Annotated in this window: 46 protein-coding genes and 2 pseudogenes (2 of these 48 only partly in view); 25 read left to right on the top strand and 23 right to left on the bottom strand. The window is 41.9% G+C overall.

Annotated elements, in window-relative coordinates; genetic code table 11:
• Positions 1-667: the 5' portion of a metal ABC transporter ATP-binding protein gene (locus HCR01_RS06875; protein WP_193195487.1), read on the bottom strand. It extends 161 nt beyond the left edge of the window; 667 of the gene's 828 nt are visible here — the first part of the coding sequence; its start codon is at positions 665-667; its stop codon lies off the left edge, out of view.
• An 89-nt stretch (positions 668-756) separates the two neighbouring features.
• Here HCR01_RS06875 and HCR01_RS06870 point away from each other — a divergent pair, with 89 nt between their 5' ends.
• From HCR01_RS06870 to HCR01_RS06855, 4 genes are all read left to right on the top strand, one after another.
• A complete protein-coding gene (locus tag HCR01_RS06870) occupies positions 757-1,788 on the top strand; it encodes a metal ABC transporter substrate-binding protein (protein WP_193195486.1) in 1,032 nt (343 codons plus the stop codon).
• A 534-nt stretch (positions 1,789-2,322) separates the two neighbouring features.
• Positions 2,323-2,655, top strand: a complete 333-nt coding sequence (locus HCR01_RS06865; RefSeq protein WP_193195485.1) for a hypothetical protein — start codon at positions 2,323-2,325, stop codon at positions 2,653-2,655.
• Positions 2,656-3,684: 1,029 nt separating this feature from the next.
• The gene (locus HCR01_RS06860) at positions 3,685-5,031 is read left to right on the top strand and encodes a GTP-binding protein (RefSeq protein WP_193195605.1); all 1,347 of its coding nucleotides are present in this window, start codon (positions 3,685-3,687) and stop codon (positions 5,029-5,031) included.
• A gap of 309 nt (positions 5,032-5,340) precedes the next feature.
• Positions 5,341-5,601 (top strand): Calvin cycle protein CP12, encoded by a 261-nt coding sequence (locus tag HCR01_RS06855; RefSeq protein ID WP_193195484.1) that lies wholly within the window; start codon positions 5,341-5,343, stop codon positions 5,599-5,601.
• Here HCR01_RS06855 and HCR01_RS06850 read toward each other — a convergent pair.
• Positions 5,598-6,416, bottom strand: coding sequence for a TlyA family RNA methyltransferase (locus HCR01_RS06850; protein ID WP_193195483.1), 819 nt, complete (start codon positions 6,414-6,416; stop codon positions 5,598-5,600). The two genes, HCR01_RS06855 and HCR01_RS06850, sit on opposite strands and share 4 nt — an antisense overlap.
• Before the next feature lie 217 nt (positions 6,417-6,633).
• Here HCR01_RS06850 and HCR01_RS06845 point away from each other — a divergent pair, with 217 nt between their 5' ends.
• Together HCR01_RS06845 and HCR01_RS06840 are read left to right on the top strand one after the other, a co-directional pair.
• Positions 6,634-6,909: a hypothetical protein gene (locus HCR01_RS06845; RefSeq protein ID WP_193195482.1), complete on the top strand. Its 276-nt coding sequence runs from the start codon at positions 6,634-6,636 to the stop codon at positions 6,907-6,909.
• Positions 6,906-7,274: a clan AA aspartic protease gene (locus HCR01_RS06840; protein ID WP_193195481.1), complete on the top strand. Its 369-nt coding sequence runs from the start codon at positions 6,906-6,908 to the stop codon at positions 7,272-7,274. The genes HCR01_RS06845 and HCR01_RS06840 overlap by 4 nt, the downstream gene beginning before the upstream one ends.
• Positions 7,275-7,492: 218 nt before the next feature.
• Here HCR01_RS06840 and apcB read toward each other — a convergent pair whose 3' ends face one another.
• Positions 7,493-8,002, bottom strand: a complete 510-nt coding sequence (gene apcB / locus HCR01_RS06835) for an allophycocyanin subunit beta (protein ID WP_162395987.1) — start codon at positions 8,000-8,002, stop codon at positions 7,493-7,495.
• A 372-nt stretch (positions 8,003-8,374) separates the two neighbouring features.
• Here apcB and glnA point away from each other — a divergent pair, with 372 nt between their 5' ends.
• Positions 8,375-9,799: a type I glutamate--ammonia ligase gene (gene glnA, locus HCR01_RS06830; protein ID WP_193195480.1), complete on the top strand. Its 1,425-nt coding sequence runs from the start codon at positions 8,375-8,377 to the stop codon at positions 9,797-9,799.
• Positions 9,800-9,895: 96 nt separating this feature from the next.
• Here glnA and HCR01_RS06825 read toward each other — a convergent pair whose 3' ends face one another.
• Complete coding sequence (locus HCR01_RS06825; protein WP_162395989.1) at positions 9,896-10,096, bottom strand: hypothetical protein; 201 nt, start codon at positions 10,094-10,096, stop codon at positions 9,896-9,898.
• 310 nt (positions 10,097-10,406) lie between these two features.
• Here HCR01_RS06825 and HCR01_RS06820 point away from each other — a divergent pair, with 310 nt between their 5' ends.
• Positions 10,407-11,465, top strand: a complete 1,059-nt coding sequence (locus HCR01_RS06820) for a class I SAM-dependent methyltransferase (RefSeq protein ID WP_193195479.1) — start codon at positions 10,407-10,409, stop codon at positions 11,463-11,465.
• Positions 11,466-12,287: 822 nt separating this feature from the next.
• Here HCR01_RS06820 and patX read toward each other — a convergent pair.
• From patX to HCR01_RS06800, 4 genes are all read right to left on the bottom strand, one after another.
• A complete protein-coding gene (gene patX / locus HCR01_RS06815) occupies positions 12,288-12,509 on the bottom strand; it encodes a heterocyst-inhibiting protein PatX (RefSeq protein WP_193195478.1) in 222 nt (73 codons plus the stop codon).
• 101 nt (positions 12,510-12,610) lie between these two features.
• Entirely contained in the window at positions 12,611-14,425 is a 1,815-nt protein-coding gene (locus HCR01_RS06810; RefSeq protein WP_193195477.1) for an FAD-dependent oxidoreductase, read from the bottom strand.
• Between the two features lie 141 nt (positions 14,426-14,566).
• Entirely contained in the window at positions 14,567-15,298 is a 732-nt protein-coding gene (locus HCR01_RS06805; RefSeq protein ID WP_193195476.1) for an alpha/beta fold hydrolase, read from the bottom strand.
• A gap of 414 nt (positions 15,299-15,712) precedes the next feature.
• Entirely contained in the window at positions 15,713-16,375 is a 663-nt protein-coding gene (locus HCR01_RS06800; RefSeq protein WP_193195475.1) for a hypothetical protein, read from the bottom strand.
• Positions 16,376-16,509: 134 nt separating this feature from the next.
• Between HCR01_RS06800 and HCR01_RS06795 the strand changes: the two genes are divergently transcribed.
• The 7 genes from HCR01_RS06795 to hetR all read left to right on the top strand — a co-directional run bounded on the left by HCR01_RS06795 (position 16,510) and on the right by hetR (position 26,363).
• Positions 16,510-16,965 carry a helix-turn-helix domain-containing protein gene (locus HCR01_RS06795; protein WP_193195604.1) on the top strand — a complete coding sequence of 152 codons (456 nt, stop codon included), beginning with the start codon at positions 16,510-16,512 and terminating at the stop codon, positions 16,963-16,965.
• A gap of 13 nt (positions 16,966-16,978) precedes the next feature.
• The gene (locus tag HCR01_RS06790) at positions 16,979-17,755 is read left to right on the top strand and encodes a PIN domain-containing protein (protein WP_193195474.1); all 777 of its coding nucleotides are present in this window, start codon (positions 16,979-16,981) and stop codon (positions 17,753-17,755) included.
• A gap of 119 nt (positions 17,756-17,874) precedes the next feature.
• Complete coding sequence (locus tag HCR01_RS06785; RefSeq protein ID WP_193195473.1) at positions 17,875-18,921, top strand: zinc-dependent dehydrogenase; 1,047 nt, start codon at positions 17,875-17,877, stop codon at positions 18,919-18,921.
• 149 nt (positions 18,922-19,070) lie between these two features.
• On the top strand, positions 19,071-20,342 hold the full coding sequence (locus tag HCR01_RS06780) for an inorganic phosphate transporter (protein WP_193195472.1): 1,272 nt from the start codon (positions 19,071-19,073) through the stop codon (positions 20,340-20,342).
• Between the two features lie 722 nt (positions 20,343-21,064).
• The gene (locus tag HCR01_RS06775) at positions 21,065-23,464 is read left to right on the top strand and encodes a DMT family transporter (protein WP_193195471.1); all 2,400 of its coding nucleotides are present in this window, start codon (positions 21,065-21,067) and stop codon (positions 23,462-23,464) included.
• Between the two features lie 646 nt (positions 23,465-24,110).
• Entirely contained in the window at positions 24,111-24,407 is a 297-nt protein-coding gene (locus tag HCR01_RS06770) for a hypothetical protein (protein ID WP_193195470.1), read from the top strand.
• Positions 24,408-25,463: 1,056 nt separating this feature from the next.
• On the top strand, positions 25,464-26,363 hold the full coding sequence (gene hetR / locus HCR01_RS06765; protein WP_193195469.1) for a heterocyst differentiation master regulator HetR: 900 nt from the start codon (positions 25,464-25,466) through the stop codon (positions 26,361-26,363).
• A 443-nt stretch (positions 26,364-26,806) separates the two neighbouring features.
• On the opposite strand, the gene HCR01_RS06760 is transcribed toward hetR, so the two are convergent.
• Positions 26,807-27,481: a hypothetical protein gene (locus tag HCR01_RS06760; RefSeq protein ID WP_193195468.1), complete on the bottom strand. Its 675-nt coding sequence runs from the start codon at positions 27,479-27,481 to the stop codon at positions 26,807-26,809.
• A gap of 636 nt (positions 27,482-28,117) precedes the next feature.
• On the opposite strand from HCR01_RS06760, the gene rpsD reads away from it, so the two are divergent.
• Positions 28,118-28,726 (top strand): 30S ribosomal protein S4, encoded by a 609-nt coding sequence (gene rpsD, locus HCR01_RS06755; RefSeq protein ID WP_193195467.1) that lies wholly within the window; start codon positions 28,118-28,120, stop codon positions 28,724-28,726.
• Positions 28,727-28,785: 59 nt separating this feature from the next.
• On the opposite strand, the gene moaA is transcribed toward rpsD, so the two are convergent.
• From moaA to HCR01_RS06725, 6 genes and pseudogenes are all read right to left on the bottom strand, one after another.
• Positions 28,786-29,772, bottom strand: coding sequence for a GTP 3',8-cyclase MoaA (gene moaA, locus HCR01_RS06750; RefSeq protein ID WP_193195466.1), 987 nt, complete (start codon positions 29,770-29,772; stop codon positions 28,786-28,788).
• 292 nt (positions 29,773-30,064) lie between these two features.
• Positions 30,065-31,003, bottom strand: coding sequence for a trypsin-like serine peptidase (locus tag HCR01_RS06745; protein WP_193195465.1), 939 nt, complete (start codon positions 31,001-31,003; stop codon positions 30,065-30,067).
• A 223-nt stretch (positions 31,004-31,226) separates the two neighbouring features.
• A complete protein-coding gene (locus HCR01_RS06740; protein ID WP_193195464.1) occupies positions 31,227-34,856 on the bottom strand; it encodes a CHAT domain-containing protein in 3,630 nt (1,209 codons plus the stop codon).
• Positions 34,857-35,199: 343 nt separating this feature from the next.
• Positions 35,200-35,381: pseudogene (locus tag HCR01_RS06735) on the bottom strand (hypothetical protein); the annotation flags it as partial.
• Positions 35,382-35,730: 349 nt separating this feature from the next.
• Positions 35,731-35,913: a CsbD family protein gene (locus HCR01_RS06730; protein ID WP_193195462.1), complete on the bottom strand. Its 183-nt coding sequence runs from the start codon at positions 35,911-35,913 to the stop codon at positions 35,731-35,733.
• A 497-nt stretch (positions 35,914-36,410) separates the two neighbouring features.
• Positions 36,411-36,875 (bottom strand): hypothetical protein, encoded by a 465-nt coding sequence (locus HCR01_RS06725; protein ID WP_193195461.1) that lies wholly within the window; start codon positions 36,873-36,875, stop codon positions 36,411-36,413.
• A 250-nt stretch (positions 36,876-37,125) separates the two neighbouring features.
• Here HCR01_RS06725 and uvrB point away from each other — a divergent pair, with 250 nt between their 5' ends.
• The 4 genes from uvrB to pstS all read left to right on the top strand — a co-directional run bounded on the left by uvrB (position 37,126) and on the right by pstS (position 41,918).
• Entirely contained in the window at positions 37,126-39,123 is a 1,998-nt protein-coding gene (gene uvrB / locus HCR01_RS06720; protein WP_193195460.1) for an excinuclease ABC subunit UvrB, read from the top strand.
• 198 nt (positions 39,124-39,321) lie between these two features.
• Positions 39,322-39,852, top strand: coding sequence for a copper amine oxidase N-terminal domain-containing protein (locus HCR01_RS06715; RefSeq protein ID WP_193195459.1), 531 nt, complete (start codon positions 39,322-39,324; stop codon positions 39,850-39,852).
• A 250-nt stretch (positions 39,853-40,102) separates the two neighbouring features.
• Complete coding sequence (locus tag HCR01_RS06710) at positions 40,103-40,708, top strand: Uma2 family endonuclease (RefSeq protein WP_193195603.1); 606 nt, start codon at positions 40,103-40,105, stop codon at positions 40,706-40,708.
• 130 nt (positions 40,709-40,838) lie between these two features.
• Positions 40,839-41,918 (top strand): phosphate ABC transporter substrate-binding protein PstS, encoded by a 1,080-nt coding sequence (gene pstS / locus HCR01_RS06705; protein ID WP_193195458.1) that lies wholly within the window; start codon positions 40,839-40,841, stop codon positions 41,916-41,918.
• A gap of 559 nt (positions 41,919-42,477) precedes the next feature.
• Here pstS and HCR01_RS06700 read toward each other — a convergent pair.
• On the bottom strand, positions 42,478-43,098 hold the full coding sequence (locus tag HCR01_RS06700; protein ID WP_193195457.1) for a tetratricopeptide repeat protein: 621 nt from the start codon (positions 43,096-43,098) through the stop codon (positions 42,478-42,480).
• 119 nt (positions 43,099-43,217) lie between these two features.
• On the opposite strand from HCR01_RS06700, the gene HCR01_RS06695 reads away from it, so the two are divergent.
• Positions 43,218-43,700: an MEKHLA domain-containing protein gene (locus HCR01_RS06695; RefSeq protein WP_193195456.1), complete on the top strand. Its 483-nt coding sequence runs from the start codon at positions 43,218-43,220 to the stop codon at positions 43,698-43,700.
• Here the strand turns inward: HCR01_RS06695 and HCR01_RS06690 are convergent.
• A pseudogene (locus HCR01_RS06690) lies at positions 43,694-43,843 on the bottom strand (Uma2 family endonuclease); the annotation flags it as partial. The gene HCR01_RS06695 and the pseudogene HCR01_RS06690 overlap by 7 nt on opposite strands.
• A gap of 88 nt (positions 43,844-43,931) precedes the next feature.
• A complete protein-coding gene (locus tag HCR01_RS06685; protein WP_193195455.1) occupies positions 43,932-44,528 on the bottom strand; it encodes an ACP phosphodiesterase in 597 nt (198 codons plus the stop codon).
• 169 nt (positions 44,529-44,697) lie between these two features.
• Between HCR01_RS06685 and HCR01_RS06680 the strand changes: the two genes are divergently transcribed.
• Complete coding sequence (locus tag HCR01_RS06680) at positions 44,698-45,417, top strand: rhomboid family intramembrane serine protease (RefSeq protein ID WP_193195454.1); 720 nt, start codon at positions 44,698-44,700, stop codon at positions 45,415-45,417.
• A 114-nt stretch (positions 45,418-45,531) separates the two neighbouring features.
• The gene (locus tag HCR01_RS06675; protein ID WP_193195453.1) at positions 45,532-46,203 is read left to right on the top strand and encodes a rhomboid family intramembrane serine protease; all 672 of its coding nucleotides are present in this window, start codon (positions 45,532-45,534) and stop codon (positions 46,201-46,203) included.
• Positions 46,204-46,417: 214 nt separating this feature from the next.
• On the opposite strand, the gene HCR01_RS06670 is transcribed toward HCR01_RS06675, so the two are convergent.
• The 5 genes from HCR01_RS06670 to HCR01_RS06650 all read right to left on the bottom strand — a co-directional run bounded on the left by HCR01_RS06670 (position 46,418) and on the right by HCR01_RS06650 (position 53,489).
• Positions 46,418-48,592, bottom strand: coding sequence for a GumC family protein (locus HCR01_RS06670; protein WP_193195452.1), 2,175 nt, complete (start codon positions 48,590-48,592; stop codon positions 46,418-46,420).
• 168 nt (positions 48,593-48,760) lie between these two features.
• Positions 48,761-50,122, bottom strand: coding sequence for a polysaccharide biosynthesis/export family protein (locus HCR01_RS06665; protein ID WP_193195451.1), 1,362 nt, complete (start codon positions 50,120-50,122; stop codon positions 48,761-48,763).
• 259 nt (positions 50,123-50,381) lie between these two features.
• Positions 50,382-51,101 (bottom strand): cyanoexosortase B system-associated protein, encoded by a 720-nt coding sequence (locus HCR01_RS06660; protein ID WP_193195450.1) that lies wholly within the window; start codon positions 51,099-51,101, stop codon positions 50,382-50,384.
• A 153-nt stretch (positions 51,102-51,254) separates the two neighbouring features.
• A complete protein-coding gene (gene crtB, locus HCR01_RS06655; protein ID WP_193195449.1) occupies positions 51,255-52,142 on the bottom strand; it encodes a cyanoexosortase B in 888 nt (295 codons plus the stop codon).
• A 165-nt stretch (positions 52,143-52,307) separates the two neighbouring features.
• The gene (locus HCR01_RS06650) at positions 52,308-53,489 is read right to left on the bottom strand and encodes a DegT/DnrJ/EryC1/StrS family aminotransferase (RefSeq protein WP_193195602.1); all 1,182 of its coding nucleotides are present in this window, start codon (positions 53,487-53,489) and stop codon (positions 52,308-52,310) included.
• A 1,143-nt stretch (positions 53,490-54,632) separates the two neighbouring features.
• On the opposite strand from HCR01_RS06650, the gene HCR01_RS06645 reads away from it, so the two are divergent.
• Both HCR01_RS06645 and HCR01_RS06640 read left to right on the top strand, forming a co-directional pair.
• Positions 54,633-56,192 carry a GAF domain-containing sensor histidine kinase gene (locus tag HCR01_RS06645; protein WP_193195448.1) on the top strand — a complete coding sequence of 520 codons (1,560 nt, stop codon included), beginning with the start codon at positions 54,633-54,635 and terminating at the stop codon, positions 56,190-56,192.
• Positions 56,193-56,388: 196 nt separating this feature from the next.
• Positions 56,389-57,671, top strand: the 5' portion of a protein-coding gene (locus HCR01_RS06640; protein WP_193195447.1) for an IctB family putative bicarbonate transporter. Its footprint extends 127 nt past the window's final position; only the first 1,283 of its 1,410 coding nucleotides appear in the window; the start codon lies at positions 56,389-56,391; its stop codon lies beyond the right edge, outside the window.

The raw sequence follows: 57,671 nt of genomic DNA, 5'->3' as shown, positions 1-57,671 counted from the left end.
CTAGCACGATTTTGTCAGCGGCGGCGAGTTCATGAAAGACTTCAAAAACCACTGATTGGGTTTTCTGATCGATACCTACTAAAGGCTCATCAAAACAGAAAATTTCTGCTTGCTGTGTTAATGCACGGGCTAAAAATACCCGTTGCTGTTGTCCTCCAGAAAGTTGTCCAATGGGGCGATCGCGGTATTCACTCATCCCAACCCTTTCAAGGGCGTCTTTTGCTACCTGGCGGCTAACTGTCGAAAAGCTACGCAACCACCCTGTTTTCTTCACCCGTCCCATCATCACTACATCCCAGACGGTGGCGGGGTAAGTCCAGTCAATTTGGCTGCGCTGTGGTACATAAGCTACTTTCTCTAATTGCTGCATCAAGGGTTTACCCTGATACAGTGCCGTCCCACTGCTAGCGGGAACCAAGCCCAATATTGCTTTCATCAATGTACTTTTGCCAGCACCATTGGGGCCAAAAATCCCCGTCAGTCTTCCTGGTTTAACAACACAGTTAACGTCCCTTAAAGCTTCTTGTGTGCGGTAGTGTACCCCCAGATGAGCGATATTAATTGCTGCTTTTGAACTCATATCGATAGGTTTGACAACTTTTGCAGGCAATTTCCCTATATTTGCCTGAGATAAGCTAAATTTCGGAGAAATAGAGACGTTTTTCATAAGTCTGCTTAAATATTCATTTCTTGAGCTTACTATAAAAATGAGAGAAATATGAAAAAATCTATAAATAGAGGTAATGTTCCAAATAAATGAAACTAATACTTAAGATAGACAGATCTAATCCTCACGGCAAAACACCAGTTAGCAGGATCAAGGGAAAGGCTTTTTTTCCCCTAATTTTTAGACTTTGCTTGGGAATGCTCTTGCCTTTAGCTTTATTCAGTTGTACCCAAAACAACTCTAATCCCGACACTGCCAAGGGAGATAGAAAGCCACGAGTAGTTGCAACAAGCACCATTATTGCTGATTTGACACAAGAGGTTGCAGGAGACGAAATTCAACTATCTGGAATTCTCAAACCGGGAACTGATCCGCATGTTTATGAACCAGTGCCAGCAGATAGTAGGGTTTTAGAAGAAGCTGACTTGATTTTGTATAACGGTTATAACCTAGAACCGGGACTGATTAAGTTAATGAAAGCCTCTGGTGGTAAAGCGCGTCAGTTAGCTGTGGGGGAAGTTGTCAAACCTTTGGAGTTAGATAAAGGCAAAGGCGAAGTTGTGCCAGATCCGCACGTTTGGGGTAGTGCAGAAAATGCGATCGCAATGGTGAATGCGACGCGGGATGCTTTGATTAAGTTATCACCTGAAGATCAAGAGCAATTTACGCAGAATGCATTGCAACTTACTAACGAATTAAAGCAGTTGCATAGTTGGATTAATCAACAGATTCAAACTATTCCCGCTCCTAAACGCAAACTTGTAACAACTCATGATGCATTTCAATATTATGGACGTGCTTATGGGATAGCGATCGCAGGGACTTTAATTGGCATTAGTACCGAAGAACAACCCAGTGCTCAAACAGTCCAACGCTTGGTAGAGTCAATTAAAAAGATTGGCATTCCCGCAATTTTTGCCGAAACCACAATCAACCCAGCTTTAATTAAAACCGTTGCTCAAGAAGCAAACGTGAAATTAGCGCCACATCAACTTTTCTCTGACTCAATTGGGGCTAAGGGTAGTGATGGTGATTCTTACATCAAAATGATGGAAGCAAATACCCGCACTATCGTAGAAGCATTAGGGGGTAAATATACACCCTTTCAGCCAAAGAAGTAAATCAAGCAGCAATGTTGGCGAGATGAAAGCCTAAATTCTTTTTTTATTGACTGTCCATTAGACCTCTTGCAAAAATCAAAAAATTAAGAATATCATTCTGTTCACCTTGGTTCCCGCAGGTACGGAACGTGTAGTGTACCCCTACTAGACAAGCAAGCTACACCTTAGTTCCGCAGGAAAAAATCTCACAAGATGTTTCGCTCCGCTCAACGTGGCATTTTAAGCATTTATGCAAGAGGTCTATTATACTTCTTGCAAAAATACAGTTATAGTGAATTTGGAACTACAGATAGCCTATAGTTTAATTCTGATCAAATTGATTTTTGTCAAGATATTTGTTCGTTAATTTTGATTTATTGACTATTATTTATCTCTAAAGTAGGAGACTATTTATAAATATGTTATTTAATATCTAACCTAAGATATGTAACTTATAGATATATTCTCAAACTCTCTCCAGAGAAAGAACTATTAATACCTTTTATTTTTTAAAATGCCATTTAGTAGAGAGCAGATTTATTAATTGAAAAAGCCATGACTGATAATAATCAAGAAAATCAAATTAATCAACCAGTCAGTGAAGATACTCATTCCCGGCCAGAACCTAACGTGAAGGAAAGAAATTTAACTGCGAATCCGGGAGATGTGATCGCAGATGAGCCTCAATCAATAGAAGAAAAGGCTAAGCAGGTAGCTGTTGATTCACCAGACATTACAGGCGATCATATTACAGTGCCAACTTACTTTGTTGTAGATGAACCCGATGGTGAAAAAAAGGCGCTTCACCATGTTAAAGATGCCGAAGAAATTTCTGATGTAATTAGGGAAGCACGAGTTGACGAGAATGGAAACCGGGTTTGGTGGTAATAACTAGCAGTTTGCCAAGGGAACTTGGCGGGGTAAAGGGAAAAGATGTTTTATCTTTTACCCTTTAACCTTACCAATTATCCTTTTAACGTGGGTAGTGGGTACATCCAAGTTAAATACGCAGTTTACTTAGAAGCCGACCATGATTCGTGGACTCAGACATGTAACAATCCAGAACTATACAAATAGTTTTTGCAGTATCAGCGAGAGCAGACTAGAGATTGAATTTACCAGAAATTACGTAAGAGCGATCGCGAGTACCTTCAACATATTTTCATTAAAAACGTTTTTTAGCCTGTAGAAAGTAAAAGTTTCAAAAAGTCGTTACTTGCACCTTTGACACCAGAAGTATACAGCCCCAATAATGTTTATACGTGGAAATTCGGGCTAATAGAAACTGGCATTCATCGGGCAGATCATCTACTATGTTTTTTTTTAATTTCAAACCTAGCTCAAAGAATAGTCGGAATAAACTAAACAAAGATTTTTTGAATCACAGTAACACTGTGCTACTTATTGGATATTTAATAACTTTACCAATTTGTACATTAATCACCTTGTCTTCAATATTTTCTTTATTGACTGCCAGCTTATTCACTTCTATAAAATCCTCGCATTACTCTACATCAATTCCTTGGATAGATAATGCATCCGAATGTCAATATAGTGGTAGAAATTGGCGCGATCGCAAGTGTTGGGATGATCAACATAATCCCATGTTTTAAATCGATATTAGTTTGAAAAGTATTGAGTTAATAGAATTCGCTACTACGCGAACTAATAAAAAATTAAAGAGTTTTAACCCACGTTCGCGCCCGGAAATAAATTTCTGCGCTCATAGCCAAACTCAACGCTAGTGGACTAAAATCCTTCGCCAGTCGTCTTTAGATGACTTTTGCTATTAGCCAAGGAATTAATTCCTCGGCGGTTGTTGTAAGGAGTGGAAGATCTGAGTTTAATCAAGTTTAGAATTAGTTCAAAATGGATATGTAGCTTGTTGTTTATCCAACTTTGAATCAACCTAACTTCGTGCGTAATCTGCAAGAAACCCATTTAAACCGTGCCCGCGCCAGTCTCAGACAAGCGCTATCTTGGTATGGATATCTTCGCAAGTCAGGACAACTTTCATCAAGCCCCGAATTAGCAGGTTTGGTGAAACCTGAATTGGAAGCTTTGAACTCCACACTCAACAAGCTTGACTCTAACGTGATTAGAATTGCCGCCTTTGGTTTGGTGAGTCGTGGGAAGTCAGCAGTATTGAATGCCTTACTGGGAGACAAGATTCTGCAAACTGGCCCTCTAAATGGTGTCACCCAATGGCCTCGTTCCGTGCGATGGCAGCCAGGTGGTAAGGTACTGGTGGAGTTAATTGATACTCCCGGATTAGATGAAATCGAGGGCGAGTCACGGGCGCAAATGGCGCGGGAAGTTGTACGTCAGGCAGATTTGATTTTATTTGTCGTTTCTGGTGACATTACCCGCACTGAGTATCAAGCACTGCTAGAATTGCGCCAGTCACAAAAACCCTTGATTTTGGTGTTTAACAAAATTGATTTATACCCAGATATAGACCGGGCAGCAATTTACAAAAACTTGCAACAATTAGGTGCAGGACATAGCCAAGCCAAGCCACTATTACCTGATGAAATTGTGATGGTGGCGGCTGAACCAGCACCAATGGAAGTACGGGTTGAATGGCCAGATGGTCGTGTTAGTTATGAATGGGAAACACCACCAACCCAAGTAGACGAACTTAAAGAAACAATTTTGAATATTCTGAATCGGGAAGGGCGATCGCTTCTAGCTTTAAACGCACTTATCCAAGCACGGGATGCAGAAGAGGCGATCGCTCAAAAAACTATCGACTTACGCGAACAAGAAGCGGAAGAAATTATCTGGCAATTTACTAAATACAAAGCTTTAGCAGTGGCGCTAAATCCCATTGCTTTCTTAGATATTCTCGGTGGAACATTTGCTGATTTGGCTTTAATTCGCTCTTTAGCCAGATTGTATGGTTTACCAATGACTAGCTATGAAGCAAGTAAAATTTTAAAAACGATTTTACTTAGTTCTGGTGGTTTGCTACTAGGAGAATTAGGCAGTAGTTTCTTATTAGGTTTGGGCAAGAGTACAGCTGCAATTGCTAGTGGTGATAATCCCACCAATATTACTGCTTATGCTGGTAGTGCGATCGCTCAAGCTGGTATCGCTGGTTATGGTGCATACTCCGTTGGCAAAGCCGCCCAAGTATATCTCGAAAAAGGCTGCACTTGGGGACAATTGGGCGCTAGCAGCGTCATTCAAGAAATTCTTTCTCAAGTTGATCAAAATACAATTCTGTATCGTCTGCGACAGGAATTAGGAATCAAGTATTGAGAATAACTAAAAATTGTTTTGTTAATTGTTATCGTTTATCAGAGTTTATCAACTTCTATCAAGCTCCTATGACAATTGATTTACATTCTCAGTTTTAGATGCAGAATTGAAAAAATGACCAACGTTGTTTTCACATCTTTTTGAATCAACGATGACAAGAGGGTAATTCCCACTCAAATTTGATAAAAAATGACGGTGTTTACCACAGCATTTTTTGTTAAGCCTATCTAAACTAGAAATATGAGCTTAGTACAGTCATTAGAAGCTCTACTAGTTAACATCTATCTCAGTAAACAAGGTGAAAGGATCATGACAACAAGCCTAAACGGAAACCAAGCTGCTGAAACTGCAACTATTGAGCAAGCTATTCTCGAAGCTATTACTGAAGCTCGTGCAACCTGTGAACAAGGTGGTAGTGATTCTGCTAATTGTGCTGTAGCCTGGGACATTGTAGAAGAATTGCAAGCAGAGAAATCTCATCAACAGCAAGTAAAACACAAAAAAACATCTTTGGAAAACTACTGCGATCGCCATCCCGAAGCAGTAGAATGCCTAATCTACGACGTTTAATTCTTCCGTAAATCAACTGTTGCTGATTGGGTTATTTGCTTAATTGCCGCTAAATCAGGCGGTGGTGTCTCACTATTTATTCCCAACCATAAGAGATATTCTATATTCCCAGCAGGGCCAGTAATCGGCGACCAAGTTAAGCCTTTGTATTTCCATCCTAATTCTTGAGCCGCCTGTAAAACCTGAAAAATGGCATCAGCTTGGTCGTTAGGATCACGCACAACGCCTTTTTTACCTACACGGGATTTCCCGACTTCAAACTGTGGCTTGACTAACAACACAGCTTCCCGGTTAGCTTGAGTTAGCTGCCACAAAGCAGGCAAAATCTTGGTTAAGGAAATAAAAGATACATCCACCACCGCAAAATCAGGAATCGGGTCATCTTCCATATACAACTCATCTGGTTTTAGTTGTCGCAAGTTGGTGCGTTCGCGCAAAATTACCCGCGAATCATTTCGCAACCGCCAGTCAACTTGTCCATAACCGACATCAATACCATAAACTTGTTTTGCTCCAGCTTGTAGTAGACAATCGGTAAAGCCACCCGTAGAAATACCACCATCTAAACAAATGCGTCCTGCTACGGGAATAGCAAACACCGTCAAAGCTTTGAGGAGTTTTTCACCGCCTCTAGAAACAAAAGGCGATCGCTCTTTAACTTTTATTTGAGCCGAAACATCAACTTCTGTACCAGACTTATCAATTACCTGGTTATTAACAGTAACTTCCCCCGCCTGAATTAACCTCTGTGCCAAGGCGCGAGAAGAACATAAATTAAGTTCTACTAATAGTGTGTCGAGTCGTTGTTTAGCCAATTAACACCAAATTAGGAAAGCATGTATTAAAGACAGACTGTATTAAGTCTTTTTAAAATATGTCTTAATTACGAATTAGTATAACTTGACTTGAAAATTGCTGAAATTTATAGGCGATCGCAAGATTAGCGAATCTAATTCAACTATCCAGTTTACAATAAACACTAAAAGAGTTTTTCTTTCTTAATCAGTGGTCTAAGGCTACGGAGGAGTTATTATGCCATTACGGCAACCTCGTTACAGTAAAGAGGAATTTGCTCGTCGCGGTGATGAAATCTACGACTCTCAAGTGCGCCCACAAGTCGAAGCAGGTAATTATGGCAAGATTGTTGCAATCGACATCGAGACAGGTGACTGGGAAATAGACACTGATGAAATCAATGCCTCAAGGCGTCTTGAGACTCGCTACCCAGATGCACAAATCTGGTTTGTGCGTGTTGGTTCTCGCTATGTCCGTCGGTTCGGATCTAGTCGTATCCACAAAGCAAAATGATTGTTGGAAGTGTGAATGCTGACTACGAGCCAATTATTCTTCTGGGTATTTACGGTGCTAATGCTAAAGTACATGAGCAAACCGCTATTGTTGATACAGGTTTTAACGGTTGGTTATCCCTACCGCCCGATTTCATTGCTGCATTAAAACTACCCTGGAAAAGACGAGGACGAGCAATTCTAGGAGATGGTAGCGAATGTGTGTTTGATGTCTATGAAGCTATTGTTGTCTGGGATGAGCAATTACTAACCATTCCGATTGATGAAGCTGAATCAGATCCACTTGTCGGCATGTCACTGATGGAAGATTACAGATTAACAGTAGAGGTAATCGAAGGCGGTCTTGTAAAAATTGAGAAATTGTGACTAGTCTAATGAGTAAATAAGCGATTCGGAGCGATCGCCACTCAATGTATTATTACTCAGCACGGGCTACGCTAACTAACAGCACTTTAAAAAGCAAAATTATTTTATAGCGGCTTTATGTTGCCCTTTGGTGGCGAAAACTTGGATAAAAAAGCGATCGCTCTTTCCCAACACAGACAAAAGTGCGATCGCCATATTTTATGCTTATTCTTGAGTAACTAAATATCCTGCTCGCTCAACTCACGAGTTATGTGGTCAAACGGCTCATCTACAAAAGCAGCATTCGCCACACCTGCTGTTGCTACTTGTTCCTTAACTAGATCCTTCATAATCTGGATACCACGAACCGTCGGCCCAATAGGTACTCCTAAAGAATTGTAAGTTTCCCGTAATCCTTGTAGCACTCGCTCATCCAACACATTTGTGTTACCAGCAACCAGCGCATAGGTAGCATAGCGGAGGTAATAGTCCATATCTCGCAGACAAGCCGCATAACGACGAGTCGTGTACGCATTTCCACCAGGGCGAATCAATTCTGGCAACTCTTCAAACAACTTCAAGCCAGCCTGCTTGACAAGTCCCGCTGCATTAGAATTGATCGCCGCCGCCGCTTGTACTCGTGCTGTACCACTATCAAAATAAGATTTAAGGGTGTCGATCGCATTCCGGTCAAAATACCGTCCGGTTACGTCATAATTCTTAATTAAGCTTGTTACTGCATCACGCATTCTTTTTTCTCCCAATCATTGCTATCTATGGTTTGATATTTATTTGGCTGCTTTTATGCACCAACAAAAATTTGTGCTATTTAAATATAGATTCGGCACAAAAACAATCCATCCGCTACTTAAGGATTCTATGCCAAAGTTGACCCCTATTGAGATGAACTTTACAGTTTTGTGCAGACAGTTAGGAAAGGTTAATCTAACCTGTAAACCAGATAATCTGTAACAAAAGCTACAAAATCCTGCAATCTCCTATATCTAGGATATTTCAGGAGGATATTCCAGGTGTGTCACAACTTGGTTCAGCTCAACAGAGTTAGGATGCTTTGAAGATTCTAGTTTTACTTTAAGTAATTGGCTACAGAAGGAGTAACAATGACAACCTCACAAGAAGTATTAAAGTTGATCCAAGACCAGAAAATTGAACTCATTGATCTAAAATTCATTGATACAGTAGGGACTTGGCAGCACCTCACAGTGTACTATGACCAAATCGATGAGAGTTCATTTAATGATGGTGTACCTTTCGACGGTTCCAGTATTCGGGGTTGGAAAGCGATCAACGAATCGGACATGACGATGGTACTAGATCCGAATACCGCCTGGATCGATCCATTCATGAATGTGCCAACACTAAGTATAACTTGTAGCATCAAGGAACCCCGTACGGGGGAATGGTATAATCGTTGCCCACGCGTTATTGCCCAAAAAGCAGTAGATTATTTAGTCTCAACTGGTATTGGTGACACAGCTTTCTTTGGCCCTGAAGCTGAGTTCTTTATCTTTGATAGTGCACGGTTTGCACAAACCGCCAACGAAGGCTACTACTTCTTAGACTCTGTAGAAGGTGCTTGGAACTCTGGTAAACTCGGTACAGAAGAAAGCCCCAACCTAGCTTACAAACCACGCTTCAAAGAAGGTTACTTCCCAGTAGCACCAACGGATTCTTTCCAAGATATCCGTACAGAAATGCTGTTAACAATGGCAAAATGCGGCGTACCCATTGAAAAGCATCACCATGAAGTTGCGACTGGTGGCCAGTGCGAACTGGGTTTCCGCTTTGGTAAGTTGATTGAAGCTGCCGACTGGTTGATGATTTACAAATATGTAATCAAAAACGTTGCTAAGAAATATGGCAAAACCGTAACCTTTATGCCAAAACCGATTTTTGGTGATAACGGTTCTGGTATGCACTGTCACCAGTCAATCTGGAAAGATGGCAAACCTCTGTTTGCAGGTGATAAGTATGCTGATTTGAGTGACATGGCGTTGTACTACATTGGCGGCATTCTCAAACACGCACCAGCGCTGCTGGCAATTACCAACCCCAGCACCAACTCTTACAAGCGCCTAGTCCCTGGTTATGAAGCTCCAGTGAACTTGGCTTACTCCAAAGGAAACCGTTCTGCTTCTGTTCGGATTCCTCTGTCTGGCACTAACCCCAAAGCCAAACGGTTAGAGTTCCGCTGTCCAGATGCTACTTCTAACCCCTACTTAGCATTTGCTGCCATGCTTTGTGCTGGTCTCGATGGCATTAAGAACAAAATCCACCCCGGTGAACCCTTAGACAAAAATATCTATGAACTCTCACCAGATGAACTGGCGAAAGTTCCTTCAACTCCAGGTTCTTTAGAACTGGCATTAGAAGCATTGGAAAATGATCACGCTTTCTTGACAGAATCCGGCGTGTTTACGGAAGACTTCATTGAAAATTGGATTGACTACAAGCTGGCCAACGAAGTTAAGCAGTTGCAACTGCGTCCTCATCCTTATGAGTTTAACCTCTATTACGATGCTTAATTAACAGCCATATCTAAATCTAAGAACATAAGTTTAGCCACCCTCTAGGGTGGCTTTTTTTGCAGAGTTATCAGGTTAGACTCTCACTCAAAACACCTAGCTCATGGTGGCGTTGCTGCGCCCATAAATCAAGCGAGTGGTGGGATCTATCTTTCCTTGAGTGGGGTTCCAGTAGTGGCCTAGTTCTTCGTGTAGACCAAGTTCTTGTGCAGCACGCATCAACATTGATTGTTGACGATTCTTGACTTGCTGATGTTGACGCACCATTAATGCACGAGATTTTTCTGCGATAGACATAACCATAGTCCTCCCGATTACTGTAATGAATGTATTATTATTTTTGTCCTCTTGTTAATTAGTATAGCAAAAATTCTGTATCATACGCTACGGAATCTATTTTTGTAACAAAATTTTATATTTATCGGAAAAAGTGGGGATTTTTTCTCGCGTTTAGGGGAAAAATCTCTTTCAACCTAGCTATGCTGACTCACATCTTGCTTTAGTTGGGTCTTGCTTTGGGGTATGTACCTTTCCAACAGTAGATAATTTATTCGTTACAATTGTTTACATAGAATAAATATAAGTACTCAAAACTCAAGCTATTTCTATGTCTGACACTTTTACTAAACTGACTTATCAAACTCTTCAACAGGGCAAAAATTACTTCAGTTTAGCTCACAAAACGTTCAGTTCACAGTTAAGAAACCTAGCCTATCCCACACTTGGGCAGAATATCAAACCTATCCCAAACGAGATTTTACTCAAACTTCAACAAAGATTGAATCAGCTGCTAGAAGCAGACTGGCAAGATGCTCAAAAAGGTGTATATCCAGAGAGTTTGCTATTTGATAACCCTTGGGAAGACTTTTTCCGCTACTATCTGCTAGTGTGGCTAGATTTACCGCAAATTTGGGAACGAGTTAAACAAAATAAATATCAAGACTTTGCGCCAGAAATTGAGACGCATGGTTATCCTAGCTACTACGTGCAGAACTTCCATCATCAAAGCAATGGCTACTTGAGTGACCTATCAGCTAATTTATATGACTTGCAAGTAGAACTCCTCTTTGGTGGCACAGCTGATGCGATGCGGCGGCGCATTCTTGCCCCTCTCAAGCAAGGGTTGAAAGCCTTTGAATCTGTTCCACCACGGCAAGTCCGTATTTTAGATGTTGCTTGTGGAACTGGTCGTACTCTGAAGTTAATGCGGGCAATGCTACCTCAAGCGTCTTTATTTGGTACAGATTTGTCACCAGCTTATTTGCGTAAAGCAAATGAATTACTGTCTCAAATCCCAGAAGAATTACCGCAACTTGTACAAGCAAATGCCGAAGAGTTGCCCTACCTAGATGACTATTTTCACGCTGTAACTTCTGTTTTCCTCTTCCATGAGTTACCAGCGGCGGTGCGCCAAACAGTGATTGAGCAATCCTTTCGGGTGACAAAACCAGGAGGAGTCTTTATTATCTGTGACTCAATTCAGTTGGGTGATTCACCTGAAATGGTGGCTTTGATGGACTCTTTCCCCGAAACTTTCCATGAACCTTACTACAAGCATTACGCTACTGATGACTTGGTAGCACGCTTAGAGAAAGCAGGCTTTGAGAATGTTGAGATACAAGTCCACTTTGCGAGCAAGTATTTCATTGCTCATAAACCAGTTTGAAATGGCGCAAAACTGCGGCGGGTTGGCAAGCTAGACAGTTTCTAGTACTTTCAGTCAATCTAGCTGACTTTGCTGTTAAAAAACCCAAATTTACCCAAAAAGACCAAATGCAAAATTTCGCATCTGGTCTTAGGGGATAAAATGACTAAGATGATCTAGTAGATCCTTCTTAATAGTTATTTCGTCAAGAGCTAGCTGTGAAGAAAATTAACTAGGATGCAAAAGTAGGTCAAGCAAGAAGAGTAGTATTTGCTGGTAAGTGCAACAAAGCTATACTAATTTTGCGGATTCATGCTCTAGACAAGCTCAAATGAGGCGACAGGAGTTTCATGCTTCGGTTAAAGATGCTGAATAGTTGCCACGAAAATTTATTTCCTGATACAAATAAGCAGCTACTTGACGCATGAGAAAATCTGTTTGGAAGTAAGATGAGGTTGCTTTAAGCTTGTTTTCTAACGAGCGAAATATGCAAATTAGATGTACTTTAGATTAACTGATACCCTAAGTCACATCTATTTCTAAGTTGGTTGAAGAGTGAAACGCAGAGCTTACCCGAAATACGAGCAATATTTGTCTGACTTTTGAGAAGTTGGTGATGCGTTTGATGAAGACAGTCAATTTTGTGGGCGTTTTGATTGCAAGGGTTCGTGCTAATTATAGATACAGAGTTTACAGTTGAAAGACTTGGCGATCGCTCTTTGTTTTTTCTGTGTCAACTGTTGTATTTCTGCTACAGAGGTAGTGTCAACGATGTTAAGCATCACATACTCTGTTTTCTTGTATTTTGATTCCCTTGCGATAAGAGGCATGACCCGAAATTACTTAAACAATAGGATAGATATTTGCGAAATTTTCTGTTAGCTCTCTGCGTCCACTACCCCGATGAGACGGAATTTTTGGGTTATTTTTATTCGCCGAGAGCAACTGTTGTGAATCAGGCGTAGAAAGCAATTGATCGGATAATTGATTGACCATTGCTTGGCAGTTAGAAGCTAAGGGGCCGAACGCCAGACTCGATACTAAAAGTGAAATGGCAGCACGCATAGCAGATGTCTATTTTGGAACTCTCCAATTCACTGATACTTAGCTTTTTGATGAATATCCGGACAATTTGCAAAAAAGTATTGTTCTTTACTGAAAATAAACTACTTTTGTACTCTATCTAGATGTTCGACTAATAACCAATTACCGACGTGATTTTGACGACCCCATACTGTGATTAATTGATCGTGGGGACAAATTTGCAATTGCTCATTAATATGCGATCGCAAAGTCACAAGCTGCCAAGTTTGCCCTTGATTTTCAGCTGGTGTGGTGATAGTAAATCTGTAGTTTTGCTGATCTAAGTGGTGTAAAATACCTTGGAAGCAGTGACTTTCTCGTATTAAAATCTTGTCAAAAGCAGAGTCATAAGATTTATCCCACGATGGGCAATTACCACTTGCTGGATAGGCTTGTGGGTTATCTAAGTAATACAGTTGCCAGTGCAGCCAATCCGAATGATTGGGTGGAAGATTAAACAAAGGAAAAATTGCCGCTTTTGCACGATGATCCTGTAATAAAGCGGCTTGTAGCACCCTAACAGCTAAATCTCTTGGTTGACAGTTTAACTCAACGCACATCGCCGCTGCCATACCCGCTGCTTGACCAATACCCATAACCACAGGTTGTAATCTAGTGGCCCCATTGGCAATATGGGAAACAGAAATATTCTTTTCACAGACCAAGAAACCATCTGTTGCGGCTGGAATTAAGCAACTGTAAGGAATTGTGAAGGGAGTTCCAGTCCAACGTCCTCCCCAGCGGAGAGATTTAGGTTGTAGTGGGAACTGAACGCCAGGATAGTGATGGTCATTGGCATAGTTTCCAAAAGCGATCGCTTCTCTACCAGAGGCTTCTCCAACGCCAACGTCTTTGGCGATCGCATCATGAAATATAGATGCAACACTACCTCCTGCTACTGGCAAGATATCCTGTTCTCGAACAGTAGTTAGTCCAACTAAGCGGCGGCTTTCTCGGTAGTAGGGATGCAGCGCAAAAGCGCTAGAAGGAGAAGGAAACAGTTGCTCTGCTAAACCATAGCGACGTCCAAGCTGATTTTGGATAAAACGAGCAAAATTTTGGCTGTGCCAGCGAGATTCTTGGAGGAATTCTCTTCTGCTTTGTTCTGAATCTATCAGACGCTCTACTCCTTCACCGTAGTCATTGCCACAGATTGGCCAGTTAATCATGAATCGCCCACCAGGCAAACGTCCATAATTCAAAAATGTCTTTGCTCCGTAGCCATCCCAAGCACCTGTAAACAGCGATGGATTTTCGTTAGGAGCCGCCGGAATTTCTGGGGCGATGGCTTCACCAAAGTCTTGCATAACCACTACCCAAGTGGGTGCTTGGACTGGATATCTTTTGGTGAAAGAGCTAAAAGTCACTGGTGCGCTGGGTTCTCCCCACTCAGATTGCAACTCCCAACCCCAGCGGTAAGGTATCTCAGCTAAAGCTAATAAATCTCCTAATTCTGTGGCATCAAGAATAATCTTGGCTGTGACAGTAAAATCAGCAAAGCGGACGCCAGTGATCAAATCACCTTGTTGGTAAACTTCTATTGGCACTTGCCCAGAAAACCATTGCAGATTAGGCAACTCCTGCACCCAATCTGCAAAAATCTCTGCCCCAATCCGGGGATCGTAACTAAAAAAGCTGACCCAGCTGTTATCTAATCCGCCTGGCTGTCGATGTCGCAATTCTTGCAAAAACGCACCCCATAAACCCGTTTGAAAGGCTTCTAATTCATTGCCATCGGGTGCAGACACCCCAGCCGACGTTAGCATCCCTCCCAACCAAGGAAATTCGCTCACGAGAATAGTTTTGGCTCCCCGTCGCGCCGCTTGGATAGCCGCAGCAGTACCTCCGGTTCCTCCGCCGACAACTAAAACATCAGTTGTGTATGTCTGATTAACCATTGCTTAACCTCACAGGAGTTCCGACATATTGTCCTAAAAAAAGCGATCGCATTCCAGTTTTTACTTCAAACTGAGTGCGATCGCTATTCGGATTCCTTAAATTAAAAGGGTTTTTTAAGATATATCCTTATTTATTTCTGCCTAACGTTGCAAACAGGAATACACCGAATCTGACACACGTATAAACTTCCAAAAGTCGAGTAGCTGTTCTGCTACCAGCTGATACTGGAAAAAGTGAAAGAAATGCCATCCTTCCAAACAAGACCATAAGCGATCGCCATCCTTTAGATGCGATCGCCATCCTTGCAGTGCATCAGGTTTAACAACAATATCGTTTAAGCTACCACAAACCATCAAAGGTACTGGAACTCTGTTTGCAGTCATACTTACCCTCTCAAAAAGAGAATGGGGAGAGAGCGAACAATCTAAGTCTTGCTCTAGAAGAGATGTCAAACTCTTGAGAGTGCATTTATCTTGATAGCCAAACAAGTTGTAAACCATATCAGTCAGAAGCTTCTGGCGACTTAAAAACTGACGGTGAGTATAGTAATGAGCTTGCCAATCAACCGCTGCATCCACACCCACAGCTAATAGCGTCAAAGACTTGACTGTTTCTGGATAGCGACGACTATAAAGTAGCCCTAGTAATCCTCCTGTACTATGACCAATCAGGTGAACAGGTCGATTGCAGGATTTGAGGTAATCATGAAGTAGAACAACAGCAGCATCTAGTGAACTTACCTCATCTTGGCTTTGGTGATATTTCCACTCTTGCATTGTCACTTGAGATGATAGGTAACAAAGCAGCGGTTGAGCAAAGTATTGCAAACTAGGGCTTGTATTTAACCAAAGAACATCCGGCAGTTTCGACATCCTGATTTTCCTGTAAATAGAATAAACTTTCAATACACTAATTAAGATTTTTGTAACTAATAACTATGAGTTGCCATATCTGATTCCATCTGATTTTTCCAGCCAGGCTTACCAACGTGTCAGACCTCCTGCAAAAACTTATTGATAAAAATATTCAATATATTTGAGAAAGCTTACAACATCAACGAAATTATTGCAAATAATTATTATTAGTTTTTGAATACCGTTTCTTTGTGAAGTTAGACAAAATTTTCCCCACCTATCGGCGTCCTTTGGTAAAGAGAGCTACTACTGCCATAGTTGCGAAGGCTAATATTAAGAAGATTTCGTAGAAAAAGACCAGTTATACGACTGCCATTGTTTCTGCTGCTCCAGTAAAACCCTAGTTTTTGCTGGGGCGATTTATGATCAGTTCTACCTTGGACTTCCTCGTCGCTCAAGGTAGATTCGCTCTACATCAGAACGAGCAGCGATCGCTTGGATTAACGAAGGAGTGACTTCCGCCACCACCATTGGTGTATAAAGAGATTGATAAATGACTCGCTGGTTACTTTCCTGAAGTTGGTTTACAAGAGGTTGCTGAACCACCGCATAGTGAGATCTAAGAGTATTTAAGTAATTTTGATACTCGGCGCGGTTTGATTGCCCGTAGGGCCTAACTGTTTTCGCTCTCAGAGAAAAAACGACCCTGATTGGGCTATTGCTTCCTTGACCGATGCGATTAGCTAATTCAGCCTCTAATTTGCCGATGAAGCCTTTATTGTTGATTGCCTGAATAGCTCGCTCTAACGCTTCCTGACTAACTAGATTACCAACACTATCAAGGGATACACCATACATATTGCCTTGAATATCTCTTAGCTTAAACCGCGTGATTCCAGTATCAGCTAGATTTGCTGTGTTAGCTATGCTGAGATGGTCAGTCGAGATTCCTGTAGTTTTAGAAACCTCTAACTTAGCTTTTTCAGCCAAATTGTTTAATGTCTGGTTTTTTGAGAGCGGAAGACTAAAGGCTGCTGTAGTCACAAACCAGATAACAGCAGATAAGCTAATGGTTAAACCTAAGAATTTCTGCATCTTGATAATAAGCTATTTTATTTTTCGGATATTTCGTTTATGTCGTGAGTAAGATAAACTGTAAATAGGATTGACAGTGTGTAAATTGCATTGATGATGACAAGCCCCACGACAAAGTAGGAGACAAATTTATGATGTTAAGACATAACGTGTCTTTAGATTCTGTAATATCTCCAAACCTAGAAGCCCAACCTATCAAGGAACTTGAGCGCATACTTAGCGTTAAAGGTTCCCAGGCGAAACTGGTAGGAGCTAACGGAGAACAAATTACCATTCCTGATTCGGTGTACCAGGTGTTGCATCAAGTTGTTCACGCAATGGCATCAGGTAAAGTGGTGTCTGTGGTTATTCAAGATCGAGAATTAACGACTCAAAAAGCAGCAGATTTTCTTAAAGTTTCACGTCCCCATCTGATTAAATTATTAGAACAGAAGGAAATCCCCCACATTATGGTGGGAACACATCGGCGTGTTCGTTTTGAGGATTTAGTGAAATATAAAAAACAGCGCGATAGTAAGCGTCAGGAAGGACTTAAGCAATTTACTCAGTTTTTGGAAGATGAGGGATTCTATGATGAGGAGAGTAGCTAATTAGATCAGTAACATGGTACTCTCGGTTGTTTTGGATTCCTGTGTCATCTACCCTATGCCTTTGTGTGATACCCTTATGCGTGCTGCTGAGGCAGAGTTATACGAACTTCATTTTTCACAAGAAATTCTGGATGGCGCTACTCGCAACCTTGTAAAGAATGGGAGGATGACAAATGCCAAGGAAAGATACTTTCAAGAACAAATCAAGACAAACTTTCCTGATGCGATGGTGGAAGTACTAGAGTATCTAGTTGCAGCAATGACAAATGATATAGGCGATCGCCATGTTGTTGCTGCTGCTATAGTTGCCAAAGCAGAAGTCATCGTTACTGCTAACCTCAAACATTTTACTGTAGAAGCTCTTGCTCCTTATCAGATTGAGGCTTGGCATCCAGATGATTTTTTGGTTTACCTTGATGAGCAACATCCAGGAATAATGATTAAAATTATTTGGCAGCAGTCTAATGAGCTTAAACGTCCAGTGACCGTTACTGAGTTGCTTGACAAGTTAGAAAAAAATAATAGAGTACCAAAATTTGCTCGTAGTATTCGCTGCCAACTTTATTCTGACGAAATTGTGCAAACTGCCAAAAAAGCTTTGAACAGTAAGTTTGCAAATAAAGCACCTGAAGGTGGTCGATGCTTTGAGGGTGAACGGTATCGACTCTGGCAAAAAGGGGAAATTCTAACTATTACGGCTAAAGACAACCGGGGTGAGATCCTCAGGCTTGAGAATGGCGGAATTGGGGGATATCTTTCATCGGCGGATGTTGAAGCTCCAAATATTTAAACAGAGCTTAGAACAAGAACTAGAACTAGAACAAGCTAAAACACAGAAATCTCAAACCTGCTAGCTTAACGTTGACTGCTAATGTTACATCTAGTATCGTTGAGCGGTGAAAAACCAACGTGAAAGCACAGGTATTTAGAGGCGTCAATCAACTGTCTTACGAAGATATCCCAGTCCCAACGCTGGAACCAGATGAAGTGCTGGTACAGGTGCGGGTAGTGGGGTTGTGTCAGTCAGATATAAAAAAAATTCGTTATCCCCTATATGAACCGCCACGCATTTTTGGACATGAAACTGCTGGGACGATCGCAGCATTAGGAAATAATGTCACAGGTTGGCAAGTAGGACAACGGGTGGCGGTGATGCACCACATCCCGTGTATGCGTTGCGCTTACTGCCTAAATGACAATTTCTCAATGTGCAATGTCTACAAAAATATTTCCACGACCGCAGGCTTCAACGCCAGTGGTGGCGGCTTTGCCGATTATGTCAAAGTGCCAGGACATATTGTACAAAACGGTGGGCTAATTCCCATCCCTGATCATATCAGTTTTGAAGAAGCAAGTTTTGTAGAACCGACTAACTGCTGCTTGAAAGCAGTGAAAAAAGCTCAAATAGCTCCAGGACAAACTGTTTTAGTGACTGGTGCTGGGCCAATTGGATTAATGTTTATCATGTTGGTGAAGTATTTCGGAGCAAAAGCGATCGCCACCGACTTACTGCCTTCTAGAATTGACAAAGCATTGAATGTTGGTGCAGAGGCGGCTTTTGATGCTCGTGATGCTGATTTACCCGCCAAAATTCATGCGCTCACTGGTGGATTAGGTGTTGATGTCACCTTATTGGCTGTCCCCAGTGAAAAAGCTTTCTTTCAAGCAATTGACTGTACCCGCAAAGGCGGTAAAATCTTGTTTTTTGCGGAATTCCCCGATGAGGTGGAAATTCCTGTCAACCCCAATATTCTCTATCGCCGGGAAATTGATTTGATGGGTAGTTACAGTTCATCCTACCGCCTGCAAAATCTCTCCGCTGATATCGTGTTTAATCGCCGGATTGATGTAGAGGCATTGATTAGCGATCGCTATCCATTAAAAGATTTATCAGCAGCGGTCGCACAGGCGATCGCACCCACAGCGGAAACTTACAAAATCTTAATTTATCCCTAAGCAACAAATCCTTTGGTAGAGACGTTGCATTGCAACGTCTCTACATGGTCTATCTGTCACATTCTTTTTATTGGTATTACCTTCTCCACTCCCCCATTCAGCACGGGTTAAACACCCTGCTACCGCTAACATAACTCAGCCTAGATAAAATGCTTATAACCCTAATTCCTGTAGCCCTCCTAGCCTTCTACGTCGCTTTCAATCTCGGAGCTAACGATGTTGCTAACGCAATGGGAACTTCGGTTGGTTCCAAAGCTGTCACTCTGAAACAAGCGCTAATTATTGCTGGGGTATTAGAGTTTACGGGCGCTACATTATTTGGACATGAGGTAACAGAAACCCTAGCGACAAAAATCACTAATCCTGCTTTATTCGCCGCTACGCCCCAAATATTGGTGACTGGGATGGTAACGGTGTTACTGGCGAGTGGAGTGTGGTTGCAAATTGCTACCTCACGCGGTTTACCTGTATCCTCATCTCATGCGGTTGTTGGTGCGATCGCTGGATTTAGTTGGGTAGCTTTGGGAGTGAGTGCAATTGATTGGTCATCAATTGGCCCAATTACTATTGGCTGGATTTTAACGCCGATTATCAGTGGTGCAATTGCGGCTTTATTTTACAGTCAAATTAAGCGCTGGATTTTGGATCAACCAAATCAATTGGTGCAGTTGCAAGAGTGGATTCCCTGGTTGAGTGCAGTTCTGCTAGGTGTACTTGGCGTAATTGTGCTACCTTCGCTAACTCAACCGCTAACCAATTTTTTAATTGAGCTTGGTTTCAAAATACCCGCTCATGACATCCCCCTGCTAACGGGTTCAGTAGCAGCAGTTGGACTCACGATCATCAGTTGGCGACAGCTAGATGGTGATAGACACAAGGAAAATAAGAGTAAGAAATCTCCAGCCCCCAATCCCGTCGAACGCTTATTTGCTCGATTCCAAGTATTGAGTGCTTGCTTTGTGGCCTTTGCTCATGGTTCTAATGATGTTGGAAATGCGATCGCTCCTTTAGCTGCGATCGTCTACATCAATCGCACTGGTAGCGTACCCACAAATGGCATCACTATCCCTATATGGATTTTAATCCTTGGTGGTGCTGGTATTGTTGCTGGTTTAGCCGTATGGGGAAAAAAAGTCATCGCCACTATTGGCGAAAGCATCATTTCCTTGGAACCTAGTAGCGGATTTTGTGCCGAACTTGCCACTGCTACCACCATTCTCCTAGCCTCCCGGCTAGGTTTACCTGTCTCCACCTCCCACGCCCTTGTCGGTGGTGTAGTTGGTATTGGATTAATACAAAATATCAAATCTATTCAGCGCAAAACTCTAAAAGGTATCGCCGCCGCATGGCTAATTACAGTCCCCGTGAGTGCTGTTCTCAGTGCTGCGATCTTTAGCCTCGCTCGAATTTTCTTTTTCTAATAATTATTAATATTTTCCTGATGTTTTCCATTTAATATATTTGCTCATAGCAAAAAATAGACTGCTACAACGCTAAAGTTAAAGCGCATTTTTGCAGAATGGCTGCTCATTCATTAAAATATTGTGCAGGAGATGGAAATACTTTAAATTTCCATAGCAAAGATACTCTAATCTCCATTTAAAGATGTAAACTGTCACACAAGTTACATTCCACACGAATTTACATATTAGTCTTACAAGTCAGATAATTTTGTTGTAGCAAGGCACGCATCTGCAAGTCTTTGACAATTACTATTGCCATCAAAACAATAGGTATTTATTTGGCGTGAGATTTTTTTAGCAGTAAAAATCTCGCTGGCTAATAGTTGATAGAAATCAAACTGACCAGATGCTCATCAATGCCAAAAACAACACCGTATAGTAAACAGTGGGGCAAATTTGACCAGAAGAGATCAGCAGCAGGGGTACAAGCCCCACACACAATTTTTAACTTATGCGCCTGTAATTAAAAACGGGTGAAATCTCCTTTTAATTCTTCCCTCTGCTCCTCTGCCTTTTTCAAACTTTGCCAACCATGTGTTCAGAATGACAGAATTACGTTGAAATGCGGAAGTACTGTTAAAATTTTTAGTTTATCTGACAAAATACAGGAAATTAGTATGAGCGCCAGTCAAGTGTACGGGAAGCAGCTTTATCGTCAAGGTGTTAGAGGTTAGAAGCTAATGGGGCGATTCGAGAAGCAACCAGAAAACCCGCGAGCCAGAGGCGAGCTATCCAGAGCAGCAGAAAATGCCCTCTGGGCTGTAGTTGAGGATTTAGAAAATCTCCAGCAGAATGTCATCAGATCGTTGCAGGAAGACGTAAAGCGGCTTCAATCGGAAAAAAACCGATTAACTGATGACATTCAACACTTGCTAGAGGAAAAAGAACATTTGCAACAGGTGCGTCAAATCACCGAGCAGCAAGTGTTAATTCGTCAGCTAGCAGAAGTTCTGGCGAAGCATATATCTTCACAACTGCAATCCTCTCTAGCGACTTTAGCAACCCAAGTAGATGAAAATTCCTATGAACGATCTGCGCTGAAATCAGCTGAAGTGAGCAATAAGGTAGCAGGTGAGATCAATGAAAAAGTCGAACACATGTTTGGCAGTCTGGATGACACTGTTACTATCACCTTTAACTCACTGCAACAAGAACTAAAGAACTACCAAAGTAATCTTTCCCAACAGTTGTCTCGGATGTATAGCCAGCAGCAGCAAGGGGAAGAGATTTTAACGGAGTTCGTTAATCGCCTACAGGGAAAACTAGAAAAGACAATAGAAGAAACTTCACGAAAAGCAGCCGCAGTAAGTGCGCCTACTGTGTTGCAACCGACTGAGCCACAAAAGAAGAGTTCTGAGACATCGCCGCAACTTGGCGAAGTCGCAAGAACGGCTGCTGAACCAATTTCTGTTATCCCTAGGGAATTACCAGAAAGCAAAGTTACGTCCAAGCCGCCTGCTGCGAAAATCCCGCCACCAATAGAAAACGCTACCAAACCAATTTCTATTATTTCTAGGGAATCGTCACAAAGCGAAACTACGCCAAAGCCGTCTGCTGCGAAATCGCCACCAATAGAAAATGTTGTCGAACCAATTTCTATCATCAGCAAGGATTTGTCAAAGGGCGATGTATCCCCGCCTGCTGCTGCGTCAACACCACAGCAGGGAGTAAAACAACCGCCACCTAAGCAAAACGTTACTGAACCGATTTCTGTTATCCCTAGGGAATTGTCAGAGGGCGAAACTATGTCCCCGCCTGCTGCTGCGTCAACACCACAGCAGGGAGCAAAACAATCGTCACTCAGGCGAAATCAAAGCGAACCGATTTCTATACTTAGCAAGGAATCGTCAAAAAGCGAAACTATATCCCCGCCTGTTACGCCAACGCCACAAAAGGGAGGAAAACAACCGCCACCAAGGCGAAATGTCAACGAACCAATTTCTGTGCTCAGCAAGGACTTGTCAAAGAGTAAAACTACGCTAGAGCCTCCGACTACACAAGCGTCACGCCAAAGAGCAAAAACTTCGCGATTGCCTAGCTCCCAAGCCTTATCGTCTATCCAGATAGGTTTGTTGCTAGTTGTGTTGTCAACGGTGATATCGTCACTTTACAACGTAGCGATCAAAATAATTTTCCATGAAGGTTCCCAAATTTTTGGAGTGGTAGAGGTGGAGCGCTTGCTCTCACCGAGTTTGGGCAATATTCTACTAATTTTGACGTTGCGGTTTATGGTCGTAGTACCGTTAATGGTACTTTTAGCTCCCATACTACATCCAAGAGTCTGGCAAGATATCCAAAACTTAGCTGATTCAGTTCGAGGAAATTCTACACCTGCCAATGCAACTACACAACGGATTTTGGTGATGTCGGTTGTGAGTGGGTGCTTTTTGTTTGTGTCTCAGGTACTAATCTACACTGCTATCGGTCAAGTAGCGACTGGGATGGCGATCGCGCTTTTCTTTATCTATCCAATTGTGAGCGGACTATTAGGGTGGTTTCTGTTTCGCGATCGCCCAAGTGCATTGGGTGGAAGTGCGATCGCCGCGATTTGCTGCGGTGAATTGTTGGTTTTAGCAGGTTCTCTCAGCACTGGTATGGGCAATAATATTTCCCTAGGAAGCAGCGCCGCAATCATTTCTGGAGCAGCTTTTGCTGGTTATGTCATCCTGACACGGATATGCGCTGACCAACTACATCCGGTAACTTTTACTTTAATTAACTTCGCCACCATGTTGCTGTTGAGCTTTATCTGTTTGATGCTACCTTTACCAGGCGAATGGAACTTGCTAGTTGACCCCTCTAAGATGTTGGAACTTGTCTTAAGCGCGTTTATTTTGGGTGTATTGACCCTCTCTGGCTATTTATTCAATATTTTTGGCACACGTAACTTAGGTGCTTTACAGTCACCGATCATCGGTGCTAGTGTCCCGGTTCTAACCGTGATTTTCGCTGGGTTAATTATTCAAGAAAACTTGGATATTGTACAAATTATGGGAGTGTTATTAGTGACTTTTGGCGCAGCTGCTTTCAGCTTGGAAAAAATGCGAAATCAGGTAAAATCTTCTAGTTCTACGAATTAAATGATGCGTCGTAATCAGCTGATGCACGGTGGGAGTTACTGAACTTCCACTACTTTCAACCCAGAATCTCAGCTAATGTATATGCTTATAACTCCTCTTAGTTAGTGCTTTCTATAGATATATTAGTCCCATTGTCAGAGAGAAGATAGGAGTAGCCTGCGTCAATGGGATTCAGTTTGAAATACACCACTAAAATCTTTGCGGTTATAGCTTTTGGATGGCTAAGTAGCTAATAAATCCTATAAATAAGCGATTAATATTTACCACTTATAAGAGATTTTTGTATATTTATCCTGATAAGCGTGAGGGAACCACGTAAGTATAAGTTGTAATTAGGAATAATTGTGTTGTCGAAAGCTGTTGCTCGTTTAATTTACATAATTATGCGTGATGGCTATCAGGAGCAGAATTAAAAACTCTGAAAGCTCAGGTCAAATGTCCTCCAGTCCAGAGTAAATATTGACTCTTGAACGCCAGTTCATTCAACGTGGGGAACCTCCGCACATGACTGGCTCCTCTTGACCTTTGACAACCTTCTCCTGTGGTCGCTGCTACGTGTAGCTTGCTTCCCCGGAAGGATACACAAAAAAGTGTGATTAAACACGCAACAGCTTATTTACTACCTTTAAATATTTGAGAGACTCAAATGACAAACAACTCTAATACTAAGCTCACAAATGCTTTTGATGCTCCAGACTTTGATATAGAGGCACAGAATGAGGTTGAACATAGCAATCGTGTCCTTGATCGGAATTTACCAAGCAATAATGCGTTAGGCGGATTTCAAATGGAAATCTTCGCTGCTGATGTAAATTCAGTGAATATCAAAATTGATCGGGTTTTTCAGATAACAAAAGCGATCGCTCATCACAAAGCGAGTCAACTTGAGATGCGATCGCGTAAATGCTCAGAAGATAGCTTTTTGTACAGTAACCTGCTGTAGGTATTAGCAACTCATCCACACAGATCTAGTTCCTCAAATAGGTCAATCAGTAGATAAGCAACCTACTTGAAAGCAGCAAAAAAATTAGCTCAATAACAAAATTCTAATTTTTTGTTGTGATCAAAATTCAGAAACTTATCTGGTAAAATCTTGCAAATAATCATGAAACCAAATCCAAAATACGATTTTGTTATGTTTAATTACTCGTTAACTCTCTGGTTGCAATAGTGCTGTAGATATAAACATTAGTCTGAGTAGATACACCGTGAGTTTTGTATCATCCCTGTCAGCACAAAAGAATGAATAAAATTTTTGCTTGTTAGTATATTCCAAATATCAAGAAACCTTGATTTCTGGAAGTATAAAATATCGAAATTATTCATCACTTATCTAGGTTAAAAAACATGACTTTATTTCTATTTAAACATTACTTTATACCTATTTTATAGAAAAAATGCTATGGTATTAAGTAATGATGTTGGAAAAACCTAAAGGTATTTTGAAATTGGAATTACCTGCTTTATTTGATGTCTACAATTTGCCCTCAAGTCAACTGCCTATACTGCCAAGATATTACTGGAGGTTGTAAACGAGATAATAATTCACAACATACCCTGTGAATGTTGCTACATCTAGTAAGAGAGTTCCTCTTAATTCCCTCCTCTAATTCCTACCACCTGTGTACTACCAAAATTTACCAAGGCCTATTAAAGGTCATCTTGATTTGAATAGTAGACATTGAAGAAAAAGCGGAGAAACCTAACAGACTTTGTAAGTTACGGGGAACACAGTTGACTTGCAGAACGCAAATCGCATCAAGCGAGGTTTGGCGATGTCCGTGATTTTTCGGTTAGATGCAGGAAAAGCTATATTGACAATATCACTTCTACCTGTTTGCCAGAAGAAATACGTAAATAACAATTTTGGCTACCAAAAATCTCATAGTTATTGCATACTAAATAGTCTGAAATAAAGACATTGCCTTCAAGAGGGTGTATACTACCTATTTTCACTTGACTAATAACCGTGTAAACGTGCTATTCAATTGTCTGTAATATGAGTAACGACATAGATCTGATCAAACGTCTTAGCCCCAGTGCGATGGATCAGATCATGCTTTATCTGGCTTTTAGTGCCATGCGGACGAGTGGGCACAGGCATGGGGCATTTCTAGATGCAGCTGCAACGGCGGCAAAGTGTGCAATTTACATGACCTATCTAGAGCAGGGGCAAAACCTGCGAATGACAGGACATTTGCACCACCTGGAGCCGAAACGCGTAAAAATTATTGTCGAGGAAGTTAGACAAGCGCTAACAGAGGGCAAACTGCTGAAAATGCTGGGTTCTCAGGAGCCTCGCTATCTGATTCAATTGCCTTATATCTGGTTAGAGAAGTATCCTTGGCAACCAGGGCGATCGCGCGTTCCCGGTACTAGTTTGACAAGTGATGAAAAAAGACAAATTGAGCAGAAACTACCGAGTAATCTGCCAGACGCTCAGTTAGTTACTTCTTTCGAGTTTCTGGATTTGATTGAGTTTTTGCACAAGCGATCGCAAGAAGACTTGCCACCTGAGCACCAAATGCCTTTGAGTGAAGCTTTAGGTGAACATATCAAGCGTCGTCTGATTTATTCAGGTACGGTAACACGCATAGATTCTCCTTGGGGAATGCCCTTCTACGCTCTGACTCGTCCTTTTTATGCGCCAGCAGACGATCAAGAGCGCACTTATATCATGGTGGAAGATACTGCTCGGTATTTCCGAATGATGAAAAATTGGGCAGAAAGGCGACCAAATGCCATGCGCTTGTTAGAAGAGTTTGATATTAAGCCAGAACGATTGGAACAGGCTATGGAAGAGTTGGATGAAATTATCCGTGCTTGGGCAGATAAATATCACCAAGATGGTGGCATTGCAGTAGTTTTACAGACGGCTTTTGGCAAAAAAGAAGATTGATATTCAAGAGTCATAAGACTATCTATGATTGTTGAATATAACTCTTGCAAAAGTCAAACAGTTAGGCATGTCATTCTGTAGCAAGATCTGCAGAGTGCCTAACGTAGTGGAAGGTACCCTTACGCAAAAGCCAAGCTACGCCTTGGTTTTGCAGGAAAGAATCTCACTCTTATGTTTCGCTCCGCTCAAAATGACATTTTAAGTATTTATGCAAGAGGTCTAATCAACAACTTTTACCAAACTATATGCGTTAAAGTCTTTAAATTTTATTCGAGGATTTAGACGCAGATAATTTTAACGCTTGTTATTAATGCTATGAGCGTGGCAAGTATTTGTAAGGCAAATTTTCAGGTAACTTGATCACTTCCTGGCATTAAATAGGGTTGGCGAACAGCCAACCCCAGACTCAATTTATATTTCAGTCAATTGCAAAGCACTGTAATTTATTTAGTACCTGGCTGCACAGGAACGCTTGGCTGCACAGGAACGCTTGGCTGTACTGGAACATTGGGCTGCGTGGGAACTGGGGTAGTATCAAAAGTTGGATTTAATCCCCCAGGTAGTCTAGATGGTGGTGTAGACGAAGAAATGCCGCTAACGCTGTCACTAGCATCAATACAAGTATCCAACGCCTGAGCGGGGGTCAATTCGTCAATTTCGCTACGCAAGCCAACCACGCACTGAGCATAGGTTACAGGTAACAAACTACGACCACAGTAAGTTAAAACTGCTGGGTTAATTGCCTCTTGGGTGTTCTGGCTAATACCAACTACACAGGAGGCTAATTCATTGGGACGACGGGCTTGTCCACAGGAAGAAAGCGCATCCGCCGCTGCAATTTGCGTCTGCCTCTCAATCTTAACCACACAGGAAGCCAAGTCCCTCGGACGCAGTGCTGTTGCACAACCTTGTGAAGCAGCTTGTGCCGTGACGCCCACGCTCAAGAGTCGAGCAGCACAGACACGGTAATCATTGCTATAAGAAGCGGTGGCAGCCATACTAGGCAGGATCATTGTTAACCATCCAGCCACAGCTAAAACTGGTGCTGTCAAAATTCTGGAGGCAGAACCGCCTTGTTTGTTTCTACCTCTGTTAACCACTTTTTTGCTCTGTAACATTGCTGTTCTCCAAACACCCAAAGTTATGCTAACTCAAATGTCCTGTAAATCCTCTGTAACAACAGAATTTCGGCTGTAGCATTGAAGCCAACCCCAATAGTAACCAGCACAAAATTATCTAGAAAATACCTTGGGCATGCTATGCGAGCGTTGTTAAGAGGCTTTTTTGCTGCCGTTAGGAGTATACTAGGGCGACAAGTCCGCCGCCGAGCCAGTTAAATTTCTAATTTCTAGCTATTTATCAAAAATTACTTGGAAACCCTTGAAGATATGGCTCGTCATTCAGACACGTCTGTGCTTTAGGCAAAAATTGATTTTCTGCTTAATTATGTTACAGTAGTGGATTGTAAAGATAAGTAAGCAGCGTCAAAAGTATTTCAGAGTGAAAACACTGCGTAAACCAATCTCACGATTGAGTAGCTTACGAAACTAAATAAACAGAAACAAATAATTGTTACGAGTACGGCGGGACAGCCCGGAATTTACGCTTGGGGAGAAAATGCCTCTACTTTGGTAGGATACTTCATGTCAAAGCAAGCGGCTTCGTAGAACCAAGAATTCCCTGGTTTATAATCAGGGAAGTGTCAAAATGGTACGTCTGAGTAAAATTTAAACAGGATTAGATTAAGGAAACACATGTCCCGATATAGAGGGCCACGCCTCAGAATTGTACGTCGCTTGGGCGACTTACCAGGATTAACTCGTAAAAGCGCTAGACGCGCTTACCCACCAGGCCAGCATGGTCAGAACCGTAAGAAGCGCTCTGAGTATGCTATCCGTCTAGAGGAAAAGCAAAAGCTCCGCTTGAACTATGGTCTGACAGAAAAGCAACTGTTGCGCTATGTGCGGAAAGCCAGACGTGTTACTGGTTCTACTGGACAAGTATTGCTGCAATTGCTGGAAATGCGCTTGGATAATACCGTTTTCCGGCTGGGTATAGCTCCGACCATTCCAGCAGCGCGTCAATTAGTGAATCATGGTCATGTAACTGTTAACGGTCGTGTAGTTAACATTGCCAGCTACCAGTGCCGTCCCGGTGAAGTAGTTGCTGTCAGAGATCGAGAACAATCGCGGAAGTTAGTGGAAGCTAACTTGCAATATCCAGGTTTAGCCAATCTCCCGAGTCATCTGGAGTTTGACAAAACTAAGTTGGTTGGCAAAGTCAACGGCGTTATTGAGCGAGAATGGGTAGCACTACAAGTTAACGAACTGCTTGTAGTTGAATACTACTCACGGCAAGCCTAATAGTCCTTGGTCATTTGTCCTGAGTCATTAGCAAAGGACAAATGACAAATAACAAATGACTACCCACCAATTTGCGACATAGTGCGGGCGTATGTACTTGCAACACCAGAGTTGCGCTCTTTGAAGTTAATTTCTGGCTTGATTGCCAGTAGTTGCCTTACCTGCTCTTGTAATTGAGTGGTGCTGATACCAGAACGGAGAGCAGTTTTTAGGTTTATTTGACCAGTTTCATTCAATAAACAAGGACGCAGCCAGCCATCGGCACTGAGGCGCATACGATTACAACGATCGCAAAAACATTCTGACATTTGACTGATAAATCCCAGTGTCCCCAATGCTTGCGGAATTTTAAAGACGTCCGCGGGGCCAAAACCACGAACTTGGGATTCTGTCAAGCCCCAGCGATCGCGAATACGTTGTCGTAATTCGGCTGAAGATACCCAACCGCGATCGCTAAATAAATGTAAATTGCCAATTGGCATAAACTCAATAAACCGGACGTGCCACTGTCTGTCAATTGTGAGGGCAGCTAAATCTAGAATTTCGTGATCGTTGACACCAGGAATCACTACCACATTTAACTTCAGTGGGTCAAATCCGACGCTATAGGCAGCTTGAATACCATGCCATACTTGTTGCCAACGGCGACGACCATGATTACCAATAATTTGGTCAAAGGTGTCTGGATCGAGAGAGTCTAAGCTAATATTAATTCTTCGTAGCCCTGCATCGTAGAGGTTTTGCGCCATTGGGGCAAGTAAAAACCCATTGGTTGTCATCGATAAGTCTTGAGTTTGGGGAAGAGAGGCGATCGCTTTTACCAAATCCACCACACGGGGACGCAGCAGAGGTTCCCCCCCTGTCAAACGAAACCGGGTAAAACCTACAGGGATAAACACCTCTTGAATTAGGGTTAGCAGATCCTCATCAGTCAACAACTGTTGCTTGAGGATATAATCCAATTCTGTTCCCTCTGGCATGCAGTATTGACAACGAAAATTGCAGCGATCAATCAAGCTAATCCGAAGGTAGTCTACCTGGTTCATCGTTTTATTTTTATTGTGTTCGATCAGTGTGATAACTTGCTGGGGTGGTTTACCCCTTCCTACCTTGGGTATAGAAATGTAAGTATTACAGTTATCATTTGTATCCAATATATGGTGAAGGCGCACAGCTAGGTAGTTCGCCAAGAGAACTTGGCGGGTTAAAGGGAAAGGGGAAAGGTTTTATATTAATCCCTTTCTCTTTAACCTTTCCTCTTTCTGCATCTCTCATCCAGTATTTTTGAGTTGGCAGACCACTAGTTAGTTGTGCGCCTTTACAAACTACGACCCATTTCTACTGATTTCGTCGCACCCACTTATCCAAGCGAGACATTTCCACTGCACGGTTCAAAACTAATCCATTAACCTTGTTCCAGCCGGAGTGAAGGGCGACAATATAATATTTGCCGTCAATATTAGTAATAATTGCTCCTCCAGAAGCACCGCCAGTAGTATCACAGTTATGGTAGGATAGACTGTCTTTTTGGCGAAGGATGCTGCATTCCAGATGAACGCCAGCAGTCATGCTTTCACCAGCAGTGAGGGCTTCATATCCTTTTTTCTTAGGGTTGGGAAAATCACCAGAATAGCCCACCAAGGCGAATCTTTTCGTATCTCCAACTAGAGTTGAAGATGGCAAAGATTTCCAGCCCAAATAACCGTATTTTCTCCCAATGGGTTTGTCAAGCTTCAAAACAGCCCAGTCGTCTACATAATCTTCTAAAGTTCCCTGTTTGAAGTCTGTGCCGTAATAAACACTAGTCGCATAAGCTACATCATCTTGATCTCGGACGACACCGTTAATTAAGTTTGGTAGAAAAGCGATCGCTTTACTAACCTTTCGAGTATCAGGGTTAACTACACAGTGAGCATTTGTTAAAACAATGTCTTCGGCAATTAACGTTCCTGTACAACTATAACTACCATCATCACCTACTCCCTCAATTTTACCCACCGCTGACCAAGGGTATTTTCTGCTAGTCATGGGAATGCGATCGTCTGAACCAATAATTGCCCGTCGGTTTCCGGGGGGTTCTTCGGACTGATTCAGTACCGAAGGTTCACCTTTGCCTTGCAATTTAAATTCCGTAGGATTTTTGACTCTAGTAAAGCTTGGTGGGGCTGGTTGAGATTGTGTTTGAGCTGATACTGATGCCCAAATACCCAAAGTTGCTACACCAATTGTTGCTACACAGGGGAAGATAAATTGTTTGGATTTCAAGACACTTTTCATTTAAGAATCACTCTTTTTTATGAAATAAATTAACCACGAAGTCACTAAGGCACAAAGCAATAAGAGTTTCAGAGGTTTCACGTAAGTCCTATTAAGCCTTAGCTCAGACTTTGCGCTGTCTTACTCGGTAGGTAGAAACCTCACAAGAAAGTGGGTGGCTGAATTTAATTACGAATTACGTTAGCGCAGCGGGGCGTAGCCCATTACGAATTACGAATTAGTTTCATTGCCGCCATTCACCAAGTAGGGTAAAACCTGCCCAGGAATATGGATTACGCCACTGCTCCTGTTTCCAGAGTTCGAGTTGTGCGGCTCGCAGAGCAGCTGCGGGAGATTTACCTTGCTGCAACATTTGGCTGTAAAATTGCTGCATCAACAACGATGTCGCTTCATCGTCTACGCTCCATAAAGACACCACCACACGGGCTGCACCAGCATACATTAATCCTCTTGTCAACCCAACTAGTCCTTCTCCTTGAACTTCCTCACCTAGTCCGGTTTCACAAGCACTCAGCACTACCAACTCCGCCGGAAAGTTGAGATTGAAGATTTCGTTGAGCCGCAGAAAGCCTCTTTGGGGTTTGCCTTGTTTGTCTACTAGGGATAGTACTATTCCTGATAATTCTGGGTCGCTGCTGTCAGCAAAGCCGTGAGTAGCAAAATGAATAATCTGATATTGACTGAGCTGTTTGCTGGTCGCCCAGTTGTAGTTAGCATCAAAATCCAAAGCTTGCAAATTATCTGACGGTGACACCAGTTTGAGAATCTCCTGGGCCTCAGTGCGAGTACCTTGAAGTCTTACAAGATTGCTACGGTTGATGTTGCTAGTAGACCGCTTGAGGGCAGATTCTTGTAGTTGCAAGTCGAGTTTATTGGCGGCATTTTGAGGTTTTTTGGCCACACGCTCATCATCAGTACTAAATACTGGATCGGCGAGGATGGCGAGAGATTTCGGTGCTTTGGAGCGCCCTTTAATTTCTTTGCGGAGAATAGCAATGGTAGAAGCGGAAGGCAGATTTATAATTTCATGGTTAACTACCAACGGTTGATAAGCTGACCCATCTGCTGATTTTGCGCTAGTTAATGCTGCAAAAGGAATATATTGCAAAGCATCATCACCAACAATTACTAAGCGTTTTCGTCCTAACTTGTCAGTAACGGGTGCGAGGATCAGTTTACTGAGTTCGTGAGCAGCTTGAGCGGTTTGTTTTGGGGATACTCCCCGCATCCCAGGATTTTTTAAGTAGTTGTTATATAAATTCTTAGCTGCTTTTTCTATCTGTTCGCGTCCAGGGAGTTGATAAGTGTTAAGAGAATTGGGTGTGACAGCCCAAAGATAGCTACGTTTTTCACCCAATGAATACTGCAACAGTAGGGTGTCTTTATCTAGTTGTTGCTGAATCTCAGGTAAGGTGAGAGGTTGGGGATACTTTAACTCAGCATATTCAGGGTTTTGAGTACGAATTTTTGTCTTTAGTGTTTGCTGTTGATTGAAGAGGTTTTTGATTTCTTCTGTGAGGTTTTCTATTTGCTTAGGAGTATTATCTTTATTAGCTAGCTCTGAAAGTTTTTTCTCTTTAGCATCGATTTGCCATTGCAAACGGCGTTCTTCTTCTAGTAATTTGGGGTCAACGCCTTTGAAGATATCTACATTAGCTTCTGTTAACAGTTCTACTAAACCTCTGGCGCGAGAACGTTCGCTAGCTTGCAGTGCTAAAGCATCGTATCCTTTTGATGGGTTTTGTTTGTGCAGTTGCATCAGCAGGTCAATGTAAAACTCGTAATACTTCTGCACGGTGGCAAAGTAGGAAGTACGTAGTTCTTGGCTGGTGACTTTGCTACGTGTATCTTCAACGATTTTAATTGTTGCTTCTATTTGGGAAAGGGCAGCGTTAAGATTGCCCCGATCGCGTTCTGTAATCGCAATACTATAAAGTGTGTCAGCTTCTCCGGTGCGATCGCCCAAGGTTCTCCACAGTCCAAGTTGTTGATTGTAAGTTGCGATCGCTTGTTGAGGCTGCTTTAATGAATTGTAAGTTTTGCCAATATTGTCCAAAACGTTAGCTTCTGCATACCGATTTCCTAACTTTTGCCACCCAGACACCGCATTTTGAGAAAATGAAAGTGATTTTTGATAATCGCCTGATGCTTGATATACCCTACCTAAAAAGGCGAGAGCAGCGGCTTCGGTAAAGCTGCCTTTTTGTTGACGTGACAACGAAAGCGCCTGATTAGCAGCATCAAGCGCTTTGGGATAATCCTTCAATGACTCATAAACTCTGATAATGCCTGTAAGTGTGGCAAATTCCTGAACAATATTTCCCTGTTCGCGCTCTAGTTTCCGCGCCTGGTTGTAATAATCTAGTGCTTTGGGATAATCTTCCCTTGCTAGATAAACGCTGCCAATGTTGTCTAGGATTTGAGCTTCCTTACCGCGATCGCCTATCTTTTTAGATATCTCCAGGGCTTGGCTGTAAGTTTCTACACTTAACCGATAGTCACCCAATGAACTGTAGACTAGAGCGATATCCTTGAGTGTATCAGCAATTCTTGCGCGATCGCCAACCTGACGACTCAAATCCAGTGATTGGTTGTAAAAGTCGAGGGCTTGCTGATAATCGCCGAATGATGCGTAAATACCTGCAATGTTGCCAAGGGTAAAGGCTTCCCTAGCACGATCTTTACTAGCACGTTGAAGTACAAGTGCTTGGTTTAATGAATCAAGCGCTTGCTGCTTCTCGCCTGTTTGATCGTATACAAAGCTAATTTGGTTAAAAATCTCAGCTTCCGCATTGGGATTACCTACCTTTTGGAGCAACGATTGTGCTTGTTTAAAGTAGTCGATCGCCTTCTGAGGTTCGCCTAATGAATTATAAACTCCAGCGATTACTGAGAAAATAGAGGCTTGTTGAGTGAGATTAAATACAAGTGCAGATCCAGAAAGATTTCCTTGCGCTTTCTGTTGCAATTCCAGCGCTTGGTTTAAGGTATCAAGTGCTTTCTGATTCTCGCCCAACGATAAGTAAAGTATGCCGATGTAGTTGAGGACATTGGCTTGTCCAGCCTGATCCTTCTTGGTAAGTTGGATCTCCAATGCTTGATTTAATGAATTCAGCGCTTTTTGTGGTTCGCCCAACTGCGCGTAGAGTAAACCGATGGTTTGGAGGATGTCAGCTTGTCCATCCAGATTTTTCTGGGCGCGTTGAATCACCAGCGCTTGATTGTAGGAGTCTAGTGCCTTCTTCGCGTCGCCCAATTGAAAATAAACTCCAGCAATGCGGCTTAGCGTCTGTGCTTCAAAATCGGTTTTTTTCTCAGCGCGAAATAATGACAGCGCTTGGTTATAAGATGAGAGTGCTTTTTGCTTTTCGCCCAAGTTGGAGTAAGCGCCAGCTAAAGAAGAGAGCATAACAGCTTCCCCAAAGCGGTCTTTGAGTGTACGCCTGATGACTAGTGCTTGATTGTAATATTCCAGCGCCTTTTGATTGTCGCTTTGGATAAAGTAGAGAGTACCGATGCTTAAAAGTGTCGTAGCTTCAGAATTGCGATCGCCTATTTCTCGCCAGATTTTGAGTGCTTCCTCATATTTGGCGATCGCTTGTCGCCGAGATTCTCCTGTACCTCGCTCATAAAGTTTCTGTGCTTCCTGCAAAAGTTGCTGTCCCCGCGCCGAGGCTCGTTTTGCAGCCTGTGGCGTTGCTTCGGATTGTTGTGCTATCTGTGACTTTATATTTCTCGGTGTTGCGGCCACTGCATCAGCTAGCAAAACCATACTGAGCAATAAAGTTAAACTGCAACGAGTAAAATTTGGTAAAAAGCAACTTAAAATACACGTAGACTTTAATTGATTCATTCTCAACCCTTAAACCCTTAGCAAATAATAATAGACAGTAGTAATCACGTAGACAAGAATACTGCTCATAAAAAATTACTCAGCTTACCTCAGAAATATTGCGGAAACTTTATTGTTATCTTAAGAATTTTTTAGACCAAACTCGCTTTGGTTGCTGTTTTTGTAACATATAGCAGTTTTTAACTGCATAAAATACTGATGTTTTTTGCAATTAGCGTCAAAACAGCAATAAAAAAGGTGGGTATTACCCACCTCAGAAATCTTAATTTACAAAAGAGTCTTGGAGTCATGAGTCCTGAGCCATAAGTGGGAACACACAAGTACTCAACTCAGGACTTTTTATTTACTTGCGACTACCTAACCATTTAGCCGCTGCAATACTTATAATTCCTGCCATTAAAGGATTGCTAAGAAACTTGATAATGACGGGTTGTTCAGCCAGCACTTCGGGGAAAATGTCTGGATGGTTGTGATGGACGAAGGATGCTAGTTTGCTCACATTATCAGCATCATCCGGTTGGGGTTGTTTGACACTCCCCCGACTGTTATTTTAGAGGCGATCGCCTTTTGTAATTCTGGCTCCATTGGCCTTGTCGGAATCTTATCTAGATGCAAAAACCAACTTTAAAAACATTTAAAATAGCTTGTTTACTCCGATTAATTGAATAGATAGTTAATTTTTGCTTTTTTAATAGTATAAATTTGCTTATAAAATGTAGAGACGTAATTAATTACGTCTCTACTAAACCACTATTCCTATCACCTAGCTAAGGTGAATTCAAAGCAGTGTAATTACTGTTCTTAATGACTTGACATTGCAGAAATAGAATATACTCTCTTGATATCCTTAAATCTTCTGCAAAAAGTATGAGTTTTAGTCAATCTTTTTTTTCACACTATCTTTGACATCTTCCATGCCGTGACGGACTTCGCTCTCAGCTTGCTTTGCTTTACCTTCGGCTTTATCTTCTGGATCGCCAGTAACATTACCCAATGCTTCTTGAGCTTTCCCTTCAACGTTTTTAGCAGTAGCTTTTGCGCGATCTTCTATGCTCATTTTGCGCTCCTGATTTTATAGAAAGTTAGTTTCAAAGTTGCAAACGAACTTTGAAATACTTTGTTATTACTCTTAAAAAGTAACTTAAACTTTTGGCTAGAGCCTTCTACCACAAGATATATTAAACAATTCCCAATTTGAAATATAAAGTTTCAAATGAATTAAATACCATCGGGGTAAGCATTCTAGCTATTAAATCGATATGAATTGAATGAATAACAGCTTAGTTACCTATGCTAAAAGACAGAGAAAAAGAGCGATTAGAACATTGTAGATCGGCATTAGTAGGGAACCTGTTCTATGAGAGTATTTTTAGATATACCAAATCTTAAGTTTGTAGCGATCACTCTCAAGACAGTCGCTACTTAATGTATTATTTATAAATAAGCTCTCAGACTTATCGCAAGCTAATCCTCAGAACTTTGATGAGTTTTAACTAAAAAAACCAGTTCCGTCAAGAAACTGGGTGAATAAAATTATGGTGATGATTTTTTGGTCTAATCTAGAAAACCCATTAGACTTTCAGACTCGTCAATAGTATTTGGTGCTACAGGACGGTTACCAAACACTGAATAGTTTTCAGAAATTATTATTGAACTTGAGCCAATTGGACGAATACCAGATGAGCTAATAGTGTCAACGACTTGAAACGTATTGCCAGAAATTGGACGATCGCCAGCTTCATGATATGTCTCAACTACTTCAAAACTACTGGTAGAAATGGGGCGTAAGCCAGCAATTGAGACTGTTTCAGCAACTTGCAAGTCACTGCTAGCTATGGGACGAACTCCGGCTATAGCAAGTGTTCCATGATCCGCCTGCACTGGCAATTGACTATCTAGCTCACTTTGATTTGCATTCAAGCTCTTTCCCTGGTGATTTTCAACTTCTGTTGTTTCTCCCTTAAGCTTGGCAAGCTTCTGCTGAGAACTGATTGCTTTGCCAGTGCTGCTAATAGCCATAACCGAACACCTCTGATTTGTTAACTGAATTTACAATAATTAAGGAAAGATGAAATTTTTCCTATATATGAGAGTTTAACCTTAAAAAACCTCATACAGGTATAAGGATCTTTAAAATCTATACATAAGTAAACTTAAACAATAAATTTTTGTAAAATATTATTGCTATTTATTTAGTTTGACTATCCAAATGCAACGAATGCAAAAGTGGGATAGTTACCATGAGATAGGGTATTTCCAGCAAAACTGTATGACAGAATTTGGTCTTCAAGCTCCTTTTAGTCCGACAGGTGATCAACCACAAGCGATCGCACAACTCACTGCTAGTATCCAATCTGGTAATCGTTACCAAACTTTACTAGGAGCTACGGGAACTGGCAAGACATTTTCAGTAGCAGCAGTTATTGAGAAAATTGGTAGGCCAACTTTAGTTTTGGCCCATAATAAAACCCTGGCAGCACAACTTTGTAACGAATTGCGAGAGTTTTTTCCCAACAACGCAGTCGAGTATTTTGTCAGCTACTACGATTACTATCAGCCAGAAGCCTATATCCCAGTTAGCGATACTTATATAGAAAAAACAGCTTCAATTAATGATGAAATTGATATGTTACGGCACTCAGCGACGCGATCGCTTTTTGAACGCCGTGATGTCATTGTCGTTGCTTCCATCAGCTGCATCTACGGTTTGGGAATGCCAGCAGAATACCTAAAAGCTGCTATCCCTCTCCAAATAGGTATGGAAGTTAATCAACGCCAAATTTTGCGAGATTTGGCATCGGTTCAATATAGCCGCAACGATATAGAAATGGGTCGAGGAAAATTCCGTGTCCGGGGTGATGTCTTAGAAATTGGCCCAGCGTACGAAGACCGGATTATTCGTGTAGAATTTTTTGGCGATGAAATTGACGCCATTCGTTATATTGACCCGGTGACTGGTGAAATTATCAAGAGTATGGAAGCGGTGAATATCTACCCCGCACGTCACTTTGTCACCCCAGAAGAACGGTTAGAAGTTGCTTGCCATGACATTGCAGCCGAGTTAAAACAACAAAAATTAGATTTCGAGGAAGCAGGAAAATTACTAGAAGCACAACGTATAGATCAGCGTACACGCTATGATTTGGAAATGTTACGCGAGGTGGGTTACTGCAACGGCGTAGAAAACTATTCTCGCCACTTAGCAGGAAGACAAGCCGGAGAACCACCAGAATGTTTAATTGATTATTTTCCCAAAGATTGGCTATTAGTAATAGATGAATCTCACGTTACCGTGCCCCAAATTCGTGGCATGTACAACGGCGACCAAGCTAGGAAAAAAGTTTTAATTGAGCATGGATTTCGGCTTCCCAGTGCTGCTGATAATCGTCCTTTGAAGGCAGAAGAATTCTGGGAGAAGGTGAATCAGTGTATTTTTGTTTCAGCCACACCAGGAAATTGGGAATTAGAAGTTTCTGAAGATCATGTAGTTGAGCAAGTAATTCGACCAACTGGAGTGATTGATCCAGAAATTTCTGTACGTCCCACAGAAGGACAAATTGATGATTTGTTGGGAGAAATTAAAGATAGAATTGACCTGCATGAGCGAGTGTTAATTACCACATTAACTAAGCGGATGGCAGAAGATTTGACCGAGTATCTGCAAGACCACAGCATTCGGGTACGATACTTGCATTCAGAGATTAATTCTATTGAGCGAATTGAGATTTTGCAGAACTTGCGCGAGGGTAACTTTGATGTGTTGGTTGGCGTAAACTTGCTACGAGAAGGTTTGGATTTACCCGAAGTTTCACTAGTAGCAATTATGGATGCAGATAAAGAAGGGTTCTTGCGAGCCGAGCGTTCCTTAATTCAAACTATTGGTAGAGCCGCGCGTCACATCCGGGGACAAGCAATTTTATATGCCGACAACCTGACAGACAGCATGATTAAAGCCATTGATGAAACAGACAGGCGGCGTGGTATTCAAATGGCACATAATCGGTTGCATGGAATTACACCGCAACCAATTGTGAAAAAATCGAGTAATGCGATTTTATCGTTTTTAGACGTATCTCGACGGTTAAATGCAACTGACTTGAAAGTTGTAGATGAACATATAGATGAACTGCCATTGGAACAGATTCCAGAATTGATTACTTTGTTAGAAACACAGATGAAAGAAGCAGCAAAGAAATTGGAATTTGAAGAGGCAGCAAAATTGCGCGATCGCATTAAGAACCTACGGGATAAAATGTTAGGACGTTAACTTAAGCTCATCTCACAGCTGAAGCGCGGGAAATTTCACGGGTATTGAGAATTGGCCAAACAAGGCATTGGATTCTTCCCCATGCCTTGTTTGGCTCATGCCATAAGACGGCGCGGTGATTCCTTACACCTCTTGAGGGGATGGGCTTCTTCGCAGTCTTCTGTGAACACCACGATCAAAAAACTGGAAGTGAACACAATGAAAAAACTGATATTAGTTGCTGTCTTAGCCACTTTAACCGTAGTGGCACCTGCCTACGCACAAACAATGGACTGGCTGACCCCACACCTTGAGACGCAACGTTGGAACAGACGTAAACCCAGCACACGCCAGTCCAGTACACGCAAAACTCCCGAACGGTATCCTGAGATGCGAGTCAACGGACAACCACTCAAAAGTTCTGTCGCGCCGGTTGAAGTGAATGGGCAAACTTTCGTCCCGTTTCGAGATATCTTTGAGGCATTAGGCGCAACAGTCACTTACAACAACCGGGAGCGCCTGATTACGGCGAAGCGCGGTACGTCCACAGTGCAGCTTTCACTGCCTGGTGGCAGTACGGCTCAAATGGAAGGTAATAGACAGAATTTCCATAGGGGCGAGATGCCATTCTTTCGCAGGGGTGTGGTAATGGTGCCACTACGCATGGTGTCTAAAACAATGGGTGTTCAGGTTACCTATGTTCAACGCCCAACTGTCCCGCTGATCTCCATCACTAACGGGGTTCCCTGAAACGATAAGCTAGCCGTTCTAACCAACAGCATTAAGAGGCTATCCATCCAAAAAAAAGGCGTTGCATTAATCAAAACACAATGCTCTTGCTGTACGAGGTATGAATAGCAGCATCGCCTAAGCCAGCCACACACTTGAAAAGCACATACCACTTCTAAGGAGCATATCGCCTATAGTAGCGATTCAGACACAGTGCGCGATCGCATTAAGAACCTGCGAGATAAATTATTAGGACGTTAACGTGAATCTTATGCTCACCAATATTCGCCTAATTAGTGTTCAAGAATATCACCAAATGGCGGAAACGGGAATTTTTCATCCTGAAGAACGCTTAGAATTAATAGCGGGGCAAATCCTCAGAATGTCAGCAAAAGGAACTGCTCACGAATCAGCAATTACCTGCACAGAAAGGTTATTACGTCAACACTTGGGTGACAAAGTTTTATTAAGAATCCAGTCACCAGTGCAACTTGACGATTACTCGGAACCAGAACCAGATATTTCAGTGGTGAAGCTGAATCCATTAGATTATGATGATCACCATCCGAATGCTTCCGAAGTGTTTTTACTGATTGAAATAGCTGATTCTAGTCTCAAATATGATCGCGAAGTCAAAGCGATGGCTTCTCTACGAGAGGCTTCGCCAACGCCAACGCCAAGGGCGAACGCATATTCTAAATCGGGTATTATTGATTACTGGATTTTAGATGTCATTGGACGTAAGTTGTATATGTACCGTCTTCCCAGTCCAGATGGCTATCACAGTGAGAGCATACTTACAGAGGATGTGACAATTTCACCTTTAGCTTTTCCTGATTGTGCAATTGCTATTCGGGAATTATTGCGAAAAGTCTAGGAGGCGATCGCCAGAAAGCATCTGCGGGATAAAATGCTGGGACATTTTTTACAATTATGACGCTACTCCCATGACTACAAATTGGGGAATTATCAAAGCTATTGATTAAAAATTGGAACTAAAGATTTATATGTCTGCTCAATTTGAATCTAAGCGACTAGCTAGCCTTCTGTCTCTAATCGTTCTTGGGTTGAATATTGCTTCTTGCGCTACCGATAGTCAAAACGTGAAGACTATTTCCCTCGTTGGTGCTGGGGCAAGTTTTCCCGCACCTTTATACGAACGTTGGCTTTCAGATTATAACCAGCAAAATCCCAATGTGGAAATTAATTATCAAGCGATCGGAAGCGGCGCCGGAGTACAACAACTCATTAAAGGGACTGTAGACTTTGCAGCTAGTGATGTGGGAATTACGAATGAACAAGCAGCTAAAGTCAAACGAGGAGTGATTGCTTTGCCCTTAACTGCTGGTTCTATAGTACTGGCTTACAACCTCACAACAACCGCACGCCAATCGTCTCAAGTCAATCTACCAAATAGTCTAAAGCTTTCACGCCAAGTCTACACAGATATCTTCTTAGGAAAAATTACCAATTGGAATAATCCGAGAATAGCTGTAGCTAATCCGGCGGTAAATCTACCTGATTTACCAATTCAGGTGGTACATCGAACTGATAGTAGTGGCACCACAAGCGTGTTAACACAACATCTAAGTACTGTAAGTCCAGAATGGAAAAGCAAAGTCGGAGTTGGGAAATCGGTGGCATGGCCTGTGGGAGTTGGTGCTAAGGGGAACGAAGGCGTTACTGCTCTGGTTCAACAGATCCCAGGAGCTATTGGCTATGTGGAGTACGCTTACGCCATACAAAATAAACTACCTGTGGCTGCCTTAGAAAACAAATCTGGTAATTATATTACGCCGACACCAGAATCAGCAGCTAGAACTTTAGAGACGGTGAAATTACCCGCTGATAATTTAATTGCTTTTATCACTGATCCTATAGGTGCTCAATCCTATCCCATCGCAACTTATACTTGGCTTTTAACTTATCGCCAATATCAAAACCCCATCAAAGCCCAAGCACTAAAAAACTTTGTTAACTGGGCTTTGATTGAGGGGCAGAAATCCAGTTTGGAGCTTGGATATATTCCTTTGTCTAAAGAAGTTGTTATTCAAGCACAATCTGTCGCCAATAAAATTACAGAATAATTAGGGCGTTGCTGAATGGAAGTATGAAATTTCAAGATTTGATATCTCAAACTTTTACTCTCTGCGCCTCTGTCTTGAAAAGTTTCCTAGGTTGGGAAACTCCGAAGTTCTGATCACCGGACGCCGGCGCTCAGACTTCTCTCCGCCTACAGAACTTTTCGCTGCGTCTCTGCGTGAGATAAATTCATGCATCTTGGTTGATTAGAAGATATCATCAGGAATTACAACGCTCATTGGATTCTACCGGAGAAAATTGAGTTATCCTGACTTAAGGATAAACGATTCTGCGTAGTAGCAGCGGCAGTCGAACACTGCGTTGATGCGGACAGAACATAAGTTATCGGTGAGAGTTTAAAGTTACTAGCTGCTGCACAACTTCACCGTTAGGTGACTTAGGTTATCTGTTGAGGCACGACTGGGAAGTTTTCTTTTAGAAGCGATCGCCTAATCTACTACTGATTAGCACATACTACTTATAAGGAGCATAATCGCCTACAATAGCGACTCTGACACAGTGTGCGATCGCCCAATCCATGAGCGTTATTTACTATTCAGTAAATCAAGACCATCCTCGCAGAGTTTTATGTACCTGTGCCAGATACCACATATAGTCATCAATTTTATAGTTCTCAGCAGCCTTAACTGTATAATCTTGAGCTAAATCAAGATTATTATCAGCTTCGTAATACAATCCTAAGTAAAGATGACTATAAAAATTTCCCTTTGTCCCTTCTAATTGACCAACAGTTAAAACATCATCTGGTGTACAATTCCCTGCATATAAATCATACACGCGCTGCATAACACGTCTAGGGTCATTTTTCACAGTTAATAGAGAATTACGTGCCTCTGTTACATTCGTCAAACGCGCTATGCAGAGATATCGCCAAACAGTTTCTTCTACGTCTTGGGCGTTCACTATCAAATCGATCTCAAACTGTTGAGCGCCTTCAGTAAATCTTTCTGCATAATAGTACGATAGACCACGTTGCCAGAGGTAAGGTTTGAGACTAGCATCTAGTTGCTCTGCCATGTCGAAATCTTGAATAGATTCATTAATCTTGGCAAGTTGGAAGTTTACCATACCTCGGCGAATGTAAGCATTAGGATTTTTCGGCTGATTATAGATAATTTCATTCCACCGTTTAAATTGATTTTCTAGGGAATTGGATAAAAACATGAGTTTGCCAAACCAATATCCATTTAACTAGCATATTTTCAGCCTTACGGATAACTAGTCAATCCCTATGAGCCAAGTTTTGTCATACTAAATTCTTGGTATTATGTTTTCACCTTCCTATGACCAGCATTATCGAATTTCCTTGGCAGCAAGAGGCAATTATTCGCCACAGTCAACGCTTAATGAGCAGTTTTCAGCATTTGATAGGGGATTCTTTACTGAATATAAATGCTTCTTCCCCCCAGGAAAAAGCGCAAGCTCTATTTGAAGCACCCTTTGTATTAGTTTCTCACGGGATTGAATCAGATCCAATTTTCAACTATGGCAATCGCAAAGCATTGGAACTATGGGAGCTTTCTTGGGAAGAATTTATCAGGATGCCTTCTCGGAAATCGGCTGAAGAGGTAGTGCAGGAAGAACGCGATCGCTTGTTAGCAGAAGCAGCAACCAAAGGCTTTATCAGCAACTATTCCGGTATCCGCATTTCTGGTAATGGTAAACGCTTCTACATAGAAGATACTATCTTATGGAACGTATTAGATAAGCAAAATCACTACTGCGGTCAAGCTGCTTTCTTCTCTAAATGGAAATATCTTACATGACCTTGTGATGCAAACAAGATTTCTAAGTTTTCTTTAATAGTGACAATCCATCGAAATTGTTTGGTGTTGTCTGACATTGGTTGACCGTCACTGTCAGAGTAGATAATATCTGGTACGATGTCCGGTGTTAGTTGTTGTACCATGCAATGCCTCCAATTTTGGGGATTTGCGCTTATACTCTCAGTTGAGAAGACAGTTAAGTTAAAAAAGTTGGATTTGAAAAATTGGGAGTTAACTAGTACACCAATTCTGCACATGAGAACACAATTCTGGGAAGAACTCCTGAAAGTCATGCTCAAACTCATCGTAGTGGGTTGTAAGTCCTGTGATAGCCTCGGTCAACAAGAAGGATCTGTGCGATAAGCGCATCGATAACCGCTTTGATATCCTCTCTAAGGTATTTTCTACACCAGTTAAATTGCGGTAAGCTCCCAACCAGTCTTCATTTACCACACGAGTTATTACCTCATTGACTGCCACGGGTAGCTGACCTTGATATGCTTGAAATGACTTGTAAATCTCTGCTGTAAACTCATCAAGAGATACGTTTGCATAATCAGACCAATTCTTCGCCAGAAAGTGGTCGTAAAAAACATCTACTAATACTCCTGCAAATCGTCGGTAGTCTGAGTCAATGCGCTCTTTGCTACGTTTAACAACTATGTGGCTGTCCGTAAACTTATCAATAACTAGATGACATGCAATTCCTCGCTGGATGTTTAAGTTCAATTCCTGGCGAACTGACCCCTTTACAATATCCGCAAGAAGATTACCTAATCGAGTTTCGACATTTGGTTCAGACAAAAACAAATGGGCTAGCCAATTCATTAGTACGATGCATCCATCCAACTGTTTGGCAAATTTACCCAAAGCAGTGCAATAAAATTATTTTACCCAGTACCAACGACTAAATCCAAATTTGTCCAAGAGGTAGAAGAAACTACTTGCAAAATTCAGTATTGTGAGGCTAGTTGCTCAAAAATCAGGAAAATCGTCTGTGGTTCCAATTAGAGATAATAATCCTACAACAATCACGCCTTATGTTACTTTTGGACTGATTGCTGCCAATGTCCTCGCTTTTCTTTATGAAGCAAGTCTTCCACCGCAAGCATTAAATGGATTTTTGCACCTTGCGGCCGTAGTGCCACGAGAACTCACTTTAAGCTTTGGCGGCATCTCTCTCAATCAACCAGTGCCAGAATGGGCAACCTTAATTACCTCCCAGTTTTTACATGGCGGTTTGTTGCACCTAGGTGGTAATATGTTGTTCCTCTGGATTTTTGGTAACAACGTTGAAGATAAGTTGGGCCATGCCAAATATTTGCTTTTCTATCTGTATTGTGGTATTTTAGCATCCTTGACCCAGTGGTACTTTGCCCAGAATTCTAGCATTCCTTCTTTGGGTGCAAGTGGTGCGATCGCTGGCGTCATGGGAGCATATATTCTTCGCTTTCCTAACGCCGAAGTTATGGGTGTAGTACCTTTAGGGTTTTTCTTCCCTACCTTCCGTGTCCCAGCATATTTCTTTTTGGGATTCTGGTTTCTCCAACAATCTTTTTATGGACTTGCTAGTCTAGAAACACCTACCAATATTGGTATGGAAAGCGGTGGTATCGCTTACTGGGCCCATGCAGGTGGTTTCATTTTTGGGGCAGTTCTCGGCCCGCTGTTAGGTTTATTTAGCGACAAATCTAAGGAAGAATCTTGGTACGGTTAGCCCTCTAAAGTATCATAAGGGCTTTCAATATTTCATAGGTGAAATTACCTAAACTTCGCAACTGCCAGCCACACAGGATATATTGCAGTTAATTGATAATTAGGAAAAACACCTGTGTTTCCCCTCTACGACGAAAATCCGACGCGAATCACCCCGTACTTCACCTATGGGTTGATCGGGATGAACATTTTAGTTTTCCTTCACGAAGTGAGTCTGCCCAATGAACAATTAGAGCAGTTTTTCCAGCTATATGCCGTAGTACCAAGAGAGCTAACCACCAACTTTGCTGGGGAATGGACGACTTTAATTACGTCGCAATTTTTACACGGTGGTTGGTGGCACTTGATATCAAATATGATATTTCTCTGGGTTTTTGGCAACAATATTGAAGACCGCTTAGGTCATATCAAATATCTGATTTTTTATTTGGCATGTGGTGCTTTAGCCGCCGCGTGCCAATGGTTTATTGGCATGAATTCTGCTATTCCTTCTTTGGGGGCAAGTGGCGCTATTTCTGGGGTTCTGGGTGCATATATTATTCGCTTCCCTCACGCTAGAGTTATGACCCTAATTTTCTTGGGTTTTTTCGTGACTACAATTAGCGTTCCAGCACTGGTGATAATCGGGATTTTCTTTGTGCAGAATGTGATATCTGGTTTTGCTAGCCTGCAAGCAGCCGCAAATATGAGCGTGGAAACAGGTGGAGTAGCCTACTGGGCGCACATCGGCGGTTTTGTTTTCGGGATAATGCTCGGGCCTTTGTTTGGGCTTTTTAAGCGCGACTAATGGTAATGGGGCATAGGGAACTAGGAACTGAATGCTTTCCCGTATCTAGAACACCGATTCAGTATTCAAGATAGGGGTGAGAAAAACCGATTATTTCGTAGAGACGTTGCAATGCAACGTCTCTACAGTCAACGATAATTGGTCGTTTTACCGAAAAGAAATCGGGTTTTTGCGATTATTGAATCGATGTTCTAGTACCCAATGCTTTATTCCCTTAGTTTTTAGTGACGCCCGCTGAAACTTCTTCAATTTCTGTATCTGCTTGAGGTGAAGTGGTTTGTGGTGAAATTGGTTCGGGCATAGCTACTGTGATATCAGCACCATTGATAATTGCTCCTAATAGTCCTAACTCAGATTCAACCAACTGATCAATAGCTTCACCTAGCATATTTTCTTGTGTAAAGTTTGGTCGCGCCACAAGCACTATACCATCGCTGTAGGGTTGGATTAACAAAGGGTCATTGGATAAGCTCAGGGGATTAGTATCTAAAATGACCAAATCATAACGTTCGCGGACATCTTCCATTAGTCGTCGCATTTCGCTTGATTCAAGAATAGCCGCGGATTGACGTACAGGTCCAGGGCTGGGAATGATGTATAAATTTTCTACATCAGGAACCAAACGGATACATTCACTCAAGCTGGCGTAATAACGTAGGGGTTCAATAGTGGCATCAGGGTCAGCAGTTACTTTTAGGGATGCACAATGGGAAGGCGATCGCAAATCTGTTTCAATAATCAAGGTTCTCTTGCCAGCACGAGCAGAAGCGATGCCCAAATTATAAGCACTTACCGTCTTACCCTCTTGACTATCTGTGCTAGTAATCAGCACCACTTTCAAGTCTCTACCACCAATCCGGCGCAAATTACTGCGGAACTTCTCGTAAAATTCCGAATAAGGAGAATCCGGGGAAAGTACCACTGGAAGTGCTTCTTTATCCAAATCATCAACTAGCATTAACGGTAACTCTCCCAGCAGTGCCACTTCCCGTTGCTTGAGGCTTTCGCGGATATCTTCCCTGGTTTTGTAAGTACCTTCCAGTGACCCCAGCAAGAATATCACCCCACCACCAACTAACAAACCCAGGAAACCACCAACACCTAGGGTAACAGGCACGCTCTTAGGGGGTTTAATGTCGGCTGTAACGGTGGGAAGTCTGGCAACGCTGAGGCTACTGATGGTTTCTGCCTCTGCGGTCTTAGAATCAGTGAGTTTTGTCTGCATTTGGTCATAAACGGCTTTTTTAAGTGCAACTTCTTGTTCTAAGCGCGATCGCTCTAATTGCTTATTAGGTATTAAAGAATACTCTTGCCGTAATCGCGCCTCTTGTTGGATTTCCTGAGCTAGTTGTTGTTGCAGCGTCTCCCGTTGAGTCTGCAAAGCCACCATCTGATTTGCTAGTTCTTGTCGCGCTGGATCTAAGCTGCTTTGGGTGCGAATACCTGCAATATCACCCCGAAGTGGAGCCGCCGTACCACCACCACCCAATACCTCAGCCGCACGCTGTTGCAGTAACTCCTCAGAAGCTTGTTTTTGACGCTGCAACTGAATCATATTTGGATGTTCAGGTCTTAAATCTTTCCTGAAAAGGGCGATTTGCGCCTCAGTTTGATAAATTTGCGCTCGTAAGTTGCCAATAATTGGATCAGCACTTAAAGCAGAAGAAACATAAGCTTGCCCAACTGTTAAACCCAACTTACCTTCTAAACTACGAATTTGGGCATCGACGCCAGAAACAGTTAATTGAATTTGCCGTTGTAGATTTTGGCTAGCAGTAACCCCGTTGAGTAAACTACCATTTTCAGCAGCCAATATTGCTGTTCGCTCTACGCGATCGTACCGTTCTAGTTTCTGCTCAGCAACTTGTAGTTCTCGTTTAGCCTGTGGTAAGCGCTCGTCAATTTTTTGAATAATCGCTTTTAATCGCCCAGTATTAATATCACCACTCAACTTGATCATTGCTTGCATCAATTCGACCAATATCTCTGTAGCTCGCTTGGCGTCAGTATCTTTATATTTCATTTCCAGGATTGTAGATTCTAATTCTCCAGTCCTGGGATTTTTTTTAGGTACAGTCAAAGCGACACTTGTACCGATCTTTGTTGGTTTAACATTTACCTTGGCTGCCACAGCCTCAATTATCTGGTCGGATAGCAAAACTTGCTCGTTCAATTCCTTCCCTTGCTGCTGGATTTCGCTTCCAGTTGCAGAGAAAGAAACTGGCGGCCCAGTGTAGGTAAGTGCGGCAGATGCTACGTAGCTAGCGGGTGGTTCTGGTTGCACAGCCACCACTATTGACCCCGCTACAACTAAACCAAAACTAGCTAATCCAATCCACTTGTACTTATCAAAAGCAATAAGATAGCGTTTAACAATTGGTGGGGTCATGGCAGATGCGTTTATTAGTTGTTAGTCATTTGTCATTTGTCATTTGTTAAGAGTCAAGGGTTAAAAATAATTGAGCAGTGGTTATTTCCTCTCTTCCCCTGCTTTCCCTGCTCTTTCATCTTTCTCATCACTCCTATCAAGCGACAAGGAGTAATGAGATTAGAACAACTAATCAGACCCACCACCGGTAAAGAATTCAAAGAAGCGGATAAAGCTCTGAATATTGAAGAATGGTTGAGTAATTGTACTGATGGCATTAGTAATTTTAGCGATGAGGTTCCGACCAACAACAATAACATCATTATCTTGAAGCGGCACGTTTTGAGACACATCACCTCCGAGAGCTTTTTTAGCATCAAGTTTCTGGGTGACAGCTTTGCCTCGTTCAGGATCGAAGCGCACCAAGGCAATTTCCCGGAGGTTAGCTGTATCGAGATTTATTCCTCCCAAAGCATCTACAAATGTACTACCATTAGGCAGTGCTTGTGTAGCAATTCCTCCAGCAGCATAATTTAAAACTCGGACTCTAATCTGCGGTACGGCTAAAGATGAACGTGCTACCAAATTGCGATCATAACCATCATCATTCCCAACTTCACGACGTGGCACGCTTACCGCATCGCCATCTTGCAGACGCAAATTAGGTAGTGAACCACCATTTTGCAAGGCTGCATACAAGTCAATAGTTTGTGAAACTACAGAACCATCCATCAACTTCCGACGTACTTGTACTTGCCGCAGGTCTGCGGTCAAGGTTGAACCACCAGCTATCAATAGGGCATCAGCAACACGAGGTGTTCCCGAATTAATAGGATAAATTCCTGGTCTAAATACTTCCCCGCTAATGGTGACTTGAACTGGTCGCGTTCCTGTCAAAGATACTACCACAATCGGATCAACGAAAATGCGACTTAAGCCTAAGCGAATTTTTTCTTGAGCTTCTTCTAAACTCAAGCCTTGTAAGGACACAATTCCTACTTGCGGCACTACAATGTTACCCTCTGGACTAATTGCGGCTTGAAAACTAAAGTCTGGACGCTGCCCTGCTAGTGATAAAACTATGATTGGATCAACTACATAACGATTTAAGCCAGAGCGGATTTTTGCTTGTGCTTGTTCTAAAGTTAAACCTTGTAAAGACACGGTTCCTAGTAGCGGCACCACAATGTTGCCTTCTGGATTAATAGCAGCTTGAAAACTCAAATCCGGGAAGCGCTGAACCGCAACGCTAATTACATCTCCTATTCCTAAACGGTAGGGCCCAGGAGGACGCTGAAGTGCAACGCCAATTACATCCCCCGGACCTAAGAGATAACGGCTAAGTTGTGGGGAAACTTCGTCATTTACCTCTGGTGGTAAAACTTCAACACCTAGCGGAGGTGAAGGGGGTTGCCCTGGAGATTGTCCTTGAGATGGCAAGGGCTGGGCAACAACAAGTTGGATGGGTGTTGTTAAAAAAGCGCTTACCTGAAGGCTGACAAAACACAGAGCGCTGAATGCACGCATATGAGAACTGAGAGCTATAAACATCGGTGCAGTAATGCTGTAAGAATCGGTTGCGCCGAGTCGTTATTTTACTCTGTAAATACCCTCAATGTCTCTTTTCTCTGCAAGTATTTACAAGAAAAAGGATGAATAGTAAAGCGTTAAGACGAAAAATTTGCGAAATTTAGCTTATTGAATCATGTTTTTGACTTCATCCTCGATCTTAAGTTTTAGCCTGTAGGGGATATTTGCGATTGTAAGAGTACTTGACTTAATATCTGCACAAGCACAGCCATGACTTACTTTACAAAGCATCTGCCATTAATACAGCTTGCACTGTTTCCCCAAGTGACTGGGCTAGAGACCACGATTTTTCTACCTGCCCTAAAGGCTCCATTGGAATGATAATACTCACGCCCACCCAAGGAGTACGTTTCTTATGCCACTGTGCCCATTGATCTGCCAAGAACCAGTGTAAAGGTGATGGATTGCCACCTTCTGGCAGAGCATACCATTGCAAAACAGCAAAGGTTTGCTGTGGTGTAGAGGCACGAAAGAACCTAGCTTCTACTTTTGCGGTATTAGATTCCAACTTTCGAGGCTGTTTCACAATAAATTCAGCAGAGCGATATTGAGCGATATCCCACTTTCTCCAGCGCGACCTTCCCCAACCATTAAGCTCCGTCCACTCCACCTCAGGTTGATCCATAGGGCCATTTTGCGGCAGCAAAAGCAGGATAGCCTGGGATTCAGACCCGTCTTTCCTAATTACCTGCAATGACCATTTTCGTTCGCCAATTTGTTGTTCTGCTTGTTCAATAGTTTGCCAACCAGGAAGGGTTAACCCATTCTTGCGTATGTGTTTTAATTCATTAAGGCTCGTAATAGGTGGCGGCTGTTTCCATTGCCAGCGTCCTGTCAGATATCCAGGAATCCCTCCCATCGCTAATAGTAGTAGCAATAACAAAAGTGCTACTACCTGACTTAATTGGTTTTCCTTGAAAAACTTGAATAAGGAAATCATCAGTAAAATTTGCAGTACTTAGGCAAAATTTTACTTTATAAAATAACACCATGAGTTCAGTAATATTAACAATGCACTCTCATCTGAATTATTTTGGCAGAGGAGTCCGAAGAATGGACATTCTGACCTCTGGCTTCTGACTTATTTTTAATTTTACTCTTGTTGCTGAGTTTCTAGAGAAGCTGAAAAGTAGCTATTAATCCGATTTAGCAAAGGCACTAATAACAGCAGCATACAAGCAGAGTAGAAGTCTCCACCCCAACCCTCATGTAGCCATTGAAAAGCTGCTTCTTTACCTGTACCGTGAAAGAAGGTAAGTAAAGTGTTGCGAACAATATTGGCACTAATGCTAATGACGATAGCAATAGATAAAAACCAAATAGTTGTGCGACGTGAAGACAAAGCACCTGTCCAATAAAGCAGCATTAAGCAGACATAGAGAGTAGTAAACAACATTTTCAGCCCAGCACAGTAAGGGGCAACTTCTACGATTCTTCCTCCTACGTATAAATTTATCTCATCAACGGTCACTTCCATACCAAACTGATTCAGTATGAAACCCGCTGTGCCAGCTATGAAGCTTTGCAGAGGAAAGGTATAGGGTGCAATCAGATAAGGTATTGCTGTCGGGGTTGCCAGAAATACTAACAACAGGGGGAATCCTTGCGATCGCAAACCTGGTATTCCCTTAAACCACAAACACAACCCTGCCAGTATAACAGGCAAGGAAAGGTTAACCCACTCTGTAACACCGCTCAGATAAAAAACTCCCGCTATCAACAAGAATACAGCGCCCAACGGATGGGTAATATCTGGTAATCGTCTCCACTGTTTCCGGTTCAACCAGCCCAGGTAAGCGGCAAATGGCAAACCAATAATACCGTGGCTGAAATATTCGTGCTCTGTACTGATATTTTTGTGCAGCCAACCATCCAACCAATGTAGTAATACAGGAGCATAAAGCAGCACCAAAACGCCTAAAATAGCCAGGCTGAAAATGGCTGGCGCGTTTCTGTTTTTAACCTGTTGTTGGAATGCCATGATTTTAAGCAATTCAAGATTAAAAATTAACAACTCAAAAACTGTTAGCTGACGCCTACGCAAAGTGTGCCCTATTATCCAACCATACTTAGAGGATGCAGGGGAGATGTTTCCTTCACAAACCCCTGATCAACTTAATAGGCGATCGCTAAATCAATCTGCGATTTATGCTGCGATGCTACCAACGACAGCAGCAGATGGATCTGAATAAGAACCTGTTGAAACTACATCAGCAATGACTGCTACAACTTCTTTAACTTGGCTACTACTCAAACCAGGATACATCGGTAACGATAATATTTGCTTTGACAGCTTTTCTGCTTGAGGGAAGTCTCCTTGCTGATAGCCTAAGCTGGTAAATGCTGGCTGGAGATGACAGGGAATTGGATAGTGAATGCCAGTTTGAATTCCTGCTGCTGTTAGTTTTTCTTGAAGTTGCTGGCGTTCTGTGGGGCAAGTTTCATCAACTTTGATGACATAAAGATGATAAACGTGTCCTGTACCACTTTGGTTTTGTATGGGGATAATCCCAGCAGTTGCTAAGGGTGCTAGTTCCATATCGTACTGCTGAGCGATAGTCAGGCGATCGCGATTCCACTGTGGTAAATATGGTAGTTTCTGGTGCAAGACAGCCGCTTGCAAGGTATCCAAGCGACTATTCGTACCTGATTCAGTGTGAAAATACTTTTGTGATGCACCATAATTCCGCAAGCGCACCATCTTCTGGGCTACATCGGAATCTCGCGTCAATAATATTCCCCCATCCCCAAATGCGCCCAAATTTTTGCTGGGATAGAAGCTAAAAGCTGCTGCTATTCCTACTGAACCAGCGTGAAATCCTTCTTTTTCTGCTAGATGTGCCTGTGCTGCATCTTCAAAAACTATCAGTTTATAGGTATCGGCAAAGTCTAATAGCTGCCGTGGTGATACCATCTGACCATAGAGATGTACAGGAATAATTGCTTTGGTCTGTGGTGTAATTGACTTTATGGCTGCTTCTAAATCAATTAAAGCTGTTTGGGGATCGCAATCTACAAGAACAGGCTTTGCGCCAGCACGTAGCACGCCAATCAAAGTTGCTATGAAGGTGTTGGCTGGTAAAATCACCTCATCGCCACCCCCAATCTTACACGCTTGCAATCCGAGGGCGATCGCATCGGTTCCTGATGCAACACCAACCCCATATTCTGTCCCAGACGCAGCTGCAAAGGCTGCTTCAAAATCTGATAGCCCTTGCCCTAAAATAAAATCCCCCTGTTCTAATACAAGCTGAATTACCTGTTGTAGTTGTGTTTGAATCGGTTGATGTTGTAACTTAAGGTCTACAAAAGGAATTCTAATAGTCATTTTATTCATAACTAATTGTCCTCAAAATTCAAATATTAAAATCCTGCTTTATCAAAGCTAATCTATTTTTACTTACTCGTAAATATCAGACTAAATATATTTACTAAAAATTATTTAATTCTTGATCTAGTTGACGCAGTTTTAAAAAACTAAACTTTTATTGCTACTTTTTCAAATCAATTTATTCTAAAATTTTTATTTATATGTTATTGGCTTCCTAGATATTTTGCAAAAACTTATAGATTATAAGTAATATCTGATAAAAAGTACTTTTAATAAACGAATAAAAATTGGCTTAATAATTAAAATAGAATACTGCTCAAAGATTTTAACTTATATTTACACTTTAATTAAAATATTTTTGCTTACAATAAAAAATTTACTATTTTTTGCTACATTTTACTTTCAAAAACATCCAAAAAACCTAGAAAATAATATTATTTATAAATTAGATTTTCATCAATTAATAATATAAAAATAAACTTTATTTTCTGTCTAATTTATATAAAAAAACTATAAATCGTGACAAGGCGTTTTTTAATTTTTGAAGATTGACTAATAAATAATTTGTGTATCTTTGAATAAAATTTAAATTATTGTTGGTAATTAGGATGATTTCCTAGTAAGAGAAAAACAAAATAATTCTACATAATATACAGCGTAAATTTATAACATATTTAATCTATCAGATAGGGAGTGATATGAAGTATCTAAGATCGTCAACAATCAGTGTTAGCTTTTTTCAGTAAAAATGGTTACATAAGTTTTTACCAAAATAGTTATTTTAAGTAAATTTACGTTGAGTGTACAGACAATAATTTTCTCTTCTATGCATAAGAATGACACCTCCTTTTATTGTATCCTTAGCGTTATGTTACCCTGGCTGAATCCAAAACTAACGCTGTCTGTTTGCAAAATATCAAGCAATACAGATGACACCAGTGCTGAGTGGAACATTTAGCACCAGTGGATAAGAACTATTGGAGACTGCATCGCCTGTTTGAGGCTGTGGGCGAAAAATTTTTGCCCTGAAGTTGTTTATTAGAGGCGAAATTAGGGAATGCTTAAAAATAGCAATTGATAACTCAAAAATAGTGATTATATCAATTACAGTATCGAGCAATTATCAAGGTAGCAGTGGCAATGGTAGAGCCTGAAAACAAATTATTTGCCCTAAAGGATGGTTGGACTTCTCAGGAAACAAGAGAACAACAACGCCTCAAAGCTTTGTCTGAATTAGGTTTACGGCAACCAGAAACGATTCCGGTCTTTGAAGAAGCCACTCAAACTGCTGCCCACTTTCTGGAAGCACCAATTTCCATTTTGGGATTTGTAGATCAAGAACGTCACTGGTTCAAGTCGGCGGTAGGCTTATCCAGGCTGGGATTAATGAATCATTTGGCACAAAGCCGTCAACTTGTACGCCGGGAATCTTTTTGCACCCAGGTAGTAGAGAGTTATCAAATATTTGTAGTTAATGATACGCAAAAGTTGACAGATTCAGTACTTGCTAGCAGTAAGTTGGTGCAAGATTATGGCATTCGTGCTTATTTAGGAGCGCCACTGATTGATGCTTCGGGAAATTGTTTGGGTGCATTGGCAGTGATGGATTTAGTGCCACGTAATTTTACAACTAGAGACATTGAGTTTTTACAAATCATCGCTCGTTGGAGCATGAGTGAATTTGAGCGTAACCGACTGCTGCAAGGAAAACTAGAAACAAGCACTTCTACTTCTAAGAGTGCTTCCATACTTTCATATAATGACGACCATACTGCTGACTTCAGAATTACCCCACCTATTTTAGATCAAGACTCTGTTTCTACCAAGCAACTGAAACTAGAACTTTTGGAGCAGCTAACTCAGGAGTTGCGTACACCTTTAACATCTGTGCTAGGTATGGCTAGTGTTTTGGGACGTGAGATTTACGGGCCTTTGACAACTAAGCAGAGAGAATATGTAGAGATTATTCAACACAGTGGTCGGTACTTACTTTCATTAGTAAACGAAATTACTGAACTTGGTACTCTAGATCAAAACTCAGATGTGCTAAATCTGGCTCCTGTGGATATTGAAATGCTATGTCAACAAGCTATCAATACTTTAGAAGAAGTGGCTAACCGCCGTGAGCAAGATATTCGCCTATCTATAGAACCGGGACGTAATCGCATTTGTCCTTTGGATAAAGACAAGGTGCGGCAAATTCTTTATCACCTAGTTTTTAGCGTGATTCAACTTTCTGCTACAGGTAGTATTGTTCGTATTCATGTGTCTTACAAGGAAGATACGCTCCACATTACTATTTGGGTTTCGCATCCCTGGCTGGGAGATGGTATGACTGAAGTCGATCCCTATTTTCGGTTCAATCCCTTGTCAAGACTGGATCTCTCTGGTGAGACAGTAACTTATAGTACTCATCTAGAAGCTCAGGAGCAACCAGATGTCTCACCAATAGCAGTAGAGAAATCGAAAGATTTGAGTGATGCTCACTCAAGTATCTTTGCTGTGACTTCAGGTATAGATTTAACTAAACCACATGGAAGTCTCTCCCGCGAAAGTTTAGGTCTGTTGCTTAGCTGTCAGCTAGCAGAACTGCATGGTGGACAAATTTCGATTCAAGGTTCACCAGAATCAGGATATCGTTACGTCCTTTCTTTGCCATTACAATTAGCTGCTCCCTCAGAAGCAACTAGTGATGTCTGATGAAAAACCCTATAGCTGTCTTCAATTAGTAATGCCTGCAATGCTTTGAGATTATAGGTAATAGCTGAGGGCTACTAACAAGAGCGCCATCAAAAACTACCAATTTGCAATCTACATTATTACCTTTTTATAGCTACCCGCATTATGATTAAGTCCAAGTTCTGTGGCGACATGCTAATTGATCACATCGTTTTTTATGAATTTAGTCTGGCAACGATTTACTTTATCATCTTTACCGATTAAAGAATATCTTGCTACCAGTTACCTGCACCGTTCTCTAGTAGGACTGTTGCGTTCCTGGCGGCAAACCAGCGTCTTGATACAGTGGGGAGAAACAATTGCGGCTGCCTTGCTCAGCTTGGTGTATGCCCTTGCACCTTTTGTTTCAAGCACCTTAGTGGGTTTGTTGCTGGTGGCTTGTGTTGGATTTTGGCTTTTATTGACTTTATCTGATGAAGCAACACCAGCAAATACCACGTCAGTTACGCCCATTCACCTGCTGGTATTGCTCTACTGGGTGATTGCCGTAGTAGCAACAGCGTTATCACCAGTGAAAAGGGCGGCGCTTAGCGATTTGGCAACGTTGACGCTGTATCTACTGCTATTTGCTCTTTGTGCTAGGGTACTGAGGCAGCCTCGGCTGCGTTCTTGGCTGATCATCCTTTACTTACACGTATCGCTCATTGTCAGCGTATATGGGCTACGGCAATGGTTTTTTGGAGCCACAGCGCTAGCAACTTGGGTTGACCCAGAATCTCCTCTATCTAAAACTACAAGAGTCTATAGTTATTTGGGAAATCCCAACTTATTAGCTGGATATCTCCTGCCAGCAGTAGTTTTTAGCTTAGTAGCAGTTTTTGCATGGCAAAGCTGGATAAAAAAAGCCTTAGCATTAACTATGGTGATTGTCAATGCTGCCTGCCTGGTTTTGACTTTTAGTCGTGGCGGCTGGATTGGACTAGTAGCGGCAGTTTTAACTGTGATGGCATTGCTAGTTTATTGGAGAAGTATAGAAATGCCTCCTTTTTGGCGTACTTGGTCGCTGCCAATTGTTTTGGGAGGTTTGATTGGAGTATTGGTGCTCACGGTGATCTTTGTAGAGCCAGTGCGCCTGCGGGTGTTCAGCATTTTTGCTGATCGCAAAGATAGCAGTAATAATTTTCGCAGGAATGTATGGGATGCTGTATTTGAGATGATTCGCGATCGCCCAATTATCGGTATTGGCCCCGGACACAACTCTTTTAACAAGATTTATCCCCTTTACCAACGCCCTCGTTATACTGCTTTGAGTGCTTATTCAATTTTGTTGGAGGTAGCTGTAGAAACTGGCTTCATTGGTTTAACCTGCTTTCTCTGGTTAATAATTGTTACCTTTAATACAGGATTGATGCAAGTGAGACGATTGCGACAATTGAGAAGTGTTGAGGGATTTTGGTTAATTGGAGCGATCGCCACTTTGCTGGGTATGCTGACTCATGG

Origin of the sequence: Nostoc sp. MG11 (assembly GCF_014904695.1) — a bacterium.
Taxonomy (GTDB): Bacteria; Cyanobacteriota; Cyanobacteriia; order Cyanobacteriales; family Nostocaceae; genus Komarekiella.
The sequence above is the reverse complement of the archived record's forward strand: the minus strand, read 5'-3'. Positions and strand labels throughout refer to the sequence as shown.

Bases quoted from the DNA above. Each gene is read 5' to 3' on its own strand.
- HCR01_RS06870 (WP_193195486.1), top strand. From the start codon at position 757: ATGAAACTAATACTTAAGATAGACAGATCTAATCCTCACGGCAAAACA.
- HCR01_RS06695 (WP_193195456.1), top strand. From the start codon at position 43,218: ATGACCAGCATTATCGAATTTCCTTGGCAGCAAGAGGCAATTATTCGC.
- HCR01_RS06650 (WP_193195602.1), bottom strand. From the start codon at position 53,489: ATGACTATTAGAATTCCTTTTGTAGACCTTAAGTTACAACATCAACCG.
- HCR01_RS06800 (WP_193195475.1), bottom strand. From the start codon at position 16,375: ATGCAGAAATTCTTAGGTTTAACCATTAGCTTATCTGCTGTTATCTGG.
- HCR01_RS06770 (WP_193195470.1), top strand. From the start codon at position 24,111: ATGACAAACAACTCTAATACTAAGCTCACAAATGCTTTTGATGCTCCA.
- HCR01_RS06645 (WP_193195448.1), top strand. From the start codon at position 54,633: ATGGTAGAGCCTGAAAACAAATTATTTGCCCTAAAGGATGGTTGGACT.
- HCR01_RS06825 (WP_162395989.1), bottom strand. From the start codon at position 10,096: ATGTCTATCGCAGAAAAATCTCGTGCATTAATGGTGCGTCAACATCAG.
- HCR01_RS06665 (WP_193195451.1), bottom strand. From the start codon at position 50,122: ATGTTTATAGCTCTCAGTTCTCATATGCGTGCATTCAGCGCTCTGTGT.
- HCR01_RS06840 (WP_193195481.1), top strand. From the start codon at position 6,906: ATGATTGTTGGAAGTGTGAATGCTGACTACGAGCCAATTATTCTTCTG.
- uvrB (WP_193195460.1), top strand. From the start codon at position 37,126: ATGACAGAATTTGGTCTTCAAGCTCCTTTTAGTCCGACAGGTGATCAA.
- HCR01_RS06845 (WP_193195482.1), top strand. From the start codon at position 6,634: ATGCCATTACGGCAACCTCGTTACAGTAAAGAGGAATTTGCTCGTCGC.
- HCR01_RS06745 (WP_193195465.1), bottom strand. From the start codon at position 31,003: ATGAAAAGTGTCTTGAAATCCAAACAATTTATCTTCCCCTGTGTAGCA.
- HCR01_RS06865 (WP_193195485.1), top strand. From the start codon at position 2,323: ATGACTGATAATAATCAAGAAAATCAAATTAATCAACCAGTCAGTGAA.
- HCR01_RS06790 (WP_193195474.1), top strand. From the start codon at position 16,979: ATGGTACTCTCGGTTGTTTTGGATTCCTGTGTCATCTACCCTATGCCT.
- HCR01_RS06715 (WP_193195459.1), top strand. From the start codon at position 39,322: ATGAAAAAACTGATATTAGTTGCTGTCTTAGCCACTTTAACCGTAGTG.
- HCR01_RS06710 (WP_193195603.1), top strand. From the start codon at position 40,103: ATGCTCACCAATATTCGCCTAATTAGTGTTCAAGAATATCACCAAATG.
- HCR01_RS06775 (WP_193195471.1), top strand. From the start codon at position 21,065: ATGGGGCGATTCGAGAAGCAACCAGAAAACCCGCGAGCCAGAGGCGAG.
- HCR01_RS06820 (WP_193195479.1), top strand. From the start codon at position 10,407: ATGTCTGACACTTTTACTAAACTGACTTATCAAACTCTTCAACAGGGC.
- HCR01_RS06795 (WP_193195604.1), top strand. From the start codon at position 16,510: ATGTTAAGACATAACGTGTCTTTAGATTCTGTAATATCTCCAAACCTA.
- HCR01_RS06685 (WP_193195455.1), bottom strand. From the start codon at position 44,528: ATGAATTGGCTAGCCCATTTGTTTTTGTCTGAACCAAATGTCGAAACT.
- HCR01_RS06760 (WP_193195468.1), bottom strand. From the start codon at position 27,481: ATGTTACAGAGCAAAAAAGTGGTTAACAGAGGTAGAAACAAACAAGGC.
- HCR01_RS06740 (WP_193195464.1), bottom strand. From the start codon at position 34,856: ATGAATCAATTAAAGTCTACGTGTATTTTAAGTTGCTTTTTACCAAAT.
- glnA (WP_193195480.1), top strand. From the start codon at position 8,375: ATGACAACCTCACAAGAAGTATTAAAGTTGATCCAAGACCAGAAAATT.
- hetR (WP_193195469.1), top strand. From the start codon at position 25,464: ATGAGTAACGACATAGATCTGATCAAACGTCTTAGCCCCAGTGCGATG.
- HCR01_RS06660 (WP_193195450.1), bottom strand. From the start codon at position 51,101: ATGATTTCCTTATTCAAGTTTTTCAAGGAAAACCAATTAAGTCAGGTA.
- HCR01_RS06670 (WP_193195452.1), bottom strand. From the start codon at position 48,592: ATGACCCCACCAATTGTTAAACGCTATCTTATTGCTTTTGATAAGTAC.
- HCR01_RS06855 (WP_193195484.1), top strand. From the start codon at position 5,341: ATGACAACAAGCCTAAACGGAAACCAAGCTGCTGAAACTGCAACTATT.
- HCR01_RS06725 (WP_193195461.1), bottom strand. From the start codon at position 36,875: ATGGCTATTAGCAGCACTGGCAAAGCAATCAGTTCTCAGCAGAAGCTT.
- crtB (WP_193195449.1), bottom strand. From the start codon at position 52,142: ATGGCATTCCAACAACAGGTTAAAAACAGAAACGCGCCAGCCATTTTC.
- moaA (WP_193195466.1), bottom strand. From the start codon at position 29,772: ATGAACCAGGTAGACTACCTTCGGATTAGCTTGATTGATCGCTGCAAT.
- HCR01_RS06700 (WP_193195457.1), bottom strand. From the start codon at position 43,098: ATGTTTTTATCCAATTCCCTAGAAAATCAATTTAAACGGTGGAATGAA.
- patX (WP_193195478.1), bottom strand. From the start codon at position 12,509: ATGCGTGCTGCCATTTCACTTTTAGTATCGAGTCTGGCGTTCGGCCCC.
- apcB (WP_162395987.1), bottom strand. From the start codon at position 8,002: ATGCGTGATGCAGTAACAAGCTTAATTAAGAATTATGACGTAACCGGA.
- HCR01_RS06810 (WP_193195477.1), bottom strand. From the start codon at position 14,425: ATGGTTAATCAGACATACACAACTGATGTTTTAGTTGTCGGCGGAGGA.
- pstS (WP_193195458.1), top strand. From the start codon at position 40,839: ATGTCTGCTCAATTTGAATCTAAGCGACTAGCTAGCCTTCTGTCTCTA.
- HCR01_RS06780 (WP_193195472.1), top strand. From the start codon at position 19,071: ATGCTTATAACCCTAATTCCTGTAGCCCTCCTAGCCTTCTACGTCGCT.
- HCR01_RS06805 (WP_193195476.1), bottom strand. From the start codon at position 15,298: ATGTCGAAACTGCCGGATGTTCTTTGGTTAAATACAAGCCCTAGTTTG.
- HCR01_RS06730 (WP_193195462.1), bottom strand. From the start codon at position 35,913: ATGAGCATAGAAGATCGCGCAAAAGCTACTGCTAAAAACGTTGAAGGG.
- rpsD (WP_193195467.1), top strand. From the start codon at position 28,118: ATGTCCCGATATAGAGGGCCACGCCTCAGAATTGTACGTCGCTTGGGC.